Genomic DNA, 56,669 nt, shown 5'->3' with positions numbered 1-56,669 from the left:
CCCCGCGCGAGTGATCGCGTGGGGCCCTTCGTCGTATCGAGGTTCAGGTCAGATCGACCGTCTCCGACCCCGCGTTCGCCTTCACCGAGGCGATGCCGTTCTGCGCGGATGCCTTCGACTCGTAGGCCTCGCTCGATGCGATGACCTGCCCGTTCGAGGCCTTCAGCCGGAAGCGGTACTTGCCCGCCTTGTCGGTGTACAGCTCGTACTTGCCTGCCATGGTTCCTCCCCCGTTGGAGTTCCTGCGAACGAGGACATCATGGCGCTGACGGACGCCTGGCGCAACGAGCTTTTCAGCCCACCCACTCCCGCGCCTCGAGCCGCCCCAGCAGCACCTCGACGGCCGATCCCTCCATGCCGCGCACCCACCGCTGCGTCGACGACGCGCGTGACGACACGGTGCGTCCGCGCTCGCCGCCTGCGAGCCGCACCTCCACCTGCCCCGCGGCGACGCTCACCCCGCGCAGCACGCCCGCCGCGACCATCGCGGCGAGCGGGTCGTGCAGCGCGCAGCGGCGGTCGGGGAAGACGCGGCCCTCGTAGAAGTCGAGGTAGGCCGGCAGCATCGCGGCCAGCGCCTGGGGCACGGCGCCCGGGATCGCTTCGAGGCGCACGAGGTCGGTGGCATCCAGGGTTTGGGTCATCGTGACGTCGAGGGGGACGAGGGTGGTGTCCCAGTCCTGCGCGAAGACGACCGCGGCCGATTCGGGGTCGTTGTGGATGTTCGCCTCGGCCCACGCCGTCACGTTGCCGGAGTGGGCGAACGCTCCGCCCATGACGACGAGCCGGTCGAACGCGGCGACGCCGGGCGTCTCGGCGTAGGCGGCGAGGTTCGTCAGCGGACCGAGGGCCAGGACGGTGAGGTCCGGATGCCGTGCGGCCAGGTGGTCGATCAGCTCGACGGCGGCGCGGGTGTCGGGGGAGCGGTCGGCGGCGGCCCACGCGATCCCGCCGACGCCGTCTTCGCCGTGCACGTGCGGCGCCCCGCCGGCGTAGTCGCGCCCGCGGAAGTGGTGCGCACCGACGGCGACGGGGATGTCGTGGACCCCGGCGAGATCGAATAGCGTCAGGGTGTTGGCGGCGCCGCGGGCGGCATCCGTGTTCCCGGAGACGGTCGTGACGCCGACGATCTCGACCGCGGGCTCGGCCAGCAGGTACGCGAGGGCGAGGGCGTCGTCGATGCCGGTGTCGCAATCGACGAGGATCGGGCGGCGGCTCACGCGGGCACCCCGTAGGTATCGAGGAGACCAAGCGCGGGTTGTGACGCGTCGTCCGCGACGGCGGCGGCTCCGACGGCGCACGCTCGTGCGAGCGCGAGGTCCTGAGCGTCGCCGCGCAGCAGACCGACGACCAAGGCCGCGCAGAACGCGTCGCCGGCGCCGACGGTGTTGCGGACGGTGGTCGAAACCCCCGGTGCGGATGCCACGAGCTCGCCGTGGCGGTACAGCCGTGCGCCCTCGGCTCCGAGCGTCACGCACAGGAGGGGAGCGTCGTGCACCGCGGGGAGCTGGGCGTACTCCGTCTCGTTCACGATCACCAGGTCGGCCCGCTCGAGCACGCCCTCGGGGAGCGGACGCGCGGGAGCGGCGTTGAGGGCGAAGAACCCGGCGGCTTCCGCGGCTGCGGAGATCACGGCGTCCGACACCTCCAACTGCGCGAGCACGGCGGAACCGGGCTCGATCCCGAGGGCGTCGGCGTCGATCGCGGCGTTCGCGCCGGCGCACACGACGATCGAGTTCTCGCCGGTGGCATCCACGACGATCAGGGCGGTGCCCGTGGCGGCGTCGGACGTCTGCACGGTCGACGCGTCGACACCGACGGATGCCAGCTGCTCGCGCACTCCGCGTCCATCGAGGTCGTCGCCCACGGCGCCCACCAGGCGCACCGCGGCTCCGAGGCGCGCGGCTGCGACGGCCTGGTTCGCGCCCTTGCCGCCAGGTCCGCGCTGGAGGACCCCGTCGGCCACGGTCTCGCCGGGGCCGGGTGCGCGCTGAACGCGCGCGGTGAGGTCGACGTTGATCGCGCCGACGACGGTCAGGGCGACGGGGGTGGGTCCCGGCATCCGGGTCTCCTTCGGGGTCAGGCGGTCGAGCGACGCCGCAGCGCGGCCGAAACGATCGCGACGATCGTGCCGACCGCCACGCCGATCACGGTCTCGAGCACGCGGTCACGCAGCAGCATGTCGGGCGTGGCGGGGGAGGCGAGCGAGATCATGAGGAGCGCGAGCGGTGTGATGAACACCATCGCGATGCCGTAGTTGCGGCCGACGAACAGCTCGGCGCCCACCTGCATCGCCACGGCCACGACGAGAATCGCCCACGGGGGCAGCTGCAGCGCCAGCAAGCCCGCGGCAATCAGGACGCCGACGAGGGTGCCGACGAGCCGCTGGGTTCCGCGGATGAGCCGCGCGGTCACGTGGGCGCCCCCGACCGCGGCCACGGCGCCGACCATCGCCCAGTACCAGTGCGTCCCGATGAGCAGGACGCCCGCGATCCCGGCAAGGAGCGCAGCCACCCCGACCGTCGCGGTCATCTCCCACGCGACAGCGCCGATCGGCGGGGATATCCGCTTCGGGCGTCGCCACGACCCGCGTCGCGCGAGCACGAACGCCGTCGTCACGAGCAGGCTCCACACCACGCTGCTCACCCCGACCAGCAGCACCATGCCGAACGTCGCCGCCGTCGCCGGGAAGCTCGCGCACGCTCCCGCGGCGAACACCGTGAAGAGCGCGCCGGGCGGATGCCACTGCGCCCGGTACGCGAAGAGCGTCACGGCCGCGGCGAGCAGGGCGACGACGACCACGCTCGCGAGCGGAGGAGCCGACAGCCCCGACAGCAGCGTCCCGAGCAGCATCGAGAGCACGAGGATGCCGCCCGCGGTGGCCTGCATCCGCACGCGCGTCCGCGGCGGGTCGAGGCGCCCGTACAGCGCCGCGAAAGCCCCGAACGAGGCGTAGACGCTGAGGTCCAGTCGGCCGATCAGCAGCAGCACGAGCAGGGGGACGCCGACGCTCAGGGCGGCACGGGCTGCGACGCGGTGATCCCCGCGGTGCGGGCCGATGCGGATGACCCCGGTCCACACGCGTCCCCGGGATTCCGCCACCCGACCAGCCTACGCGGCGGGGGCGGAGGTCAAGGCCCTGGCATCCGTCCGCCGCTGTGGTGGGGTGGAGCCATGGATGCCGACCGCGACCTGCCGCCCATCGATCCCGGCCCCGAGCCCGACACGTCCACCGCGGCCCAGGGTGAGAAGTCGGATCCGACGCTGGACCACGACGACGAACCGATCGAGTGAGTGCGGGCTGCCTCGACGTCGAACAGTGCGGCGGGTGCGCGCCGGGGCCTTTCCGTAGGGTGGGAAGCCCCGCACCCGAACGAGGAGAGACGTGTTCCGCACGCCCCTGACCCTGTTTCGCACACTCGCGATCGCCGAGGCCATCTCGTGGACCCTGCTGATCGCTGGTCTCATCCTCCGCGCCACCGCCGACCTGTCGATCGCGGTGACGATCGGAGGTGGCATCCACGGGTTCGTCTTCCTCGCGTACGGGGCGACCGCGGTGCTCGTCGCGCTGAATCAGCGTTGGGGCGTCGGGCCGGCGGCTGTCGCGATCGTCAGCGCCGTGATCCCGTACGCCACCGTGCCGACCGAGCTGTGGCTGCACCGCACCGGACGGCTGCGCGGAGCGTGGCGGCTCGACGCGGGCGACGACCCGCGCGACCAGCGGCCTCTCGACCGGCTGCTGCGGTTCTTCCTGCGGCGGCCCTGGGTGCTCGGCATCCTGATCGCGGTCGTCGTCGCGCTCATCTTCGCCGTGCTGCTGGTCGTCGGCCCGCCGGGTGGCAAGAGCTGAGGGATTGTCGCGGCGGCAGTGGCTGCTGCTGCCGGCTGCTGCCGGACCATGTCCCAGTTGCGGTGGTTCTGGGCTGCGGAGACCGACGGTTTGTGGGACGCGCGCCGTCGGAAGTGGGACGAGGGGTGTCGCGGGCGCCGCTGAGGTGCTGCGGCGGTGGGACCGTGTCCCCGTTTCGGTGGTTCTGGGCTGCGGAGACCGACGGTTTGTGGGACGCGCGCCGTCGGAAGTGGGACGAGAGGCCTGAGGGTCAGCGCCGCGTCGAGACGGTGACCGTGAACTTGCGGTCGCGCGCGACCTGACGGGTCGGACCGACGAGGCGCTCGAGCGCGGGACGGTACTGCAGCGCGGAGTTCCACACGACCCACAGCTCTCCGCCGGGCGCGAGCACGCGCGCCGCGTCGGCGAACATCCGCGGCGCGACGCCCTCGGTGATCGCACCTCCGGTGTGGAACGGCGGGTTCAGCGCGATGAGCGACGCGCTCGCGTCGGGCCGCGAAGCGAGCAGGTCGTCGCGCACGACCTCGACCCGGTCGGCGACCCCGTTGGCCGCGGCCGTCGCGCGGGCGGACGCCGCCGCGATCGCGGACTGATCCGTGGCGATGACCCGGACCGACGGATGCCGCAGCGTCCACGCCGCGGCCACGACGCCGGTGCCGCAGGCGAAGTCGATCGCGCCGTCGACGGGGTCGGGGAGGTGCGCGAGGAGGAGGCGCGTGCCGATGTCGATCGACGCTCCGGCGAAGACGCCGCCGAAGGCGCGCACCTCGAGGCCGTCGACGGTCGCGGCCTCCGGCTGCGGCTCGGCGCCGTCATGCGGACCGCGGGCGACGAGCACGCGCGACTTCTGCCGCGCGTGCGTGACGTCGACGCGCGTGAAGTGCTCGCGCAGCACGTCGTTCATCGTGGGCGTCATGTACTTCAGCCGCCCGCCGGCGAACACCACGACGTCGGGGTGCGCGTACGCGGCGATGAGCCCGGCGATGTCGTGGAGCGCGCGCAGGGCGCGGGGGAGACGGAGCAGGACGACGCGCGCGTCGCGGACGAGCTCGGCATCCAGGTCGTGGTGCGTGAAGGTTCCGTCGAGCCCGGCGCGGTCGGCGTTGGCGGACAGCGCCTGCTCACCGGTCAGGGCGTCCTGATGAACGCGGATGCCACGCGCCCCGGGCGCGGCTGCGCCGAGGGTGAGGGCGCCGTACGCATCGTCGATGACGACGAGTCCGCCGTCGGGGATGTCCGCCCGCGCGGCGGCGGATTCGTCGAGGATCAGGCGGTCGGCGGCATCCACCGCCACCAGATCGGGACCCTCGAGGTCGGGCCAGCGGCGCAGGTCGTCGAGAGAGAAGGGCGCCGAGGCGTCGTGGGCGGCGATTACCGGGTGCCGAAGTGGAAGGGCAGCGCCAGCGACGCGGCGACCAGCAGGATGCCGAGGGCGAAGACCAGCGCGGGGACGGCGGTCGAGAACGACAGACCGAACAGCAGCATGCCGCCGACGAACAGGATGAGCGAGACGATGAACATAGGGGATCCCTTCGGTCGCTCCAGGCTATCGTGCCGCGTCGGGCGTCCGGTGCGCCGGGGTCGGCGTCTCGCGGAGAGCCGCGTGCGTCCAGAGCGTGCTCCCGGCCACCGCGGCCGGCATCACCGCGACCGCGCCCAGCGGGACGAGGAAGCACAGCTGCGTCGCGACACCGAAGCCGAGGGCCCGCGCGCGGTTCTCGCGCAGCACCGCCCGGCGTGCCCGGCGATCCAGCCCCCGGGCGGAAAGGGCGCGGGAAGTCAGCTCGTCGGCGAGGAGCCAGCCGGTGAGCAGCACGCCGACGACGAACCCGAGGACCCCGCCGACGAAGGGGATGAGGCCGAGGAGCCATGCGGCGAGCGCCGCGAACGCGCCGCGCACGATGAGGCGCACCGCGTCTCCGGCGGCGCGCCAGAAGCCGTAGTCGGCATCCGGGACCTTGCCGGTGGCGGTGAGCTCGGTGGCGCGCCAGATGCGGTCGTAGAAGGGTTCGCCGACCGCGAGGGTGACGGCGGTGAACGACACGATCGCGAGGAACGCGGCCGCCCCGAAGGAGGCGACGGCGATCGCGGTGCGCAGGACGGTGGCCCACAGCGGATCCCAGGTGTTCGCGAAGGGGGTCCAGTCGTCCACGACCTCGCCGAGGAGGATGCCCCAGCCGACGAGCGCCGCGCCGAAGACGAGGCCGACGAGGAAGCCGGGGATGAGGCCGAGCGCCATCGCACCGGGGGAGCGGCGCCACTGGCCGAGGCCGCGGAGGAGCATCCGGGCGCCCTGGAGGAACTCGCGCATCCGGGCATTCTCGCAGAGGTGCCGGGGAACGTCGGGGGCCGCTGTCAAGATGTGCGCATGCGCATCCGCACCACTTCGACTCAGCGCACCTACCGGTACGTGCGCCTGACGATCCTCGCGGCGACGCTGCTGCTGGCCGTCGCGGTCGCGGTGGAGCAGATCACGGGCGGGTCGTTGCCGTCGCTCAGCGCGGCGTACTACACCCCGGCGGGACCGATGTTCGTGGCGGGGCTCTTCGTGGTGGCGGCGGCGTTCGTCGCGCTCTCGGGGCACAGCGTCGAACAGGGGCTGCTCGACGTCGCCGCGGTCCTGGCGCTCGTGATTGCGGTCGTCCCCACGACCGTCGAGGCCGAGGCGTGTGGGGAGGCCGTGCGGTGCGTCCCGCCCGCGGTCCTCCCCGCCATGCTCAACAACGGCGTGAGCGTGGCATCCGTGGTGCTCGTCGGGGTGGTCGCGGGGGTCGTGCTGTCGATCGTGCAGGGGACGATGTCGCGCGGGGCCGCCCTCACCGCGGCGGCGGTGGGGGTCGTGGTCCTGGGGCTCGGGACGTGCGCGCTCGTCGCACCCGGAGCGTTCCTCCTCTTCGCGCACAACACCGCCGCGGTGGGCTTCTTCCTCCTCATCGGCGCGGTGGCCGCGATCGCGGCGTGGCGACCGCAACGCGCGCCGGAGCGCTTCCGTCCCGCGTACGCGGCGGTGGCACTCGGCATCCTGATCGCCCTCGCCGGGCTCGCCGCGGCGCTCGTGCTCGCCATCGCGGGAGGGGACGTCACGCGTCCCGTGCCGTGGGTGTTCCTGGGGGAGTCGCTGGCGCTCGTGCTGTTCGCGGTCTTCTGGCTGCTGCAGACGGCGGAGCTGTGGAACGAGCCCGATCCGCGGCTTCGCGCGTGAGGGGCAGGAGCCGGGAATATCCTCGGAGCCCGTCCGTTGAACTTGATACGCAGCCACTCAAGTCGCAAACTTGAGTCGACTCCACTCACGTATCACAGGAGACGGAATTGCCCGAAGATGTCACCCCCGGCGCCGGGGACAACGGTGCCCAGTCGTTCGACGAGTTCCTCGCGCGCTACCTCGCCGGTGAGCGGGCGCGCGCCGAGCGTTCGATCGACCTCAGCCGGTTCCTGAGCGCCCGCACGCAAGAGGCGCTCCAGGACGCCGGTCGCTACGCGCTCGCCCGCGGTCAGCACGAGCTCGACGCTCTGCACGTCCTGCACGTGCTCGTCGGGCAGTCGCCCGCGCGCGAAGCCGTCGCCCGACTCGGTGCCGACCCCGCCGCGATCGCCCGCGCCGCCGAGAGCCGCCTGCCGGCCGCCGGTCCCGCCGCCGACGTCGACGGCGCCGTCGTGGCGGGATCGGTCCAGCGCGCGCTGTTCCACGCCTTCCAGGTGGCCCGGGCCGCGGGATCCACGTACGTCGACCCCGACCACCTCTTCTTCGCGCTGGTGCTGGCGCAGGACGCCCCCGCCGGGCAGATCCTCGCGCAGGCCGGCGTCACCGCCGAGGCCCTGACCCAGGGCGTGCGCGAGACCGTCGTCGGCGGCGAGCAGACCGCGGCGCCGGAGGAGACGGCATCCACGACCCCGAACCTCGACCGCTTCGGCACCGACCTCACCGCGCTCGCCGCGGCCGGCCGCCTCGACCCCGTGATCGGACGCGCCGACGAGATCGAGCAGACCATCGAGATCCTCAGCCGCCGCACGAAGAACAACCCCGTGCTGATCGGTGAGGCCGGCGTCGGAAAGACCGCCGTCGTCGAGGGTCTCGCCCGCGCGATCGTCGCCGGAGAGGTGCCCGAGCAGCTCCGCGAGACGCGCGTGGTGTCGATCGACCTGGCCGCGATGCTCGCCGGCGCCCGCTACCGCGGCGACTTCGAAGAGCGTCTGACGCAGACGATGGACGAGATCGCCGCGCAGTCCGGCGCTCTCGTCGTCTTCATCGACGAGGTCCACACGATCGTGGGCGCCGGCGCCGGGGGCGAAGGGGCGATGGATGCCGGGAGCATCCTGAAGCCGCGCCTCGCCCGGGGCGAGCTGCACCTGATCGGGGCGACGACGCTCAAGGAGTACCGCACGATCGAGAAGGACCCCGCCCTCGAACGGCGCCTGCAGCCCGTGCGCGTCGGCGAGCCGTCGATCACGGATGCCGTCGAGATCCTGCGGGGTCTGCGCTCCGCGTACGAGGAGCACCACGCCGTGACCTACACGGACGCTGCCCTCCGCGCCGCGGTGGAGCTCGGCGACCGCTACCTGCCCGATCGCGTGCTGCCCGACAAGGCCATCGACCTCATCGACCAGGCAGGGGCGCGGCTGCGCCTGCGCCTCGGCGTCACCGTCGACACCACCGCGCTGGTGGAGCGTCTGGCGACCCTCGAGGCCGACAAGAACGCCGCCGTCTCGGCCGAGCACTACGAGGAGGCCTCGCGCATCCGCGACGAGATCGCCGCGGTGCAGGAGCGGTTGGCGTCCGCGACGTCCGCCCCGCGCCCCGACGCGGTGGTCGACGAGCCCGAAATCGCCGCGGTGATCAGCCGGTCGACCGGCATCCCGGTCTCGCGCCTGACCGCGGGTGAGCGCGGACGTCTCGCCGAGCTCGAGACCGAGCTGCACGCCCGAGTGATCGGCCAGGATGCCGCGGTCACGGCGGTCGCCAAGGCCGTGCGCCGGAACCGCACCGGGATGGGCGACGAGAACCGACCGGTCGGATCTTTCCTGTTCCTCGGACCCACGGGTGTCGGCAAGACCGAACTGGCGAAGGCCCTGGCCGGCTCGCTGTTCGACGACGACGCCTCGGTCATCCGCTTCGACATGAGCGAGTTCGGCGAACGGCACACCGTGTCGCGGCTCATCGGTGCCCCTCCGGGATACGTCGGCTACGACGAGGCCGGGCAGCTCACCGAGCGCGTACGCCGGAACCCGTACTCCGTCGTGCTGTTCGACGAGATCGAGAAGGCCCACCCCGACGTCTTCACGCTGCTGCTGCAGGTGCTCGACGACGGGCGCCTGACCGACGGCCAGGGGCGCACGGTCGACTTCCGCAACACCGTCATCGTGATGACGTCAAACCTCGGCAGCGAGTACCTGGCATCCCGTTCGGGAGCCATCGGATTCACCACCGCCGGACGCGACTTCGCCGACGACGACCTGCGCGACCGGGTCATGGGCAAGCTCCGCGAGGCGATGCGGCCCGAGTTCCTCAACCGCATCGACGACATCGTGATGTTCCGCAAGCTCGAGAAGGCGCAGCTGCGCGACATCGTCCGCCTGCTGCTGGAGCGCACGTCGAAGCGGCTCGCATCGCGCGAAGTCACCATCGAGGTGACGGATGCCGCCGTCGACCGGCTCGCCGACGTCGGGTACGAGCCCGAGTACGGCGCGCGGCCGCTCCGCCGGGTCATCCAGCGTGAGATCGACGACCGCATCGCCGACCTGTTCGTCGCCGGTGACCTGGCCGACGGGGGAGCGGTGTCCGTGGATGCCACGGCATCCGGCTTCGTCGTGCGGGCCGCCGTGGAGGCGCTCGCCGCGTAAGGCCGGCGTCGGGCCCTCGGAACTCTCGGGTTCCGGGGGCCCTCGTCGTGCCGGGGTCGGCCTTGGTGCGTGCCGGATGCGTGCCGGACTCCGGAGTTTCGTGGCACTTTCGGCCCCTGGCCGCGGCGTGGAAGCTGCGGCGCCGAGTTTCTCCGGAGTTCGGCACGCGCCGGGACGGGTGCCCTGAGCGCCCGCGTTGCCGCGCCCCTGCCAGATGTCGGTGGGGCACGGCAGAGTAGGGGCATGAGTCGTATCGGCACGATCTTCAGCCCCTACCCGCACCCGCCCGAGGAACTGCGCGAGGCCGCGCGGGTCGCCGAGGGCGAGGGGGTGCCCGAGCTGTGGCTGTGGGAGGACTGCTTCCGCTCGTCGGCGTGGGCCGCCGCGACCGCCGCGCTCGCCGCCACCGACCACCTGCGCGTGGGCGTGGGCATCGCGCCGTTCCCGCTCCGCAACGTGGCGGCGTCCGCGATGGAGGTCGCCACGATCGAGCGCATGTTCCCCGGACGACTTCTGCCCGGCTTCGGCCACGGCGTGCAGGACTGGATGCGGCAGGTCGGGGCGAAGGCCGCCTCGCCGCTGACCCTCATGCAGGAGCAGCTGCCGGCCCTCCGTGGGCTCCTGGCCGGCGACACCGTCAGCGCCGAAGGCCGGTACGTGCGGCTGCGCGACGTGGCGCTCGACTGGCCGCCGGTGGTCGCGCCCCGGGTGTACGCCGCGGCAGAGGGGCCCAAGACGCTGCACCTCGCCGGGGCGGTGGCCGACGGCGTCATCCTCGACAGCCGGCACACGGTCGATGAGATCGCCGAGGCCGTCCGCACGGTCCGCGCCGGGTGGGCCGAGGCGGGGCGCGACGGCAGTCCCGACATCGTGGCCTACGTCCTCACCGCGTTCGGGCCGGGTGCGGCCGAGCGCGTCGGCGCCGTGCTGAAAGACCGACCGGATGCCGCCGACCGGGCACTCGCGGGATCCGTCGGCGACGTCGCCGAGGGCGTCGCGCGCTTCCAGGCCGCCGGTGTCGACGACGTCGTCCTGCTGCCGACCGACGACGTCGATCTGCACGTGTTCTTCTCGGCCGTCGGACAGGTCGCCGTCGAGGTGCCCGCCGCGGGGGGCGTCTCGTGAGCCGCGGTGTCGTCTCGATCGGTCTCGCCGGCTCGCTCGGACCCGACGCCGTCGCCGGGATCGCGCCCGCCGTCGAGGCCGCGGGGTTCCACACCCTCTGGATCAACGACACCCCCGACGGCGATGCACTCGCGGCGCTCGCCGCGGCCGCCCGCGTCACGAAGACGCTCCGCCTGGCCACGGGCGTCGTGCCCGTGGACCGTCGATCCGCCACCGAGATCGCCGCGGAGGTGGCATCCCTCGCGCTCCCGCGGGACCGGCTGACCCTCGGCATCGGCTCGGGCATGGCGAAGGAGGGCGCCCTCGCCCGCGTGCGCGAGGCGATCGCGGTGCTACACGGAGCGGGGATCCCGCGGGTTCTCGTCGGCGCACTCGGACCCAAGATGCGCCGTCTCGGTGCCGACGAGGCTGAGGGCGTGCTGCTGAACTGGGTGCCGCCCACCGAGGCCGCAGCCCAGGCCGAGGCGCTCGGGCCCGACGCGTATGTCGCGGTGTACGTGCGCACGGCGATCGTCGACGCTGCGCGAGCCAGGCTCGACGCCGAGACCGCGCGGTACGCGTCGTTCCCGAACTACGCCGCGAATTTCGCCCGGATGGGGGTGGATGCCGCCGACACGACGATCCGCGACGCCAGCGAGCTCGCGGGAGCACTCGAGGCGTACACCGCCGCGGTCGACGAGGTGGTGCTGCGGGCGATCGTCCCCGACGACACCGTCGAGGCCTACATCGACTTCGTGCGGCGCACGGGGCCGACGCAGGCGAGTGCGAGCGTGAGCGCATGATCCCCTCGCTGCCCGGTCTCCCGTCGCTGCACTGGACGGGTGCCGACGGTGAGGCGTCCGTCGACGACGCGTCCGGCGCCCTCACGCTGCGGGCGGCTCGCGGCGTCGACTGGACCAATGACTCCACGGGAGGTCCGTGGCAACACGCCGCGACGGCGCTCGCCTTCCCCGCTCCGGAGGGGGACTTCGTCCTCTCCGCGCGGGTGCGCGTCCTCGGCGCGCGCTCGACGTTCGATGCGGGAGCGCTCGCGCTGTGGTCTGGTGTCGATCGTTGGGCGAAGCTCTGCAACGAGAACTCCCCACAGGGGGAGCCGATGGTCGTCAGTGTCGTGACCAACGGCTTCTCCGACGATGCGAACGGGCCCCTCATCCCCGGGGATGCCGTGTTCCTCCGGATCGCTCGCGTGGGCGCCGCCTACGCGTTCCACTTCTCGGTCGACGGAGCGGCGTGGCACTTCGTCCGACTGTTCCGCCTGGACGCCGACCCGTCGAGCATCTCGCTGGGATTTCTCGCCCAGGCGCCGATGGGGGACGACGCGACGGCGGTGTTCGACGGCATCGACTTCGCGCGTCGATCGCTGACCGACCTTCGAGATCTCACGTGAGCCCGACCGCACGCCGCACCGCGCCGGTGGCAGACTGACCGGATGCCACGACGTCGAGGTGCCCCCGTCCGTTCCGTCGCGCGCGGTGCGCTGGCCGCCCTGCTCATCGCCGCGGGAGTCAGCCACGTGACCTGGGGGCGTCGCGGATACCGCATCGTCGTCCCGGACTGGGCGACGCGGGTGCTGCACACCGACAAGGACGCGATCGTGGTGGCATCCGGGGCGGCCGAGGTGCTGCTCGGCGTCGGGCTCGTCGCGCTGCCCCGGGAACGTGGGCGCATCGGTGCCGCGGTCGCGGCGTTCTTCGTCGCCGTGTTCCCCGGCAACGTGCACCAGTGGCGCACCGGACGGTCGGCGCCGGGGTTGAGCACCGACCGGGCGCGGTTCGTGCGGCTGTTCCTGCAGGTGCCGCTTATCGCGTGGGCGTGGTGGTCGACGCGCGAGTGACCCTCTCGTCCTGGTTTTGGGGCGTGATTCGCGCTTCGGGGCGGAGTATTCCGCGCCCCAATGCGCGAAATACGCCCCAAACCGCCGCAGACGGCGCCGCGGAACGCTACGCGGCGTCGCCGAGCTCCAGGATGCCGCGGTCGAAGGCGGCCCGGGCGAGCACCTTGTAGCCGTGGTCGGGGAAGAACACCGTGAGGCGGTCGGCCTCGACGGCCATCACCGTGCCCGTTCCCCACTCGTGGTGGTCGACGGTGGAGTCGACCCGGAGCTCGTCCGGCTCGGCGTTCGCGGAGGCGACGGGCGCGGCGTCGACGACGTCGCACCGATCGCATGTGCGGCAGTGCTCGGCCGCCTCGACGCCGAAGTACTCGAGCAGGGCACGCCGGCGGCAGCGGACGGTCTCCGCGTACCCGCGCATGATCTCGATGCGCGAGGCGCGGATGCGTTCCTCGGACGCGTCGCGTTCCCGCACGGCGGCCACGGCGTCCCCCGCGGAGACGGTGGAGGTCGGGGAGATCCCGTCGGGACCGGACTCCGCCAGTCCGCTCGCGACGAGCTGCGTGAGGACGCGGCCGATCGCACGGGTCGAGCGACCGCTCTGCTCAGCGACGTCCTTCGCCCGCAGAGGGATCTCGCTTCGACGGAGCACGTCCCACACCCCGGCGATGTCGGAGCGGCGGCTGTGTCCCCCCGCGAAGAACGACCGCAACGAGAAGTCTTCGGCGCGGTAGTGCAGCACGGCGCGCGCCGGCTGTCCGTCCCGAGCGGCGCGACCGATCTCCTGGGCGTAGGAGTCGAGCGACTCGGTGACATCAGCGTGCACGACGCACCGGACGTCGGCCTTGTCGACGCCCATCCCGAACGCGGACGTCGCCACGACGACGTCCAGCTCGCCCGCGCTCCAGGCCGCATGCACCTCGTCGCGCCGCTTCTGCGCCATCCCCCCGTGGTACGGCGCGGCGCGGCGCCCGCGGGAAACCAGTTCGTCGGCGTAGGCGTCGGTCTCTTTGCGGGTCGCGACGTAGAGGAGCGTGGCGCCCTCGGCATCCATGACCTCGTCGAGAACCGCACGACGCTTGTCGGCGTCGTGCTCGTGCCGACGAACCGACAGGTGGATCTCCGGACGGTCCATGCCGCGCACCTCGAGATGCGGGTCGCGCATGCCCAGGCTCGCGACGATGTCGTCCCGGACCGGACCGGATGCCGTCGCCGTCAGCGCCAGGACGGGAGGGTGGCCGAGGGCCTCGACGGCGTCTCCGATGCGGGCGTACTCGGGGCGGAAGTCGAACCCCCAGGCCGACACGCAATGCGCTTCGTCGACGACGACCAGGCGCACGTCGGCGCGTTTCAGACGGTCGAAGACGTCGGGGTTGGCGAGCTGCTCCGGGGCGAGGAACGCGTACACCGGCTCGCCGCTCTCGATCGCGGCCCAGGCCGCTCCCCGTCCGCGCGCTCCCGTGCGCGAATTCAGCGCGACGGCGGCGGGGGCGTCGGGCGCCGCGTCGATCGACGCGATCTGGTCGCGTTGGAGGGCGAGCAACGGGGAGATGACGACCGTGACGCCGCCGAGTTCGCATCCTGCGATCTGGTAGACCGCGGATTTCCCCGCGCCGGTGGGGAAGACGACGAGGGTGTCGCGACCGCCGACGACGGCGTCGATCGCCTCGGCCTGTCCCGGCAGCAGCGCGTCCCACCCGAAGGCCTCGCGGGCGGTGCGGGCGGACTGTTCGGCGGTGGCGGGAGCGTTCACGGGACCTCGTTCCTGGGGGAGGAGACCAGCACACGCCACCGCTCCGTCGCCTTCGTGGGGGTTGCGGAGCGACGCGGGGTGTGATCCGCGGGGAGGGGTCGCCGTGATCGCCTCGGTGGCAGCCGGACGCGTTGCGCGCAAGCCGACCGGGAATGTCGGAGGGGGATGCCAGGATGCCCCCATGCTCCTTGGTGAACTGCAGGCCGCGCTGACGACCGTGGCCGCCACCCGCTCGCGGCTCGTCAAGGTCGACGCCCTCGCCGACCTGCTCCGCGGGCTGGCGCCGGACGAGATCCTGCCCGCGATCGGATTGCTGACCGCGGCACCACGACAGGGCCGTCTCGGCATCGGCTGGCGCACGCTGGTCGCGCGGGACGGCGACCACGCGGAGACCTCCGAGCTCACCGTCGCCGACGTCGACGCGGCGTTCTCGCGGCTGGCCGCGATCTCCGGCAGCGGTTCCGCGGCGGCGCGCATCACGGTCCTCGACGACCTGTCGCGCCGGGCGACCCCCGACGAGTGGGATCTCCTGGTGCGCGTCATGACCGGCGAACTGCGGACGGGCGCGCTCGAGGGCGTGCTCCTCGACGCGGTGGCCCGGGCGTCCGACCGCGACGGCGCGGTCGTCCGCCGCGCCGCGATGCTGTCGGGCGACCTCGGCGCGACGGCGGAGGTGGCGCTCACCGGATCGGCGGAGGAGCTGGCATCCGTGGGACTCGTCGTGGGTCGAGGCGTGCAGCCGATGCTCGCCTCCACGGCGACGTCGGTGCAGGAGGCGCTGGCGGTCGCCGGTCTCGCCTCGGTCGAGTACAAGCTCGACGGAGCGCGGGTGCAGGTGCATCGTCACGGCGACGACGTGCGGGTGTTCACGCGGACCCTGGCCGACGTCACGCACCGGGTGCCCGAGATCGTCGAGGTCGTGCGGGCTCTCCCCGTGACCGACGTCATCCTCGACGGCGAGACGCTGTCGCTTGACGACGACGGCGCGCCACGGCCGTTCCAAGACACGATGGCGCGATTCGGGGCAGAGACCGCCCGCGAGATCGCGCTCCGGCCGTGGTTCTTCGACCTCCTCCACCTCGACGGTCGCGATCTGATCGACGAGCCGCTGTCGGAGCGACGAGCCGAGCTCGAACGGATCGCCCCCGACCTGCGGATCCCCTCGATCGTCACCGATGATCCGGATGCCGCCGACGCCTTCTCCCGGGCGGCGCTGCGGGCGGGTCACGAGGGCGTTATGGTCAAGGGCGTCGACGCGCCGTATACGGCGGGGCGCCGGGGCAAGAGCTGGCTGAAGGTCAAGCCCGTGCACACCTTCGACCTCGTCGTGCTCGGCGTCGAGCGCGGGTCGGGGCGCCGCTCGGGCTGGCTCTCGAACCTGCACCTCGGAGCGCTCGACCCCCGCGGAGTGTTCGGCGACCCCGGTGGCTTCGTGATGGTCGGCAAGACCTTCAAGGGACTCACCGACGAACTGCTGGGCTGGCAGACCGCGCACTTCTCCGAGCGCGAGATCGGGGTGGTGCCCGGTGGCATCCGGGTGACTCCCGACACGGTGGTCGAGATCGCGATCGACGGCGTGCAGCGGTCGACCCGATATCCCGGCGGGGTCGCCCTGCGCTTCGCCCGCGTCAAGGGCTACCGCCCCGACAAGCCGGTGGCGGAGGCCGACACGATCGATACGCTCCGATCGCTCCTCCCGGGCGCGACCGGCTCGCCCGCGTCGGATCCGGAAGACACCCCGTCCGGGCTCGGAGCCGAGACCGACGGCGAACCCGAGGAAGGGACGACCCGATGAGCCGTGTGCCGTGGTTGGACGGAGAGCTCGAGTACCGCAGCTTCGGAACCCCCGGAGCACCCCGGGCGGTCGTGGTGCTGCGCACCGGTGACGTGTCGACCATCGACCCCGATGTGCGCGTGACGTCGGGTTTCGATGTGCGCATCGTCGCCGTGGGTCTGGACGCCCCCGAACTGGAGGATCCGCCCGCGTTCGGCGGTCAGACGCCGGCCGGGCTCACTCTCGACGCCCTGCGGGGGCTGCTCGAGCGCGAGATCCCCGGGACGGCGGTCGGGCTCGTCGGCGAACGGTCGGCCGGCCCGATCGCACTGCACCTCGCCGCGGCGATGGGTGCCGTCGTCGACCGGCTCGCGATCGTCGGAGTGGAGAGTCCGACCGATCCTCTGAGTCGTGACCTGCATACGCCTCTGCTCGACGACGTGGTGGCCGACACGCTCGTGGTGGTCGGCGGGGAAGGTCCGGCAGGTCTGCACGATGCCGAGTGGTACTCGCGGCGGATCCCGTCGGCGCGGGTCGAAGTGATCGACGCCGATGAGCTCGACACCATCAACGGCCACATCACCCTGTCGGCCGTGTGGGCGAGCGTCCTCGCGCACGTGGCACCGGGCGCGGAGCGCCGCTGACCGTCGCCGCGGCTGGGGGCTCGCCGCGGGAGCTCGCCGCTCGGGCTCGCCGCGCGCGACCTCGGGCCGCGCGGGGACCCCGGCACCTCGTGCCCGGGGGCAGTGATGTGCCGCGCGCCCCGTCAGGCCGCGCGGGTGACCGCGCGCACCTGCACGATGTTGGAATCCTCGTCGACTTCGACCTGGTCGGTCTGAGCCTTCAGGAAATCCGAGAAGCTGCGGAACCCCAGGGCCTTCTCGCTGAACGACGGGTCGAGACGCTTCATGAGGTCCTTGACCGCCGAGGCGTGCAGCCACTCGCCGTCCGCGCGTTCGCCCTCGAGCTGCATCGCGCGCTCGAGCAGGTTGACCGCCGGGTCCTGCGACCGCTTGCGTGCGCGGGGCCGCGAGGGGGCGGCATCCTTCTTGGTGTCTGCCAGCTTCGGGATGCCGGGCAGCCCGTCGTAGTTGTCGAACCGGTCGCACGCGGAGGCGAGCGACTTCGCCGTCGAGCCCGCGACCCCCACACCCACGACGTAACGTCCGAGCCGCTTGCACCGCTGCGCGAGGGGGACGTAGTCGCTGTCGCCGGCGACGATGACCACGTGCGACAGGTCGGGGAGGCGGAACATGTCTTCAACGGCATCCACCGCGAGTCGGATGTCGGCGCCGTTCTTGGCGTATGCCGCTGCGGGAAACAACTGCACGAGGTCGACCGCGCGGGCGACCAGCTGCGAGCGGTATTCGGCGTTCACCGGGGCCGACCAGTCGGCGTACGCGCGGGTCAGCACGAGCGTGCCGAAAGACGCGGCGTAATCGATGATCGCTCCGACGTCGATGGTCGCCTTCGTCAGCCGCTCGGCGATCTCGGGCTCGATCGGGTTCTCGGCGATCTTCTGCCGATCGCGCGAGTACGCGTTGCGCCCGTGGACGCGGTCGTACCAGGACATGACGATGTTGTCGAAATCGAGGTAGACGGCGACACGGGCGTTCTGAGGATCCGGCATGCGTCCAGTCTCTCCCGCGAGGCGGGGCGACGGGTAGCCCGCTCAGCGTCCGCCGGGGTAGACCACACCGATCTGTCGGCGGACCTCGTCGAGCACACCCATGATCGCGACCGTCTCGTCGATCGGCTGGACATCGCTCGAGGTCGCTCCCTCGGCGACGAGACGCTCGGCGGCGAGCGCCTGGAACTGCATGCCGCGACCGTCGACGCCGCCGTCGAACTCCTCGATGACCGTGCCGTCGGGGCCGACGACGCGGAACGTCGTGGGCGTGTACCAGACGCGGTCGATCTCGATCCGGGCCTCCGTGCCGACGATCTGCGCCACGTTCGCGCCCGCGCCGCGCGACGACGACACCGTGGTCGAGACGGCGCCGCCGGGATGCACGAACACCGTGGCGACCTCGGCGTCGCTGCCGGCATCCGAGATCCGGGCGAAGGCGGTGGCGCGCTCGGGGAGGCCCAGCACGTCCACCGCGAACGAGACCGGGTAGATGCCGAGATCGAGGAGGGCGCCGCCGCCGAGCTCGAGGGCGTTGAGCCGGTGCTGCGGGTCGGTGGAGATCTTCTGGGTGTGGTCGGCCGAGACCACGCGGACCTCGCCCAGCGTTCCGGCGGCGAGGATCTCGCGGATGCGGACCATGTGGGGCAGATACCGCGTCCACATCGCCTCCATCGCGAGGAGGCCCTTCTCGGCGGCGCGATCGCGGATGCGGCCGGCCTCCGCCTCGTTGAGCGTGAACGGCTTCTCGACCAGGACGTGCTTGCCGTGATCGAGGGCGAGCAGCGCATTCTCGACGTGGGCGGGGTGCGGAGTGGCGATGTAGACGATGTCGACGTCGGGATCGGCGACGAGTTCCTCGTACGAGCCGTGCGCGTGCGGGATGCCGTACTGCTCGGCGAACGCCCGCGCGCTGTCGATCGATCGGGAACCGACCGCGGCGACGTCGAGACCCGCGGTGCGGAGGTCGGAGGTGAAGGCGTGCGCGATGCCGCCCGTTGCGAGGATGCCCCAGTGCAGTCCGGTCATGGGACCACCGTATCGGCGCCCGAGGGGTGGCGGTCGACGACGGACGCCGCGCGAACCGCGAGGGACGGATGCCGTCCGCGTAGGCTCGCGTCATGACGCCCGTCGAGCGCTTCCGCGAGCTGTTGGCCATCCCGACCGTGTCGTACGTCGACCCGACGCGGACGGACACCGCGCGGTTCGACGAGTTCCACGCCGCGCTCGAGCGTCTGTATCCGCTCGTCCACGCGCACCTGGAGCGGGAGATCGTGGCGGGCCACGCGCTGCTCTACCGGTGGCGCGGCGCGTCGAGCCTCGACCCGCTGCTGCTCCTGGCGCACCAGGACGTCGTCGACACGGCCGGCCAGCCCTGGACGCGCGACCCCTTCGGTGCCGTCGTCGAGGGGGAGGGGGAGGATGCCACGCTCTACGCCCGCGGCGCGATCGACGACAAGGGCGCCCTGGTGGCGATCCTGGAGGCGGTCGAGCGGGCCCTGGCGGAGGGGGTGGTGCCGCGCGCCGACGTCTGGCTGGCGTTCGGGCACGACGAGGAGACCCTGGGCGAGGGCGCCCGGGCGATCGCGGCGCTGCTCGCCGAACGCGGCGTCCGGCCGGCGCTGGTGCTCGACGAAGGCGGAGCCGTCGTGGAGGGGGCGCTGCCGGGCGTCGGCGCGCCGACCGCGATGATCGGCGTCGCGGAGCGCGGCAGCGCAACCTTCGAGCTGATCACCCGCGAGGCGGGCGGGCACGCGTCGACGCCGCCCTCGTTCCCCGCCACGGCCCGCCTGGCGCGCGCGATCGACCGGGTCCGTCGGCGCCCGTTCCCGCGCCGGCTCGTCCCGCCGGTGCGCGCGATGCTCGCCAGCGCCGCGGCCCACGCGCCGGAACCGGTGCGCACGGTGTTCCGTCGCACGGCGGTGACCGCGCCGGTGCTGACCGCGGCGTTCGCCCTGCTCGGCCCCGAGACGAACGCTCTGGTCCGCACGACCGCCGTGGTCACGCGGCTCGAGGGCTCGGCGGGCGACAACGTCCTGGCGACGACGGCGCGCGCGACGGTGAACGTCCGACTGCTCACGGGCGAGACGATCTCGGATGCCGCGATCCATCTGCGCCGCGCCATCGACGATCCGCTCATCGACATCGAGCTGCGGCACGGCAGCGATCCGTCTCCCGTGTCGCCGTGGCAGGGGATGGCCTGGCGGCGCCTGGCAGCGGCCGTGGCGAAGACCCTCGGCGACGACGTGATCCCCCTGCCCTATCTGCAGCTCGGCGCGAGCGACAGCCGGTTCTACACCGCGCTCACCGACCACGTCTACCGGTTCACCCCGTTCCACCTCACGCGGGCCGAGCGAGACGCGCTGCACGCCCCCGACGAGCGGATCCGCGTCGAGGTGTGGCTGCGGGGCATCGGCTTCTACCGCGCCCTCCTGGCATCCTGAGTCGACTGGAACGGGCGAGCGGGCGCGCGTCGGTTATCCTCGTGTGACCGGTCACGACACGATCGGCGACGCAAAGAAGCGAGATCGATGAGCGAGACCGACATCCCGGATGCCGCGGCCAGGGCGCCGAGCATCCGCGACGTGGCCCGGCTCGCCGGAGTGTCGTACCAGACCGTCTCGCGCGTGATCAACAACAGTCCGCAGCTGCGTCCCGAGACGGCGGCCCGCGTCCGCGAGGCGATCGCCGAACTGAAGTTCGTGCCCAACCAGGCCGCGCGGGCGCTCGCGACCAGCCGGACGCGCCTCATCGGTGTGCTGGGACCGCGCGCCACGACGCACGGCACGTCGGCGATGGTGCTGGCCGTGGAGTCGGCGGCCCGGCGAGCCGGGTACCGTCTGACGGTCACGAACCTCGGCACGAGCGCGCCCGACGACGTGCGCGCCTCGATCGATCACCTCATGCAGCAGTCGATCGAGGGTCTCATCGCCGTCGCGCCCCAGACGCGCGTCGTTCCCATCCTGGACGAGATGCAGCTCCCCGTCCCGGTGCGGATCGTCTCGTCCACGGGGCCGTCCACCCCGACCGCGACCTTCAACGATCAGATCGCCGGTGCCCGCGCGGCCGTGCGCCATCTCGTCGACCTCGGGCACACCCGCATCCTGCACATCGCCGGGCCCCGCGACTGGATCGAGGCCGACCATCGCATGCGCGGATACCTCGCCGAGATGGACGCGCAGGACCTCGCGCCGCGGCCGCCGGTGCTGGGGGACTGGACCGCCCAGTTCGGATACGAGGCCGGGCTCGAGCTCCTGCGCACCGAGGATGCCACGGCGGTCTTCGCCGGCAACGACCACATGGCGCTGGGGTTCATGCACGCCGTCCGGGCGATCGGCAGATCCGTCCCCGAGGACGTGTCGGTGGTCGGATTCGACGACGTCCCGGAGGCGGCGCACCTGTGGCCGCCGTTGACCACCGTGCGCCAGGACTTCGCCGGGATCGGTCAGCGCGCCGTCTGGGATCTGCTCTCTGACCTGGGCGTCTCTCATGACGACCAGGCGATGCCGGAGCCCGATCACCTGCGGCTCATCGTGCGCTCGTCGACCGCGCCGCCCAGCCGCTGACACGTCACGGTTTGGCAACGGCTGGTCGCCGAACGCAGGGGGACTTGACAGCGGGAGCGATGCGCGGGGTAGCATCACACACACAATGTGAACGGTCACATGACCGCCACACCACGCCGACGGGACTCGCTGCGGAGCGACTCCGTCGAGACGAAGACGTTTCGAACGACGCGTAGCCGCGCGCCGCCGACCGGCCTCGTTTCGCCCCGTCGGACGCGTGTCGGCGTGCCGTCCGCGCTGAAGCGGTGGGCTCCGTGCGGAGAGACCGTGACATCCAACCCAACGAAGGGAACCAGAGTGAAGAAGCACAGCATGCTCAAGGCGGTCGCGGGAGCGGGCGTCCTCGCGCTCGGCATCGGCCTCGCGGGCTGCGCGGGCGACCGCACCGGCAGCGGCGGCGGCGACGCCCAGGAGGCGGGCGGCATCATCGGTGTCGCGATGCCCACCCAGCAGTCGGAGCGGTGGATCGCCGACGGCAACAACGTCAAGTCGCAGCTCGAGGAGCTCGGCTACCAGGTCGACCTGCAGTACGCCAACGACGACATCCCCACCCAGGTCTCGCAGATCGAGAACATGATCACCTCGGGCGCCAAGGCCCTGATCATCGCCTCCATCGACGGCACCACCCTGACCGACGTGCTGCAGCAGGCCGCCGACGCGAAGATCCCGGTCATCGCGTACGACCGCCTCATCAACGGCACGAAGAACGTCGACTACTACACGACGTTCGACAACTACAAGGTCGGCGTCCAGCAGGCCACGTCGCTCCTCACGGGCCTCGGCGTCCTCGACGCCTCGGGCAAGGACACGGGCGCTGCCGGTCCGTTCAACGTCGAGCTGTTCGCCGGAAGCCCCGACGACAACAACGCGACGTTCTTCTGGAAGGGCGCCATCGACACCCTCCAGCCGTACCTGGACAAGGGCACGCTCGTCGTCCCGTCCGGCCAGACCGACTTCGGCCAGGCCGCGATCCTGCGCTGGCTGCCCGAGACGGCGCAGAAGCGCATGGAGAACATCCTCACCGTCATCGGCGGAACGAAGCTCCAGGGTGTGCTCTCGCCGTACGACGGTCTGTCGATCGGCATCATCTCGGCCCTCACCTCGGGCGGCTACTCGGCCGACGCCCTGCCGGTCATCACCGGTCAGGACGCCGAGGTCGGCTCGATCAAGTCGATCATCGCGGGTGAGCAGTACTCGACGATCTTCAAGGACACGCGCGAGCTCGCCAAGCAGGCCGTGAGCATGGTCGACGACATCCGCAAGGGCACCGAGCCCCAGGTCAACGACACCGAGACGTACGACAACGGCGAGAAGGTCGTTCCCTCGTACCTGCTCGAGTCGACGATCGTCACGAAGGACAACTACGAGAAGGTCCTCGTCGACAGCGGCTACTACACCGCCGACGACCTGAAGTGATCCCCGCGGGAGGGCTTCGGCCCTCCCGCCCCGCCTCCGCCGCGACCCCCTCACCGGGTCGCGGCGGAGGCCCCTGTTCCCACATCCCCACCGGCCTGCGAGCCGGTCCTGCAAGGAGGACCTCGTGAGCACCATCCTCGAGATGCGCTCGATCACCAAGGAATTCCCCGGCGTCATCGCCCTGGCGGACGTGTCACTGACCGTCGAGCGCGGAACCGTGCACGCCATCTGCGGCGAGAACGGCGCGGGGAAGTCCACCCTCATGAAGGTGCTCAGCGGTGTCTACCCCGCGGGCGACTATCGCGGCGAGATCGTCTTCGACGGCAAGACCGTGGAATTCAAGGACATCCGCGACAGCGAAGCGGCCGGGATCGTCATCATCCACCAGGAGCTGGCCCTCAGCCCCTACCTCTCGATCGCGGAGAACATCTTCCTCGGCAACGAGATCACCCATCGCGGACTCATCGACTGGGATGCCACGAACAAGGAGGCCGCCAAACTCCTCGCTCGCGTGGGCCTCGGCGACAGCCCCGACGTGCCCGTGAACGAGATCGGCGTCGGCAAGCAGCAGCTGGTCGAGATCGCCAAGGCGCTGTCGAAGGACGTCAAGCTCCTCATCCTCGACGAGCCGACCGCCGCGCTGAACGACGACGACTCCGAGCACCTGCTCGATCTGATCCGGCACCTCCGCGGCCAGAACATCACGTGCATCATCATCAGCCACAAACTCAACGAGATCCGCGCAATCGCCGACGAGGTCACGATCATCCGCGACGGTCGCACGATCGAGACGCTCGACGTAGCCACGGGCGGGACGAGCGAGGACCGCATCATCCGGGGGATGGTGGGGCGCGAGCTCGAGAACCGTTACCCCGACCGCGACGTCGAGATCGGCGACGAGGTCCTGCGCATCGCCGACTGGACCGTGCATCACCCCACGGATGCCAGCCGCGTCGTCATCCATGAGGCGAACCTGACCGTGCGCGCCGGCGAGGTCGTCGGTATCGCCGGGCTCATGGGCGCCGGGCGCACCGAGCTGGCGATGAGCGTGTTCGGCAAGAGCTTCGGCTCGCGCATCTCGGGCGAGGTCTACATCCGCGGCCAGAAGGCCGACACCTCCACGGTGCCCGCCGCGATCCGCAGCGGCCTCGCGTACGTCACCGAGGACCGTAAGGGCGCCGGGCTCAACCTGATCGACACGATCAAGCGGAACATCTCCCTCGCCGGCATGCGCAAGCTCGCCAAGAACGGGTGGGTCGACGGCGACGAGGAGTACCTCGTGGCCAACCGGTACCGCAAGTCGATGAACATCAAGGCCCCGTCGGTCGACGTCGTGGTCGGGAAGCTCTCGGGCGGCAACCAGCAGAAGGTCGTCCTGTCGCAGTGGTTGTACTCCGACCCGGAGGTGCTGATCCTCGACGAGCCGACCCGCGGCATCGACGTGGGCGCCAAGTACGAGATCTACACGATCATCAATTCCCTCGCGGCCCAGGGCAAGGGGGTGCTCGTGATCTCGTCGGAGCTTCCCGAGCTGCTCGGCATCTGCGACCGCATCTACACCCTCAGCGAAGGCCACATCACCGGCCAGCTGCCCATCGAGGAGGCCACACCCGAGGCCCTCATGGTGCTCATGACGAAGGAGAAGGAAGCCGACCATGTCAGCGCTTAACAACACCGCGACCGAGACCGGTCCGGCGACGCCGAAGGGCCCCGTCGGCGGTGGTGCCGGGGGAGCCGCCGGCCTCGTGCAGTTCTTCACCTCGCGTCTGCGCGAGATCGGCATCTTCATCGCGCTGATCGTGATCGTGCTGCTGTTCCAGGCCCTCACCGGCGGGCGCCTGCTCACCGCGGGCAACGTGTCGAACATCATCGTCCAGAACAGCTACATCCTGATCCTCGCGATCGGCATGGTGATGATCATCATCGCCGGCCACATCGACCTGTCGGTAGGTTCGGTCGCCGCCTTCGTGGGCGCGGTCTCGGGCGTCCTGATCGTCCAGTGGGGTCTGCCCTGGTGGCTCGGCATCCTGCTCTCGCTCGTGCTCGGCGCGGTGGTCGGGATGTGGCAGGGCTTCTGGGTGGCGTACGTCGGCATCCCGGCGTTCATCGTGACCCTGGCCGGCATGCTGCTGTTCCGCGGCCTCACGCAGATGACGCTCGGCAACACCCAGATCACGCCGTTCCCCACCGAGTACCGTCAGCTCGGCGGCGGCTACCTCTTCCCGGACCTGTTCCCCGCGGCCACCTCGCCCGCGGAGTGGATCACCGTCGCCCTCGGCGCGCTGACCCTGGTCCTGTTCGTCTTCTCGCAGGTGCGGCAGCGGACCAAGCGCGCGGCCCTGGAACTGCAGAACGAGCCGATGGCGGCGTTCCTGGTGAAGGTCATCGGCGGCGGCGCGCTCATCGCCTACCTGACCTACCTCCTGGGTGTGGCCCCCGGTTCGCGCGGCACGCCGATCGTGCTGGTCGTGCTGGCGATCCTCATCATCGGGTACTCGACGGTCATGAGCCGCAGCGTCTTCGGCCGCCACATCTACGCGATCGGTGGCAACCGCACGGCCGCGAAGCTGTCGGGCATCAACACCCGCCGCGTCGACTTCCTGCTGTTCGTGAACATGGGCGTGCTCGCGGCCCTCGCCGGCATCGTGTTCACCGGTCGACTCAACTCGGCGGGTCCGGGCGCCGGAAACCTGTTCGAACTGGATGCCATCGCCGCCTCCTTCATCGGTGGCGCCGCCGTCCAGGGTGGTGTCGGCCGCGTGGTCGGTGCCATCGCCGGTGGTCTGGTCATGGGTGTGCTCAACAACGGCATGTCGCTCATGGGCATCTCGACCGACGTCCAGCAGTTCATCAAGGGCCTGGTGCTGCTTCTGGCCGTCGCCTTCGACGTGTGGAACAAGAACCGCACCCGCGGTTGATCCACGCCTGACGAACGGGCCCCCTCACCATCGGCGAGGGGGCCCACTCGTCATATCCAGCGCGATGTCGCGCTCATCCGCCCTCGGCGCAGCAGCGCGGTGAGTCCGAAGCGGCGCGCGGCCCCGGGCCAGATGAGCACGATCGCCGACAGCGCGGCCATCACGGGGTACTCCGTGATGAGCTGATCGGACGACCAGTACAGCAGGAGCGTCGCCAGGGACGCCGCCGCAGCCGGGAGGGTGAGCACCCCCGCCACCAGAGCGGCGCCGAGCGCCAACTCCAGCAGGGGGATGACCACGCCGAACAGACCGGCGAGAGGTCCCAGGACGTCGCCGGCGAACAGGGCGAAGTAGCCGGGAACGCGGGAGTTCGGCCCCGCGGCGGCCGCGACGAGGCCGATGTCCGCCGCTCCGAATCCGGCACGGACTTTCGTCGTGCCCTCCCACAGCCACAGCGCGCCGAGCACCACGCGTGCCACCGTGGCGAACACCGCCCCGACGCTCTGCGGCGCGCGGCGGGTCATCGCGTCAGTGCGGCCGCACCGAAGACGGCCTTCGCTTTGTCGCAGTGCACGACGAGGTCGGTGTAGTCGTCGGCCGACACACCGGCGGGCAGTGTGAACGTCTGCGCGGCTTCGGTGGACACGGCCGCGATGCGCACCCCGGCGCTCACGGCCTGCTCGTCGGTGCCGTTGGCGAGATAGAAGTGCAGATCGGGGCCTTCCTCGGTGGCGAAGCCCGCGAGGGTGACGGTGTCGCCGGTGATGGTGACGGTGCCCGACACCGCCTTCCCACCCTCCCCGGCGAAGGTGCCCTGGAGCACCGTGGATGCCATGGCATCGGACGTCACCGCGGCGCTCGACGTCGTCGTGTCGGCGGGCGCCGCGCTCCCCGCGGAGGAGCAGCCGGCGAGGGCGAGGCCGAGGGCGAGGACGGGGACGGCGAGGAGGGTGGGGGTGCGGCGCATGAGGAGTGTCCTTCGATCGAGCGGGCGGGGATCGCCCGGGGTGCCACGACGCAATCACGTCGTCCGTCGCCGCAGAGCGGTTCTTTCGCTTCCGTAAGGAATGCCGCGCACGGTCCGGACGGGGGAATGCGGCGCGTACGGTGATCCCATGTCCGGTAGGCCCCGCGTCGTCCTCGTCGAAGACGACACCACCGTCGCCGCGGTCGTCGCGCAATACCTGCGGGCCGACGACTACGACGTCGTCGTCCACACCGACGGCGCCGCGGCGGCCGAGGCCCTGCGCACGGGGCTCCCCGACGTCCTCGTCGTGGACCGCATGCTTCCCGGGGTCTCCGGCGACGAGCTGTGCGCGCTCGTCCGGGCGCGGTCGGACATCCCCGTCCTCATGCTCACCGCGCGGGGGTCGGTCGAGGAGCGCATCGAGGGGCTGGAGACCGGCGCCGACGACTACCTCACCAAGCCGTTCGCGATGCGCGAGCTGCAGTTGCGGGTGCGGGCGCTGCTGCGACGGCGGCTTCCGTCGGACTCCAGCGCCGTCTTCACGACGGGTCCGTTCCGGGTCGACCCGGTCCGACGGCGCGTGTGGAGCGACGGCCGCGAAGTCGTGCTCACCGCACGCGAGTACGACCTGCTGGTCCACTTCGCCCGCAGGGCCGGGGAGGCGGTCACCCGCGACGACCTCCTGCGCGAGGTGTGGGGCTGGACCTTCGGGGACGCGGCGACGGTGACGGTCCACGTGCGACGCCTCCGGGAGAAGATCGAGCCCGATCCCCGCTTCCCCCGATACCTGCGAACCGTGTGGGGCGCGGGGTACCGCTTCGTTCCCGAGGGAGATGTCCGTGCTGTCGACTGACGACCTGGTGCTCATCGTGACGACGACCCTCGTGTGCACGCTCATCGTGATCGGCGGTGGTGTCGTGCTGCTGCGCGTGACGCGCGGGGCACCGATCCTCGTGAAGCTCACCATCGTGCTCGTCGCCGCGGTCGCCGCGGTCGTCGTCTCCACCGTCGCCGCCGCCGGAGAGATGTTCCTCGGCTCGCACGAACTGATCGTGGTGATCTGGATCGTCGGGGTCTCGGCCGTGGTGAGCACGGCCTCGGCCTGGTTCGTGCTGCATCGCACGGTGCGACAGGCGACGGCCGGACTGGTGTCGTCGGCACGGCAGATCGCAGTGGGGGGTGTCGTGGCACCGCTCGCCTCGGGCTGGCAGGAGTTCGACCGGGTCGCGATCGAACTCGCCGACACCGCCGAGAAGCTGTCCGCGGCGCGGGCGGAGGTGGAGCGGCTGGAGTCGGCGCGGCGACAGTTCTTCGCGTGGATCTCGCACGATCTGCGAACGCCGTTGTCCGGCATCCGGGCGCTGGCCGAGGCGCTCGAGGACGGGATGGCGCCGAATCCGGGCGAGTACGTCACGCTCATCCGGACCAAGGTCGACACGGTCGACCGCATGGTGGACGACCTGTTCGAACTGTCCAAGATCGACGGGGGGACTCTCGCCCTTCATCCGCAGACGGTGTCGCTGTTGGACCTCGTGTCCGACGCGGTCATCGACGTCAGCGCGGACGCGGCCGCACGCGGGGTGCGCATCACCCATGACGGCATCGAGGGATGCCAGCTCCGGGCCGATCCGCGAGAACTCACCCGTGCGATCTCGAACGTGCTCAGCAACGGCGTCCGTCACGCACCGGAGGGGAGCGTCGTGACGGTGTCGGCGACCGTGGCCGGCGACGGCCACCTCGTTCTGAGCGTGCGGGATGCCGGCGAGGGGGTGGCGGAGGAAGACCTGGGCCGTCTCTTCGAGACCGGCTGGCGCGCGGATGCCGCACGTTCGAGCGACCCCGCCCGCGGCGCGACGCCCGGCGCGGGGCTGGGGCTCGCGATCGTGCGCGGAATCGCCGAGGCGCACGGCGGGTCCGTCCGAGCGGCTCGGGAACGCGACGGGTTCCGACTCGATCTCGTGCTTCCGGCGACCGCCGTGGACCGGGCGACGGCCGGCTGATCCGCCCGCTTCCCGCCCGTCGTTCCTGGGGCAGGATGGAACGGGTGACCTCCCGCCGTCCCTTCCGCCGCGCTCTCCTGGTGTTCGCCGTGGCGGTGCTGGCGCTGGTCGGCTGCACCTCGAGCACGCGGACCGAGACGGGGACGAGCGACGGCGAGGGCGTGGTGGGCGTCGCGCTGCCCACGGCCGACGACCTCGCCGTCGAGCGACTGGGCGAGGCGCTTCGCGACGAGCTGCGGGCGCGGGGGTACCGCGTCGATCTGCAGTACGCCGCCGCTGACGAACGCACCCAGATCTCCCAGGTGCAGAACATGGTGACGAAGGGGGAGGAGGCGGTCGTCCTCGTGCCGCTGTCAGCCGACGCTCTCGACGGGGCGCGCGCGGCCGCGGACGGCGGCGATGCCCCGTTGGTCACGGTGGGTCGCGCGCTCGACGAGGGTGGCGCCGTCGAGGCGTTCGATCCCGCGGCGACCGGGCGCGCGCAGGCGACGGCGCTCCTGGAGGCGCTCGCGCGCGACGACGCGGCGACGCGCGACGACCCCCGACCGTCGCGATCGTCGCCGGCGTCGTCGACGATCCCGAGGCGGCCGCGGCCCACGCCGCCGCGACGGAGGTCCTCGCCGCAGGGCCCGTGCGGATCGTCGCGGGCGCCGACCTCGAGTCCGCCGCGGTGGCCGACCTCCCCGGTGACGTCGAGCTGGCGGGCGAGGAACGGGTCCGCGCCCTGTACGGAACCCCCGGCGGTGAGACGCCCGACGCGATCCTCGCGCTCGGCGACGCCGTCGGCCGGGGCGTCGTGACCGCCCTCACCACACCCGATCCCGACGCCACCGCGTCGCCGAGCCCCACGGCATCCGCTGATCCGGAGGCGGTGCCGCCCCCGCCGCCCGTGGTGGTCGCCTCCGGTGGCGATGCGCTCACCGTCCGGGCGCTGCGGGACGGGGTCGTCGCGGCGACGGTCTTCGTCGACACCCGCGCGTCGGCCGGCCCGATCGCCGACGCCGTCGTCGCCGCGCTCGACGGAGAAGAACCGACGCCGAGTGCCGGCCCGCCCCCGACCACCGTCGAACGGGATGCCGTGGAGTCGGTGTTCCTCGAGAGCGGCTGGCTGCGCGCCGACGACCTTTCGGGATAACCCGAACGAGGAGGCGGGCTGCCCCTGCTGACCCCGGAGCAGCGGCGTCCTACCGTGGAACCCATGACCACGGCATCCGTCCTCCCTCCCTCGCCGCCGACGTTGCCCGCACCCCCGGGTGCGCTGCCGCGGAGGTCGGTGCGCATCTCGTCGCCCGGCCAGGTCGCCGGCGCGATCGCGCAGCTCGCCGCGCTCGGCGCCATCGGCCCCGTCGTCTTCGGCGGACTCTTCGGCCTCCTGGGCGCGGGCGTCGGACTCCTGTTCGCCCTCCTCATCGGCGTGGTCCTGCTCGCGGGTCTCGTGTACGCGCTGTTCGGCGTGGCATGGTTCGAACAGGCCCGCCTCGACGGGCTCTACGGCTTCGACCTGCCGGCTCTCCGCCCGAGGCGCAGCCCCAAGACCGGGTTCGTCGGCGTGCTGCACACGATCTGGCTGCAGGCGATCGACCTGCGCCAGTGGCGGGCGATTGCCTCCTTCACGGTGTCGACCCTGCTCGGACTCGTCGCGCTCTTCCTCGTCGGGTCGGCCGCGTGGGGGCTCGCGCTCGTGTTCAGTCCGATCTTCGGGTGGGCGCACACGGCGCTCTTCGGTCTGTTGCCCCTCGAGGGTGCGGGTGCCCCGCTCATCGGCGCCCTCACCGTGCTCGTCGCCACGGGCGCGGTGATCGGGCTGGGCCTGCTGCACGGTGTGCTCGCGCGGGCGATCCTCGTGCCGTCCCGCGAGGCGCTGCTGGAGGAGCAGGCGCGCACCTCCGACACCCGCCGTGCGGGCGCGGTCCGCGCAGCCGAGGTCGAGCGCACGCGGATCGAGCGCGACCTCCACGACGGCGTCCAGCCGCGGCTCGTCTCGATCGGGATGACGTTGGGGCTCGCCCAGACCAAGATCGACGACGACCCCGAGGCCGCCAAAGCGCTCGTCGCCGAGGCGCACGCCTCGACCAAGTCGGCGATCACCGAACTCCGGCAGTTGGCACGTGGCATCCACGCGTCCGTCCTGGAGGATCGAGGACTGGATGCCGCCCTCTCGGCGCTCGCGTCCCGATCGCACATCCCCGTGACCTTGGACGTGCGCCTGCCGCGTCGGTGCAGTCGCCCCGCGGAGGCCGCCGTGTACTTCTCGATCGCGGAGGCGCTCACCAACGCCGCGAAGCACTCCCGGGCCGGGAACTGCCGGGTCGATGTGCGGGTGCGCGACGACGGTTCGCTGTGGGCCCGCGTCGAGGACGACGGCCTCGGCGGGGCGCGCGTCGTGCCCGGCGGCGGACTCGACGGCATCGTCAACCGCGTCACCGCGGCCGGGGGAACGGCCCGCATCGACAGCCCGCAGGGCGGTCCGACGTCGGTGGAGGTGACGGTTCCGTGCGCATCCTGATCTGCGAGGACTCCGTCCTCCTGCGCGAGGGGCTCGTGCGCCTCCTCGCCGACGACGGCCACGAGGTCGTCGCCGCCCTCCCCGACGCGTCGGGTCTCGAGGCCGCCGTCACCGACACGACGCCCGACCTGTGCGTGCTGGACGTCCGGCTCCCGCCGACCTGGACCGACGAAGGCATCCGCGCCGCCATCGGTCTGCGGTCGCGGCATCCCGGGCTCGCCGTCCTCGTCCTGTCCCAGTACGTCGAGGAGCAGTACGCCAGCGACCTGATCGCCGACGGCCAGGGGTCGCTCGGCTACCTCCTGAAGGATCGGGTCGCCGACGTCCGCGACTTCCTCGACGCCGTCGCCCGCATCGCGGGCGGGGCCACGGTCCTCGACCCCGAGGTCGTCGGCCAGCTGCTGGCCCGTCGTCGACGCGACGACCGGCTCCAGGCGCTCACCGAACGCGAGCGCGCCGTGCTCGCCCTGATCGCCGAGGGGCGGTCGAACCAGGCGATCGCCCAGGCGCTGTTCGTGTCGCCCGCGAGCGTCGAGAAGCACATCACCGCGATCTTCACCAAGCTCGGCCTCGAGCAGGACGAGACGGGCAACCGTCGCGTCATCGCCGCCCTGGTCCACCTGGGCCACGACACCACCGGAGCATCCTCATGACCCTCCAGACCCCGCTCGAGCCGGCCCCGGCCCCGGTGCCCACCCCGCCGCGACGCTCCCCGCGCTCCCTGGCGGTCGCGATCGGCACGATCGTCATCGGCGGGTTCGTCATCGTCGGCACCCTGCTCAGCACCGGCTTCACGGCCGCCCGAGAGCTGCGCAGCAGCGACGCGACCGCCCCGTTGCAGCAGACCGCCGTCGACGGCGTGCGCGACCTCGACATCGAGGTCAGCGGCGGCGCGCTGACCGTCGTGTTCGCCGACGTCTCGGAGGCTCAGCTGGATGGGAGCGGCATCGGCGGGTGGACCCTTGAGCAGGACGGCGACACCCTCAAGGTCGCGACGCCGCGTCGGTCCTTCGCCGACTGGGGCAACGGGGCACAGGCCACCCTGACCCTCCCGCAGGACCTCGAGCGCACGAACCTCGATCTCCGGGTCGAGGTCGCCGGGGGCAGCCTCGATCTCGCCGGGGACTACGGCGACGTCGACGTGCAGGTGGCCGGCGGCGGGGCGACGGTGACCGGGAGCGCGAGCGCACTGAGCATCTCGGTGTCGGGCGGATCGGCGACGGCCGACGTCGAAGGCGTGGATGCCGCGACCTTCGAGGTCACCGACGGCGACCTGGTCGCCGACCTCACCGGTGCGGCGCCGGCGCGGACGAGCATCGAGGTGACGGCGGGCTCCGCCGACATCGGGCTGCCCGACGACACCTACCGGCTCACGAGCGACGGCCCGGGCTCGGTCGACAGCGCCCTGCGCACCTCGCCCACCGCGACGCCCCGCATCGACGTGCAGGCGACCCTGGGTTCGGTGACGCTCCGCACGTCCTGAGCCGTCATCGTGCGCGTGAGTCGCCAGGATTTGTCGCCCGCGGCCAGCGGGAAGCGACAAATCCTGGCGACTCAGGCGTACCGCGGCGGGGCGGGCGCGAGACGGCGATGGCGGCGAGGACCGCGAGGATGCCGACGAGTTGGCCGATGCCGAGAGACTCGCCGCCGACGAGCACGCCGAGCACCACGCCGGTCACCGGGTTGAGCAGGCCGATCAGGCCGACGGTCCCCGCGGGCAGCAGGCGCAGACCTGTGAACCAGCACACAAAGGCGAGCGCCGTGGCCACCACCGCGATCCCGGTGTAGGCGGCGACGCCCGTGGCATCCACTCTCGGCGGCGCGCCCTCGACCACCGCGGCGACCACGACCAGCGCGATCCCACCCGCGGTGAGCTGCCACGATGTCGTCGCGAGGAGCGGGGTGTCGTCACGCCACCGTGTCGTGAGGATCGCGCCGAGCGACGACGACAGCAGGGCGATCGCGGATGCCACCACCCCGGCGGGGGAGACACCCTCGGCGCCGAGCCCGACGATGAGCACCACTCCGGCGATGCCCAGGACGGATCCGAGCGCCCACCGGGTCGTCGGACGCTGCCGCAGGAGCGGCCACGCGAGCCCGGCCAGCGCCAGCGGCGCGAGCGCCATGATGGACGCCGCGACCGAGGAGGGCAGGAGCTGCGCGGCGACGTAGACGAGCACGAAGAAGCCGCCGAAGTTGAGCGCGCCCAGCACCGGTGCCTTCCACCACCAGGCGCCGCGTGGCATCCGTCGGGCGAGGAGCCAGAGCAGGAGTCCCGCCGGCAGAGCGCGCAGCGCGGCGCCCCACAGCGGTGCGTCGGCGGGGAGGAGGTGTCGCGTGACGACGTACGTCGCGCCCCACGCCATCGGGGCGACCGCGGTGATCGCGACGGCACGCCAGGTAGTTTCCATGGAAGACACAATAGCTTCCGAGGAAGGTAAAGTGGGGACGGTGGACGACATCGACCGCGTGGACCGGATCGTCGAGCAGTGGCGCGACGAGCGGCCCGACCTCGACGTCTCGCCCCTCCAGGTGATCGGCCGCCTCCACCGGGTCGCCGACCGGCTCCGCGAGGAACTCCTGCGCGTCTACCGCGAGCACGGGCTCGGCGAGGGCGAGTTCGACATCCTCGCCGCCCTGCGGCGCCGCGGCGAGCCCTACGCGTGCGCGGCGGGCGAGCTCGCGCGCACGACGATGGTGACCACCGGTGCTGTGACCAAACGCGTCGACCGTCTCGTGGCATCCGGTCTCGTCGTCCGTCAGGGGAGCGAGGACGACGGACGCGGACGCATCGTCGCCCTCACGCCCGCCGGGGTGCGCGTCATCGACGAGGCGTTCGCCGCCCACGTCCGCAACGAGCAGCGCCTGCTCGAGGGTCTGCCCCCCGCCCAGCGCGCCGACCTGGAGGCGCTGCTGCGCACCTGGGGAGGCTTCTTGGGGGTCTAGCCCCCCCGCGTGAGTCGCCAGAATTTGTCGCTTCCGGTCGCGTCCGGGCGACAAATCCTGGCGACTCACGCGCCCTTCAGCGCCTTCGCGAGACGCTGGGGGGAGACCGGCTCGGCGGTGCCGAGGCGCTGGGCGAAGAGGCTCACGCGGAACTCCTCCAGCAGCCACCGGGTCTGCACGAGGTTCCCGGGTGCCTCCGCGGGAAGCGGCATCGTGCCTCCGGCCTCGACGAAACCGGCGGCGCCGCGCTCGTACTCGGTCATGCGCTGGCGATCGCGGCCGGGGTTGTCGGACAGCGTCTTCACCCGCTCGAGCGCGCCCGCCAGATACCGCGGCAGGTGCGCGAGGCGCGCGAGCCCCGTCCGGGAGACGAACCCCGGGAAGATCAGGCCCTTCAGCTGTCCGCGTACGTCGTTGAGGGCGCCGAGGAGCGTGATCGACGCGGCATCCTTCATCGCCCGCTCGACATCGCGCTGCGCCAGCAGGATCTTCGCGACGAGCGACACCGCGCGGAAGGTCTGCTCGACCGAGGCGGCCGAGAACGCATCGCGCACGCGCTCGAACTCCGCCTTCGTGCGCACGACACCGGTCGGGCTCTCCCGCCCGAGGACGTCGTCGGCCAGGGCCACGCGCGCATCCTCGATCAGCGCCTTCGCGTTCTGATACGGGGATGCCGCGAGCGCGAGCTTCTCGTTCGCGGTGAGGTGGTCGAGCACGTACGACGCGGGGGAGGGGACGGCGAGGAGAAGGAGTCGCCGGATGCCGGCGCGGGTGTGCCGCGCGGCATCCTCGGGCGTCGCCTCCACGCGCAGTGCGACGCTGTCGCCCTCGTCGACGAGGGCGGGGTAGCCGCGGACGACACCGCCGGCCACCGGCGTGTCGACGACCTCGGTGAGCTCGTCGAAATCCCAGGTCGTGAGCTTCGCACGCGACGCGAACGCGGGGGAGGCCTCGGCGACTCGCGCGGCCGTTCGGGCTGCGGGGCGCGCGATCGTCGACTCCACGCTCGAGCGCGCCCGGTCGGCGAGGCGGCGCTGCAGTGCTCCGAGGTCGCGGTCCGCGCCCACGGCCCGTCCGCGGGTGTCGACCGCGCGGAACGACGGCATGAGGTGACCGGGGACGCGGTCGAGCTCGAAGTCCGCGGCGCTCACGCGCTGGTTCGCCACGCGCTGGACGAGCGCGGCGAGCGCGTCGACGAGCGTGGACTTCGGCAGGCCGTTCGTGTGTTCCGGACCCTTCTCCGCCAGCTCGGCGCTGAACTTCTCGGCCCAGTCGGCCGCGGGAACGACGTTGCGGCGGATCGTCTTCGGCAACGCGCGCAGCAGGGCCGTGACGAGCTCGTCGCGCATACCCGGCACCTGCCAGTCGAAGCCGTCCGGCCGCAGCTGCGCGAGCAGGGGGAGCGGAACGACCACGGTCACGCCGTCATCGGGGGCGCCCGGTTCGAAGCGGTAGGCGAGGTTCAGCGTCTGATCGCCCTGGCGCCAGCGCGCGGGGAAGGCCCGGTCGTCGCCCTGCGCGCGGTCGCCGGTGAGGTCGGACTCGCGCAGATCGAGGAGATGCGGCGTGCGGTTCGAGGCATCCTTCCACCACGTCTCGAACGAGCGGACGTCGGTGACATCGGCGGGGATCCGCGCGTTGTAGAACGCGAACACCGCTTCGTCGCCGACCAGGATGTCGCGCCGGCGCTCGCGCTCCTCGATCTTCTCGAGCAGGCGGCGCTGCTCCTGGTTGCGCCGGAGGAACGCGGTGAGGCGCTTGTCGAGCACCGACGGGTCCCACTCGCCCTCGACCAGCGCGTGGCGCACGAACATCTCGCGCGCGAGCGGGCGATCGAACCGCGCGAGCTGCATGCGGCGGCGTCCGACCAGCTCGACGCCGAACAGCGTGACCTTCTCGTACGCGGCGGCGGAGCCGGCATCCTTCGACCAGTGCGGCTCGCTCAGTGACCGCTTGACGAGGTCGGGGGCGAGGTCCTCCGCCCACGCCGGGTCGACCGCCGCGACGGTCCGGGCGAACAAGCGTGACGTCTCGACGAGCTCGGCCGCCATGACCGCGGAGGGACGCCGCTTCTTCAGCCCGGAGCCCGGGAAGATGGCGAACCGCGCGCCGCGCGCGCCGATGTACTCGCCCTTCGTCGGACGCGCGTCGCCGGGCGCCTTGCGGTCCTTGGCCTGAGCGATCGTTCGGGGATCGAGGATGCCGATGTGCGACAGGAGCCCCGACAGGATCGCGCGGTGGATGGCATCCCCCTGCGTGTGCCCTTCGGGCGCGGTGTCCTGCGACCCTCGTCCCACGTGCGACGGAGCATGTCCCGATCGTTGCGGTTTCGAGCGACCCGAACCAGCGACTTCTGGGACACGGTTCCGCGCTCCGCGGCCCTCACGACCGGCGCCGAGCAGCGACGAGAGCTGCCGATGGACGTCGACCCACTCGCGCACGCGCACGTAGTTGAGGTGCTCGCTGCGGCACAGGCGCCGGAACGCGCTCGAACCAAGCTCGGCCTGCTTCTCCTGCAGGTATTCCCACAGGTTCAGCAGCGACAGGAAGTCGCTGGTCGGGTCGGTGAAGCGCGCGTGGAAGCGGTCGGCTTCCTCGCGGCGGTCCTCGGGGCGTTCGCGGACGTCCTGGATCGACATGCCGGCCACGATCGCCATGACCTCGGGCAGCACGTCCGCGTCACGGGCCTCGAGCAGCATGCGCGCGAAGCGCGGGTCGATCGGCAGCCGGGCGATCTCGCGGCCGATGGCGGTGAGCCGCGGGCCGCGCTCGTCGCCGCGTCCGCGCCGCTGCCGGGACGGGTCGCCGTCGTCGCGGACGTCGCGGTCGACATCGGCGGCGCGGGACCCGGGCGCCGGGAGCTTCACGGCGCCGAGCTCGACGAGCAGGTCGAACGCGGCCTTCACGCCTCGGGAATCGGGCGGGGTCAGGAACGGGAACGCCTGGATGTCGCCGAACCCGAGCGACAGCATCTGCAGGATGACGGATGCCAGCGAGGTCCGCAGGATCTCGGGCTCGGTGTACTCCGGGCGGCGGGTGAAGTCGTCCTCGGAGTACAGCCGGATCGCGATGCCCGGCGACGTGCGGCCGGCGCGACCCGAGCGCTGCTGCGCCGACGCCTGCGACACGGCCTCGATCGGCAGCCGCTGGATCTTCGAGCGGTTGCTGTACCGCGAGATGCGGGCGGTGCCGGTGTCGACCACGTACCGGATGCCGGGGACGGTGAGGCTCGTCTCGGCGACGTTCGTGGCGAGGATGACACGGCGGCGGACGCCCGCCACCGTGGAGCGCTCGAACACGCGGTGCTGCTCGGCGGCGGAGAGACGCCCGTACAGGGGCAGGACCTCGGTCGGGGAGGCATCCTTCTGATACGCACCGCGGATGGCATCAGCCGCGTCGCGGATCTCGGCCTCGCCGGGGAAGAAGACGAGCACGTCGCCCGCGGGCTCGCGGTCGAGCTCGCGGAGCGCCGCGACGACGGCGCCGACCTCGTCGGCGTCGTCGCTGTCACGCTTGCCCTGTGCCGGGCTCCGGAGTTTCTTCGGTTGCGGCGTGGGTGTGGCGGCATCCGGATCCGAATCGCCGTTCTCTTCCGGAGCCCGGTCCGCCCCGTCGAGCGGCCGATACCGGATCTCGACCGGGTACGTGCGGCCGGACACCTCGATGACCGGCGCGGGCATCGGCTCGCCGCCGGGTTCGGCGGGCGCGGCGGCGAAGTGGCGCGCGAAGCTCTCGGGGTCGATCGTCGCCGACGTGACGATCACCTTGAGGTCGGGGCGTTGGGGAAGGATCCGCCGCAGGTACCCCAGCAGGAAGTCGATGTTGAGCGAACGCTCGTGCGCCTCGTCGACGATGATCGTGTCGTAGCGGCGGAGGAGCCGGTCGCGGTGGATCTCGTTCAGCAGGATGCCATCGGTGACCAGTGCCACGCGGGTGTCGGCCGACACCTTGTCGGTGAACCGCACCTTGTAGCCGACGGTGGAACCGAGGGGGACCTGGAGCTCCTCGGCGATGCGCTCGGCGATGGTGCGCGCGGCGATGCGGCGAGGCTGCGTGTGCGCGATGGACGTGCGACCGAGCTCGAGGCAGATCTTCGGCAGCTGCGTCGTCTTGCCCGATCCGGTCGCGCCGGCGACGATCACGACCTGGTGGTCGCGGATGGCGCGCGCGATCTCGTCCCGCGCGGCGCTGACGGGCAGCTCGGGCGGGTAGACGATGACGGGTTCGACGGACACAGCCTTCCAGCCTATCGCGGTCGCCGCCTCCGCGCCCTCCCCGCGTCCCGTCTCGCTCCACGTTGAGCCGGGCGACATGTGCGCCTTCGCACCCGCGCGGCGTACATGTGGCCGAAGTCATCGGTGGAGCGCCGTGCAGGCGGAGCGTCGCGAGGGCGAGGGAGGCGGCGCGGGCCGCCGTCACGGCATCGCGGCCTTGGCCGCAAGCACCCGTCGGGCCGCGGCATCCACCTTCGCGGCGAATGCCGGATCGCTCTGCGCACGCGCCAGCACCGCCTGCCGCATCTCGGGGTACACCGAGGGGTCGGCCGAGACGAGCAGCAGGTCGATGCCCGCGTCCACGGCGAGCGTCGCGCGGTCGGCGGGCGACCACGCCTGCACCTGACGGGCGGCGGAGAGGTCGTCGGTGGTGACGACGCCGTCGAACCCGACCGTGTTGCGCAGCACCCCGACCACCGTCGGCGAGAACGCCGCGGGCGCGTTCGGGTCGATCTTGGCGTAGACGGCGGTCGACAGCATGACCACCGCCGGACCCTGCGGCAGCACCGTGGAGTACACGCCGACATCGGGGCCGTCGGCCGTGACGAAGTCGTCGGTGACTCCCGCGGTCGTGTCGGTGTTCTCGCCCACGTGTCCGAGCCCCGGGAAGTGCTTGAAGGTCGGCAGGATGCCGCCGTCGCGCATCCCCGCGGCGAACGCCCCGGCCTGGGAGGCCACCCGTGCGTCGTCGTAGCCGTATTCGCGGTCGAGCTGGCCGATCGGCGGATTGCCGCGCGCCGTATCGGGGCTGGTGACGATGTCGGCGACGGGCGCGAGGTTCATGTTGACCCCTGCCTGCGCGAGTTGCGCGCCCCAGGTCGCGGCGCTGGCGCGCAGGTCGTCCTGCCGCCCCTGCTCGAGGGCCGAGGGGATGCCGTCGAACCCGGGGCCCGAGAGCACCTGCACGTCACCGCCCTCCTGGTCGGTCGACACCCACAGCTCGGGGGCGCCGGCCGCGACGAGTGAGGTGAACCCGCCCACGAGCTCGGCCGTGGCCTGCACCCCGGCGTCGGATCGTCCGTGCAGGAAGATCCCGCCCACATGGTCGTCGCGCACCGCGGCGACGGTCGTCGCATCGGCGCCGCTCACCGACGTGCCGACCATGAACATCTGCCCGACCTTGTCCTCGAGGCTGAGGCCGGCGAGCGGATCCGGCGTCGGTGTCGGAGTGGGCGTCGGGGTGGGCGTCTGCGTCGCAGGGGTCGCCGTCGGCGTCGGAGCAGGTTCCGGCACGCAGCCGGTCAGCAGCACGGCGGAGAGCAGGACCAGGATCGTCGACCGCGCGATGTTCCTCACCCCTCGATGGTGTCGCATCGAGCGGCCGGTCGGGAGGATCCGTCGCGGGCTTGACTCTGCCGCAACGTCAACCGACACAGTGGATGCCATGAACGAATGGCCCATCGCCGAGGTCGGCCGTGCGGCCGGGGTGACCAGTCGCACGCTCCGCCACTACGAGAGCGTCGGGCTGCTCCGCCCGTCGCGCGTCGCCGCGAACGGCTACCGGTTCTACGGCGAGACCGAGATCGCGCGCCTGTACCGCATCCTCGCGTTGCGCTCTCTCGATCTGCCGTTGCCCGACATCGCCCGGGCTCTGGCGGACGAGCGATCGCTCACGGAAACCATGCGCGCGCATGTCGCCGCGCTCGAAGAGACGCGCTCCGCGATGGAGCGTCGCATCGCCGCGGTGAGGAACGCCCTCGCCGCCCTGGAGGAAGGAAAGACCATGGACATCGACGACGTGCTCGCGGGTGTCGACGACGCGCGCTGGGAGGGCGAGGTGCGCGAACGCTGGGGAGACGACGCGTGGGAGCGCAGCGCCGCACGCCGCGCAGCCATGACCCCCGGCGAGCGCCGGGCCGACGACGTGCGCGGCCACGACGTGATCGCGGCGCTGAGAGCGGCCGCGGAGCGCGGGCTGAGCCCGGATGCCACGGAGTTCCAGCACCTCATCGGCATCCATCACGCGTGGATCGCCGAGCAGTGGGGCCGCGTGCCCTCTCCCGAGGCCTACCGCGGGCTCGGTGACCTGTATGTGGACGATCCTCGATTCGCCGTGAACTTCGGCGGGGTCGCGCACGCCCGGGTCGTGCGCGACGCGATGGCGGTCCACGCCGCCGCGTACCTGGACTGAACCGCGCTCAGCCGTTGCCGGCGGAGCACGTCGCCTGGGTGGCCTTGGAACCGTTGACGTTGCTGGGCAGCTCGACGACCTCGGGTGCGGCGCTGGCCCCCGAGGCATCCGGGGTCGGGGTCGTCTCGACGGGAGCCGCGGACGGCGTCGGCGCGGACGGGTCGGCGATCACGCCGCCGTTCGCGCCGGCCTCGCCCGTGAGCGCGAGCGGGGCGTTGCGTTCGAGCGCGTCCCACAGGATGGCGGCGGATGCCTCGTCGGGCACGACGCGGTTCGCGTCGTCGGGGTCGTCGACCACGGGGTACTGGACGAACGTGATGTCGTCGAACGGGACGTCTTTCAGCGTGTAGGCCAGCTGCGCGATCCGGATCGGGTCGGCGAGGCTCTCGCTGGGCGTGATGTTGTTCACGGCCGTGTTGGCGAGGCCGATGAGCGTGCCGGGGTTGGACAGCACCTCGTCGCTGCGGAGCTTGTTGACCAGGCGCGAGAGGTACTGCTGCTGGTTCCCGATGCGGGCGAGGTCGCTGCCGTCGCCGATCCCCTTGCGGGTGCGCAGGAACGCGAGGGCGTCGTAGCCGGTGACCACGCGGGCTCCGGGCTCCCAGTTGATGCCGGCATCCGGGTCGTTGATGCCTTCGCCGCCGATGCAGACCTCGACGCCCCCGATCGCGTCGGTGATGTTCACGACATTGCCGAAGCTGACCTTCGCGGCGAACGGGATGCTCTGGCCGCTCAGCTCCGAGACGGTGTCGGCGACGCAGGTGAGTCCGCCGTCCTCGTACGCGCTGTTGATGGGGGCCTTGTACGCACCGCCGAAGGTGGTGCCGTCGGCGCCGACGCACTCGGGGATGGGGATCTGCAGGTCGCGCGGGAACGACACCACCGTGACGCGCCGCGGGTTGACCGAGACGTGGACGAGCATGTTCACGTCGTTGCGTGCACCGTCGTTCTCGGGGTCGGTGCAGCGTGCGCCGAAGGCCGCCTTCACCTGGTCGTCGCACTCGTCGGTGCCGACGACGAGGACCGAGAACGCCTCGTCGTACGCGCTCAGCGCGGGGGGCTGCGCCGGGGCGTCCTTGAGTGGAACGGCCGCCTCTGCCAGACGCTGCGTCAGCGACCAGGCGTAGAAACCGCCGACGGCGACAGCGGCCACGACCGCGACGGTCAGCGCGATCGCGAGGACCTTGGCTCCGCGGCGCCAGCCCGACTCGGGCTTACGGCGCGCGTGTTGCGCGGGAGGCTGCGTCATCCGGGTAGTCAACCACGCCGTTCCGGGAAATCGGTGGGACGCGGGGCGGCCGGGAGTCCGACCGCCCCGCGGGGGATTACTGGCCGCCCTCGGTGAGGGTGACGTCGATCGGCGTGTACTCGCCGTCCACGGTGACGCCCTCGTCCTTCAGGGCTTTCAGCGCCGCCTCGATGTAGTCGTTCGAGTACGCCGAGGCCGCGGGCTCGGTGGTGATGAGGTTGAGCCCGTCCTGGTTCTTCGCCGCCAGGGCGCCCTTGACGGTCTTGTCCCACGCCGCGGAGTCGACGAGACCGAAGTCGCCGCCGGTCCAGATGAGCTTGTTGACCTCGTTCATCTGCCACAGCTGGTGGGTCGGGCCGACGGGGAAGGCGCTGACGCCGGGAGCGGTCGCGGCCGTATAGGTGATGTCGGCGGCTTCGGTGGGGTTGTCGCGCGCGAACACCCAGCCCTTGATGACGGCCTTGAGGAATCGCGTCGCGGCGTCGGCGTACGCGGGGTCGTCGGCGAGGCGCTTCGTGTCGGCCCAGATCGCGTCCTGCAGCATCGCGCCGGCGGTGTCCTCGTACGAGATGACGTTGATGTCGTCCATCGTGTAGAGCTTGCCGGTGGCGGGGTTGACCGTCTCGAGCAGCTGCGCGAGCTCGTTGTAGGTCATCGCCTGGGCGGCATCCACGTCCTTGTCCAGGAGCGCGTTCATCGAGAAGTCCTGCGTGGTGATCTTGACCGTCGAGGCGTCCAGGCCCTTGTCGGCCATCGCGGCGAAGATCTCCCACTCGTTGCCGAAGCCCCACGAGCCGATGCGCTTGCCCTCGAAGTCGTCGACCGAGGTGATGCCGGAGTCCTTCCACGACACCTGCGTGGTGCCGGACTTCTGGAACACCTGGGCGATGTCGGTGAGTTCGACGCCCTGGTTCTCCATGGTGCCGAGGACCTTCGGCACCCACGCGACGGCGAAGTCGACGTCACCGGCGACGAGGGCGTCCTGGGGCACGATGTCGCCGCCGGACGGGACGACGTCGACCTCGTCGAAGCCCTCCTCCTGGAAGTAGCCCTTGTCGAGGGCGACGTAGTAGCCGGCGAACTGCGCCTGCGGCAGCCACTGCAGCTGCAGCTTGACCGAGGTCAGCGGGGTGAAGTCGGCGTCGCCAGAGGCGGCGGGTGCGGAACCGCCGGCGCAGGCGGAGAGGGCGAGGGATGCCACGGCGATCCCCGCGGCCGCGCCGAGGGCGCGACGTGTGCTGTGTGTCATGGGAGTCCTTTCGGGTGCGGGTGGTGCAGGTGTGGTGCGGGTGGGCCTGTTCTGTCGAGGGCGGATGGGAAGGATGCCGGTCAGGCCGGCGGACGCCCCGCCCCGAGGCGCCGTGCGACGACGCGTTCGAGCAGCGAGGTGACGAGGAAGAAGACGAGACCGATCAGGATGCCGCCGCCCACGAACGCCCAGGCGAGGGCGGCGCGCCCCGACTTGGCGTAGGTGGCGATCGCGGTGCCGATGCCGTCGGAGGGGCCGCCGAAGTATTCGGCGACGAGGGCGGAGATCACCGCGAGGGACGCGGCGACGCGGATGCCGGTGAGCAGGTACGGCAGGGCGGTGGGGAGGGTGAGGAAGCGGAACGTCTGGCCGCCGCTCGCGGCCGTCGCCCGGAACAGGTCGCGCTGGACGGGCCGGGTCTGCCGGAGCCCTCGCAGCGTGTTGACGAAGACGGGGACGAATGCGGCGATCGCCGCGACCGCCTGCCGGCCGAACTGGCTGGAGGCGCCGAACATCGTGTTGAGGATCGGGGTGATCGCCACGATCGGCACCACGGCGAGCATGGCGACCAGCGGCGCGGTCATGCCGTCGACGGGGCGCCAGGTCGCGGCGAGGGCCGCCAGTGCCACGGCCACGACGCTGCCGGCGACGAGACCGATCAGGGCGTTGGTGCCGGTGATCGCCGCGGCGTCGACGATCAGGGGGAACCTGCCGACGAACTCGCCGAGGATCGCGGCGGGGTCGGGGAGCATGCGCGGTGCGCTGCCCGAGGCGACGTACGCGAACCACACGCCGAGCCCGAGGAGCCCGACGGCGACGGGCGCGGCGAACCGCATCCAGGACGGGAGGCGGGTGGCGGTCATCGCTCGTTCGCCCGCTGCAGGGGGGTGCCGTGGAGCGCTTCGCGCACCGCGGTCACGCGCGTGAAGTACTCGGGCGATTCGCGCAGCGCCTCGTCGCGGGCCCGCCCGGGGCGGGTGTCGATCACGTCGGTGATGCGTCCGGGGCGCGGGCTCATGACGACCACGCGGTCGGAGAGGAACACCGCCTCGGGGATCGAGTGGGTGACGAAGACCACCGCGGCGCCGGTCTCGGCGGCGATGCGGGCGAGCTCGGTCTGGAGTCGCTCGCGGGTCATCTCGTCGAGCGCGCCGAAGGGCTCGTCCATGAGGAGGAGCTGCGGCGACGCGGCGAGCGACCGGGCGATCGCGACGCGCTGCTGCATGCCGCCGGACAGCTGGTCGGGGTAGCGGCCGACGAACTCCGACAGCCCGACGAGGTCGGCGAGCTCGGCGACGCGCGCGTCGCGGCGGGCACGGCTCCAGCGGTGCAGTTCGAGCGGCAGCGCGATGTTCGCGGCGACCGTGCGCCAGGGGAGGAGCCCGGCCTGCTGGAACGCGATGCCGTAGTCCTGGTCGATGCGCGCCTGACGGGCGGGCTTGCCGAAGATGGCGAGGTCGCCCGCGCTGGGCGTGTCGAGATCGGCGATGAGGCGCAGCAGCGTCGACTTCCCGCACCCCGAGGGGCCGATGAGCGAGACGAACTCTCCGGCGGCGACGTCGAGGTCGACCCCGGTGAGGGCGGTCACCTCGCCTCCGGTCGAGGGGAACACCTTGCCCACGCCCGTGGCGTGGACGGCGGGTGCGGTCATCGGATCTCCTCTCCGCGACGGAAACGGTGCAGGGTCACACCGATGAGCGCGACGCCCGCGGCGGCGACGAGCCCGATGGCGACGGTGCCGAACGTCGGTGCCCAGGGGGCGGCGGGGTCGGACGAGGCCTGCCCTGCGAGCTGGATGAGCATGCGCCCGATGCCGCCGCGCAGCCCGATCGACACCTCGGCGACCACGGCGCCGACGACGGCGGACGCGGCCGCGAGTCGGAGGGCGGGCAGCAGGTGCGGCACGGCGGCGGGGAGCCGCAGGTGGATCAGCGTCGCCCACCAGCCGGCGGCTCCCGCGTGGAACAGGTCGAGGTGCAGCGCATCCGGGGCTTCGAGGCCCCGCAGCATGCCCACGGCTACGGGGAAGAACGCCAGGTACGACGCGATCAGCGCGACCGAGAACCATTGCGGCCAGGGGAAGACCCCCGCCCGGTCGATCTGGTTGCCGAGCGCGTTGACGACGGGGGCGAAGGCGATGAGCGGCACGATCTGGCTCACGACGATCCAGGGCAGGAGCCCCCATTCGACGAGACGCCAGCGCTGCATCGCGATCCCCAGGATGCCGCCGACCACCACGCCGATGAGCCATCCCAGCGCCGCGAGGCCCAGCGTGGTCCCGGCCGCCCCGAGCACCGAGAGGATCAGCGGCGGGGTGTCGCCGCCGCTCGTCGGGGCGAACATGCGCGCGACCATGTCCCACACGTGCGGCATGGCGCGGTCGTGCGTGCGGGGGAGGAGGATTACCCCCGACCCCGCCGACCCGTCGCCCCCGACGGTCACGCCGTCCGCGGGGCCGAGGAGTTTGTACAGCTCCCAGATCGCGATGACGGCCGCGACCCCGGCGACACCCCAGCCGACCGGACCCAGGCGGCTTCCGCGACGACCCCGGGGGCGTGGCATCCCGTCGCCGGCGCCCTCGACGATCGAGGTCACCGACCCCGGAACGACCGCCTGATCCGTCACCGCTTCGCCGTCACCGGGGGAGTGAGGGCGGGGATCACGGTCTCGCCGTAGACCCGCATCGTCTCCTCCTTGTTGTCGTGCTGGAGGTAACCGGCGAACTGCGTCACGCCCAGCGCTCGCAGCTTCTCGAGCTTGGCGATGTGCTCCTCGGCGGTGCCGAGCACGCAGAACCGCTCGACGATGTCGTCGGGGACGAAGTCGACGTGGTCGTTGTTGCTCTTGCCGTGCGAGTTGTAGTCGTAGCCGGTGCGGCCCGCGATGTAGTCGGTGAGCGCCGCCGGGACGTCGGAGCCCTCGCCGTACTTCGCGACGATGTCGGCGACGTGGTTGCCGACCATGCCGCCGAACCAGCGGCACTGCTCGATCATGTGGGCCCGGCTCTCCGGGGTGTCGTCGCCGATGTACATGGGGGCGGCGACGCAGAACGCGATCTCGTCGGGGTCGCGGCCGACGTTCTCGGCGGCCTGACGGACGGTCGTGATCATCCACTCGGCGATGTCGAGGTCGGCGAGCTGCAGGATGAAGCCGTCGCCCACTTCGCCCGTGAGCTTGAGCGCGAGCGGACCGTAGGCGGCGACCCACACGTCGAGCTTCGACCCGCGGCTCCATGGGAACTGCAGCGTCGCGCCGTTGTACTCCACGGCGCGGGAGTTGCCGAGCTCGCGGATGACGTGGATCGACTCGCGCAGCGCTTTGAGCGTGGTGGGACGCCCGTTGGTGACGCGCACCGCGGAATCACCGCGGCCGATGCCGCAGATCGTGCGGTTGCCGTACATCTCGTTGAGGGTCGCGAACGTGGATGCCGTGACCGTCCAGTCGCGGGTCGCCGGGTTCGTGACGAACGGGCCGACGGTGACCCGGCGGGTGGCCCCGAGGATCGCCGAGTGCACGACGTACGGCTCCTGCCACAGCAGGTGCGAGTCGAAGGTCCACACGTGGCTGAAGCCGTGCGCCTCGGCGAGCTGGGAGAGCTGCACCGTGCGGGCGGCGGGAGGGTTGGTCTGCAGGACGACGCCGAAATCCATGGGTTCTCCTCTCAGACCAGGTACTGGCTCAGGCCGCGCTTGACGAAGCGTCCGTCGCCCTTGGCACCCAGGTACGCGCCGTCGTCGACGACGACCTTTCCGCGGGAGAGGACGGTGTCGACGTGTCCGTCGATCTCGTAGCCCTCCCACGCGGAGTGGTCCATGTTCATGTGGTGGGTCTTGCCCACGCCGATGGACGTGTGCCCGGCGGGGTCGTACACGACGATGTCGGCGTCGGCGCCGGGGGCGATGACGCCCTTCTTGCCGTACATGCCGAACATGCGCGCGGGGGTCGTGCTGGTGAGTTCCACCCAGCGCTCGAGCGTGATCTGCCCGGTGACGACACCCTGGTACATCAGGTCCATGCGGTGCTCGACCGAGCCGATGCCATTGGGGATCGCGCGGAAGTCGCCGAGACCGAGCGTCTTCTGGTCCTTCATGCAGAACGGGCAGTGGTCGGTGGAGACCATCTGGATGTCGTTCGTGCGCAGCGCTTGCCACATGTGGTGCTGGTGGCCCTCGTGCTTCGAGCGCAGCGGCGTCGAGCACACCCACTTCGCGCCCTCGAACGCGCCCCACTCCTCGCTCGACGCCCCCAGCTGGTCCTCGAGCGAAAGGTAGAGGTACTGCGGGCACGTCTCGCCGAACACGTTCTGTCCGTTGTCACGGGCCCAGGCGAGCTGCTCCACGGCCTGCTTCGCGCTCACGTGCACGACGTAGAGCGGGGCTCCGGTGAGGTTCGACAGCATGATCGCGCGGTGCGTCGCCTCCTCCTCCATCTGCCACGCGCGGGCGACGCCGTGGAAGTAGGGGTCGGTCTTGCCCTTCGCGACGAGCTGCTCGGCGAGAACGTCGATGACGGGCCCGTTCTCGGCGTGCATCATCGTCAGCAGCCCCGTGTCCGCGGCCACCTGCATCGCGCGGAGGATCTGCGCGTCGTCGGCGTAGAACACGCCCGGGTACGCCATGAACATCTTGAAGCTCGAGATGCCCTCGTCGATGAGGCCGGGCAGGGCCGCGAGGGAGTCGGCATCCACCCCTCCGACGATCTGGTGGAAGCCGTAGTCGATCGCGCAGTTGCCCGCCGCGAGCTCGTGCCAGTGCGCGAGGCCGTCCTGGATGCGCTCGCCGGTGCGCTGCACGGCGAAGTCGACGATGGTCGTCGTGCCGCCCCACGCGGCCGCGCGGGTGCCGGTTTCGAACGTGTCGGAGGCGCTCGTCCCGCCGAAGGGGAGCTGCATGTGCGTGTGCGCGTCGATCCCGCCGGGGATGACGTACTTCCCGGTCGCGTCGATGACGGTGTCGACGGATGCCGCGAGGTCGTGACCCAGCAGAGTGGACCCGGGCGCGAGCACGGCGACGATCGTCTCGCCGTCGATGAGGACGTCGGCGGCGGAGCGTCCGGTCGCCGAGACGACCGTGCCGCCGGTGAGGAGAGTCGTGGTCATCTCACGCCTCCACGATCTCGCCGTACGTGTCGGGCCGGCGGTCGCGGTAGAACTGCCAGTCGTCGCGCATCTGCTGCACGAGATCCATGTCGAGGTCGCGGATCAGGATTTCCTCGTGCTCGGAGGAGCCCACGGCGCCGACGTGGTTGCCCCGCGGGTCGATGACCTGGCTCGTGCCGTAGAAGGTGACGGCATCCTCGCCGTACTCGTTGTCCTCGCGGCCGACGCGGTTGGGCTGCAGGACGAAGTAGCCGTTCGCGACGGCGGCGCAGGGTCCCTCGACCTCCCACAAGCGGTTCGACAGGCCGGGCTTGGTCGCGTTGGGGTTGAAGACCATGTGGGCGCCGTTGAGCCCCAGTTCCCGCCAGCCCTCGGGGAAGTGCCGGTCGTAGCAGATGTACATCCCGACCTTGCCGACGGCGGTGTCGAACACGGGGTATCCGAGGTTGCCGGGGCGGAAGTAGAACTTCTCCCAGAACTTGTCGAGGTGCGGGATGTGGTTCTTGCGGTAGCTGCCGAGGACGGTTCCGTCGGCGTCGACGAGCACTGAGGTGTTGTAGTAGACGCCGGTCTGCGCCTCCTCGTAGATGGGGAGGACGGTCACGATCCCGAGCTCCTTCGCCAGGGCGGCGAAGCGCTGCACGATCGGGCCGTCGACCGGCTCGGCGTAGCGGTAGTACTTCTGGTCCTGCGTGATGCCGAAGTAGGGGCCGTAGAAGAGCTCCTGGAAGCACAGGACCTCGGCGCCCTGCGCCGCGGCATCCCGGGCGAACTGCTCGTGCTTGTCGAGCATCGACTCCTTGTCGCCGGTCCAGGTGGTCTGCGTGATCGCTGCGCGCACCGTCGTCATCGGGATCCCTCGTTCCTCCGGCTCTGCGCCGGTTCTGTTACTGTCGCGCCTGAACATTTCTCGACGATTTCCACGAGTGACGCCCCCGTAAATTGGAGGTCCGGATGCTGGCGCCCGACGCCCTCGTCGAACGCACCGCTGCAGGACTCGCCGCTGAGATCGCGCGTTTGGTCAGTGACGGTACGCTCCCGCCGGGCGAACGGCTACCGACGGTCCGCCAGGTCGCCGCGGCGCTCGAGGTCTCCACCGGCACGGTCGCCACCGCGTGGCGCGCGCTCGCCGATGCCGGGGTCGTCCTGTCGCGGGGTCGCGCCGGCACCTTCGTCCGCGCCGAGAAGCGGGAGTGGTTGAGTCCGCGCGTGCAGGGTATGTCGGCCGACCGGATCCCCGGCGCACCGCGCGGTCTCGGCACCGGACGGGACGTGCGGGCGCTCCGCCTCGATCTGTCGCTGGGCACGCCCGACCCCGCGATGCTTCCCTCCATCGAGCGGGCGCTGGCCCTCGCGCGACCGCGCGCCGACACCGGCCGGTACCACGACCTCCCCGTCCTTCCCGACCTGTACGACGTGCTGCGCGACCAGTGGCCCGTGCGCGGGGTGGAGGCCCTCACAGTGGTGGACGGCGCGCTCGACGGCATCTCCCGCACGCTCGACCAGGTCGTGCGCTTCGGCGATCGTGTCGCGGTGGAGTCGCCGGGGTTCCCGTACTTCTTCGACCTCATCGAGGCCGCGGGTGCCGTTCCCGTCACGCTCGAGACCGACGCGGACGGCGTCGTGCCGGCCTCCCTCGCGCGCGCCCTCGCGCTCGGGCCCTCGGCGGTGCTGCTGCAGCCGCGCGCCCAGAACCCCACGGGGGTGTCGATGTCGGTCGAGCGTGCGCGGCGGCTCGCGAACGTGCTGCTGAGCGTGCCGGGCGGCACCCGGGTCACCGTGATCGAGGACGACCATTCGGCGCTCATCGCCAGCGCGCCGCCGGTGACGCTCGCGCTGTGGCTTCCCGCGCAGGTCGTGCACGTGCGCGGCTTCTCGAAGTCGCACGGCCCCGATCTGCGCATCGCCGCGCTCGGCGGCCCCTCGGCGGTCGTCGACCGGATCGTCCGCCGCCGCATGCTCGGCCCCGGCTGGACCTCGCGCCTGCTGCAGTCGGTGCTGTACGAGCTCCTCACCGACCCGCGGTCCACCGCCCCGGTGCGCACCGCGCGGCTGATCTACCGCGATCGCCTCGACCGCCTCGCCGCGTCGCTCCGCCGGTCTGGGATCGACGTCGGCGACCCCGACGGCATCAACCTCTGGATGCCGGTGCGCGACGAACGCGCCGCCCTCGTGCACGCGGCCGCGGAGGGCATCGGCATCGCCGCCGGATCGCCGTTCGTGATCGATCCGGAGCTCCCGGAACCGGGCGCGGGCCGTGTGCGCGTGACGGCCGGATCGGTCGTCGAGAACGTCCGGCTCGTCGCCGAGGCGCTCGCGCGCGCAGCGTCGGCCGCGCCGCTCGCCTAGAGGCGTCAACCCCGGAGCCGATGTCGGCGGGGACTTCTAGGCTGGATGCCATGACCGTTCCCTCTGTCCAGCTCAATGACGGAAACTCCATCCCCCAGCTCGGCTACGGCGTGTTCCTCGTGCCTGCCGACGACGCCGAGCGCGCCGTATCCGAGGCGCTCGAGGTCGGCTACCGCCACATCGACACCGCCGCGATCTACAAGAACGAAGAAGGCGTCGGCCGCGCCATCGCGTCCAGCGGCATCCCGCGCGACGAGCTCTTCGTGACCACGAAGCTCTGGAACTCGCGCCACGACGGCGACGAGCCGCACGCCGCGATCGACGAGAGCCTCGAGAAGCTCGGCCTCGACAGCGTCGACCTCTACCTCGTGCACTGGCCGACCCCGAAGGCCGACAACTACCTCAACGCGTGGCAGAAGCTCATCGAGATCCGTGAGGCCGGCAAGACGCGCTCGATCGGCGTCTCGAACTTCCTCGTGCCGCACCTCGACCGCATCGTCGCCGAGACGGGCGTGACCCCCGTCGTCAACCAGATCGAGCTGCACCCGGCGCTCAGCCAGCGCGAGATCCGCGCGTGGGGCGCCGAGCACGACATGCACATCGAGTCGTGGGGTCCGCTCGGACAGGGCAAGTACGACCTGTTCGAGATCCCCGCGGTGAAGGACGCCGCCGAGGCCCACGGCAAGTCCCCCGCTCAGGCGGTGCTGCGCTGGCACATCCAGCACGGTCTCATCGTGTTCCCCAAGTCGGTGCGCCGCGAGCGCCTGGAAGAGAACTTCGACCTGTTCGACTTCGAGCTCACCGCCGACGAGATGGCCGCGATCGACCAGATCGACCCGGGCGACGGCTCGGGCCGCGTCGGTTCGCACCCCGACGACGTCGAGTGACGGGTCAGTGAACTGAACCGCCTCGCGAACGCCTCGAGCCCCTACCTGCGGGCCCACGCCGACAACCCCGTCGCGTGGTTCCCGTGGGGGCCCGAGGCGTTCGCCGTCGCGGCCGAGCGCGACGTCCCCGTCCTCGTCTCCATCGGCTACAGCACCTGCCACTGGTGTCACGTCATGGCGCGGGAGTCGTTCCAGGATGCCGAGACCGCGGCCCTCGTGAACGACGGGTTCGTCGCGATCAAGGTCGACCGCGAGGAGCATCCCGACGTCGACGCGGCCTACCTCGATGCCGCCTCCGCGTTCACGCCCCACCTCGGCTGGCCGCTCACGGCGTTCGCGACCCCCGAGGGTCGCGTGTTCTACGCCGGCACCTATTTCCCGCCCCAGCCCCGCGGGCAGCTCCCGTCGTTCCCGCAGGTGCTCGCCGCGGTCCGCGAGGCCTGGACGGAGCGACGGGGAGAGGTGGATGCCACCGGCGCCTCCCTCCGCCAGGCGCTCGCGTCCGCGGCCCCCGCCGCCGCCGACGCGATCCCCGACGCCGACGCGCTCGCGGCCGCCGTCGCCGACGTCGTGTCCCGCGAGGATCGCGAGTTCGGCGGGTTCGCCGCCGGCGCCTCGCTCGAGTCCCCGAAGTTCCCGAACACCCCGGTCCTGCGGCTGTTCCAGCACCCCGCGCTCGCCGCCCTCGTGCCGGAGGCCGCCGGCGTGGCATCCCGCGCTCTGTCGGCGATGACGTCGTCGGAACTGCGCGATCCCGTCGAGGGCGGGTTCTTCCGCTACGCCACCCGCCGCGACTGGACCGTCCCGCACTACGAGCGCATGCTCACCGACAACGCCGGTCTCATCGAGGTCGCCCTCGCCGCGGGCGACGACGCGACCGCCGCCGAGACCGCGGGGTTCCTCGTCGACGTGCTGCAGCTCCCGTCCGGCGGGATCGCCGCCGCGCAGGACTCCGAGTCGATCATCGACGGGCAGCGCTCCGAGGGCGGGTACTACCGCACCGCCGAGCGCGTCGGCCTCGCGCCGCCCGCCCTGGATGCCAAGGTCGTCACCGGCTGGAACGGGCACGCGATCGCGGCGCTCGCCGCGGCCGGGTCTCGCACCGATCCGAGGTTCGTCGAGGCCGCGCGCTGGGCAGCCGACACGGTGCTCGAGAACAACGTCGCCGACGACGGGACGCTCCGCCGCGCCTCTCTCGACGAGATCCGCTCGTCCGCACCCGCGACGCTGGAGGACTACGGCGGCCTCGCCCGCGGCCTCCTGGCCCTCGGACGCGTCACCGGCGAAGTCGCGTACGCCGAGCGCGCACGGGCCCTGGTCGACGCGTGCCTCGGCGACGACGGCATCCGTCCGCCTGGGGGCGGTGACCCGGTGCTGGCGGTGCAGGGCATGCAGCCACAGGGCGTCCCGAGCGACGGCGCGGCACCCTCGGGTCCGTCGGCGTTCGCCGCCGCGGCCCTCGACCTCTGGCGCGTGGGTGCGGGGGAGCGCTACCGCGAGGCGGCCGAGACGCTCGTCCGCGCCGCCGCGCCTGCCGCCCTCGCGGCACCGCTCGCGTACGGCGCGATCCTCGACGTCGCACTGGGCCTGGCGACACCCCCGCGGCAGGTGGTCGTGGTGGGCGAGACGGATGCCGCCCTCGCCGACGCCGCGCGCCGGGTCGCCGCCGACGTCGTCGCGGTCGTCACGCCCGCGCAGGCGCAGGACTTCGCCCGCGCCGGTTTCGAGCTGTTCGAGGGGAAGATCTCCCGCGGGGGTGCCGCGACCGCCTACGACTGCCGGGCGTTCACGTGCGCCCTGCCGACGACGGACCCCGCCGCCCTGACCTGAGTGCCGTCGTGCGGGGTTCGAGACGCCGCTCCCACTACAGTGAGCCCGTGGCCGCCATTCCCACGCCGCGGTGTCCGCACTGCCGCCATTTCCTCTCGCTCGACAAGCTCGTCTGCCCCGAGTGCGGCGGTGAGCTGGGGTATCACCCGCGGTTGCGCCAGTTCGTGGGGCTCCTCAAGGGCAAGGCCGTCGTCGGCGACGAGACCTGGTACGCGTGTTCCAACCGCGGCTGGCAGTGCAACTGGCTGGTGCGCGACGACGCGCCGAGCGGCCGCTGCTTCTCGTGCCGGCTGACACGCACGACCCCCGAGTCCAGCGACACCGTCGCCCTCGAGAAGCTCGCGAAGACCGAGGAGGCCAAGCGCCGCCTCGTGCTGCAGCTGGGCGACCTGGGGCTGCCGATCCGCTCCTGGCACGACGGCCCCGGGGGACTCGGTTTCGACCTGCTCTCGAGCCTGTCGGAGGGACGACGCGTGACGATCGGGCACGCCAACGGGATCATCTCGCTCGATCTCGCTGAGAGCCTCGACGACCGCCGCGAGGCGCTGAGGATCAAGCTCGGCGAGCCCTACCGCACGATGCTCGGCCACCTGCGTCACGAGATCGGCCACTACTACCAGAACGTCCTCATCACCGACGAGCAGACCTGGGCGCAGTGCCGCGCCCTCTTCGGCGACGAGCGGACGAGCTACCGGGATGCCATCTCCCGCCACTACCGCGAGGGCGCACCGGACGGGTGGGCCGAGACTTACATCTCGGAGTACGCCACGATGCACCCGTGGGAGGACTTCGCCGAGACGTTCGCGCACTACCTGCACATCACCGGCACCCTCCAGACCGCGGCGGCCATCGGCATGACCCTCGACGGCGACGCGTACGCCAACCGCGACTCCGACGTCGAGCCGCTGGCGAACTACGCCGACCAGCCCGTGCACCGGCTCGTGGGCGACTGGCGCTGGATGTCGCACGCCTTCAACCGCGTGAACCGGTCGATGGGAATGGGCGACCTCTACCCGTTCGAGATCGTGCCCGGAGTCGTCCGCAAGCTCGCCTTCATCCACGACATCGTCACGCGCTCCCCGCAGCCCCCGCAGGAGCAGGAGATCGTCGCCCTCACCGCCGTCGAGGTCGACGACTGACGCTCAGTCCAGCAGGTGTCGCAGATACCGCCCCGGTGAGTCCAGGAACCCGCGGTGCAGGCGCACGACCTCCAGGTCGTCCCACGTCGTCTCGCGGATTCCCCATTCGCCGAGCTCGAGGATCGTCGCGCCGGGGAGCGCCGCGAGCACGGGGGAGTGCGTCGCGCAGATCACCTGCGTGCCCCGCGAACGCATGCGATCCAGGGAGGCCAGCCACCGCAGGGTGGACGAGAACGACAGCGCCGCTTCGGGCTCGTCGAGGCACGCCAGCCCGGCGACGTACCGCGGATGGTCGAGCGCCTCATCGAGCAGGGCGTTGAACGACTCGCCGTGGCTCATCGGGTGCAGGCTCGGCGGCGCGTCGGGCAGGTCGTCGCGCCACGAGTAGTAGCCGTGCATCGTCTCGGCGCGCAGGAAGAAGCCGAACCGCGGTGCCCGAGGACTCCGTTCCAACCGCAGCCACTCGCCGAGCGGGCTCTCGGTGCGGCGGGTCTGCCCTCCGCCGTTCGACGACCCGCCCTCGGCGGGCAGCCCGTAGGCTTCGGCGAGGCCCTCGATGAGCGTGGACTTGCCCGATCCGTTCTCCCCGACGAGGAAGGTGACGCCCGGGCCGAACTCCCACCCGTCCCGTCCGGCCACGTCCAGGAACTGCGCGACGGCGGGGATGTTCGCCGGCCACGCGGCCCGATCGATGGCGGCGTCGGCGAAGAGCTTCGCCCGCTGCACGGGGCGCGGGTCGTGCAGCCACTCGTCGCCGCGGGCCACGGTCAGATCCAGGTGGGCAGCCAGTTGTGCAGGCGCCAGAACTCGTACGGCACCGGCAGGCCCGTCCAGACCGGGTACCAGAACGCCGACAGCAGCACGCAGACGGCGAGGAACACCACCACCCACGCCTGCCCGCTCGCGCGCGTCATCGACCCCGGCCCGCGCGCGAGGTCACGGAGTGCGAAGGCGAGGGCGAGCACGAGGAACGGCGCCATCGCGACCGTGTAGAACTGGAAGATCGTCCGCTCGGGGTACAGCAGCCAGGGCACGTAGGTCGCGGCCAGCCCCGTGAGCACGAGGGCGTAGCGTCCGTCGCGAACCAGGACGAATCGCACCAGCAGGTAGATCGACGCAGCGATGCCCGCCCACCACAGCAGCGGGTTGTCGATGCTGGAGATGGCCTCGGTGCAGCCGCTGGGGAGCTGGCATCCGTTCACCCCGAAATCGTCCTGGTGCCAGTACATCGAGGTGGGGCGGATCATCAGCGGCCACTGCCACGCGGGACTCGCGTACGAGTGCGGCGTCGACAGGCCCACGTGGAAGGCGTACATCGACTGGTGGTAGGCCCACAAGTTCTGCAGGGGCAGCGGCACCCACGCCCAGAAGCCCGTCGCGGGGCTCGCGTCGAGCGCGTGGCGGCTGTAGCCGCCGTCGGTGAAGAGCCAGCCGGCCCAGCTCGCGAGGTACACGACCACGGCGACGGGGACGATGAGGACGAACGAGACCAGGCCCTGCCGCACCGCGTCCACCGGCCATTGCGCGATGCCCGCCCGACGGCGCGCGAGGGCGTCGGTGATCACGACGTAGATCCCGATCCCGGCGAGGACGTACAGCCCCGACCACTTCACCGCCGTGGCCGCTCCCGCAGCGATGCCGGCGGCGAGGAGCCACGGCCGGTTCCAGAACACCGGACCCCACGTCGACTCGCCCGGTGCGCGCGCGGCCCAGCGGGCGAGCGCCGCTCGGCGGTCCAGAGCGACGAACCACAGCGCCAGCACGATGAAGAACGTCAGGAAGACATCCAGCAGCGCGACACGGCTGAGCACGATTCCGAGGCCGTCGATCGCCATCAGACCGGATGCCACGGAGGCGAAGACGAGCGACCCTGTCAGCGTCTTGGCGAACAGGTACACCAGGAGCACCGTGGCCGTGCCGAACACGACCGCGGCGATCCGCCACGCGGTCGAGGAGTCGGACCCGAACAGCGCCATCCCCGCGCCGATGAAGAAGCGTCCGAGCGGCGGGTGCACGACGTAGCTGCCGACGCCCGTGAAGAAGTTGGTGTCACCCGCGACGAAGCGCTCGTCGGCGCCCCCGGGCCACTCCGACGGGAAGCCGAGAATCCACTGGCTCCACGAGTCCTTGACGTAATACGTCTCGTCGAAGATCAGTTGGTGCGGGTCGCCGACGTTCACCATGCGCAGCACGAACGCGAACACGGTGATCAGCGTCGGGGCGAGCCACCGCCACAGCCGGCCGCGCCGGGGATCCGCGAGGAGGCTGTCGCGCCAGCGGTCGAGGCGCGTCCGTTCTTCTGAGGGGATCAGCGAGGGGACGGCGGTCACGGCCCCCAGCATAAGG

At 71.7% G+C, this 56,669-nt stretch carries 52 protein-coding genes; 27 read left to right on the top strand and 25 right to left on the bottom strand.

The window, feature by feature from the left end:
- Positions 1-43: 43 nt before the first annotated feature.
- The 4 genes from P8R59_RS17660 to P8R59_RS17645 form a co-directional block, all read right to left on the bottom strand.
- A complete protein-coding gene (locus P8R59_RS17660) occupies positions 44-220 on the bottom strand; it encodes a YegP family protein (protein ID WP_278102125.1) in 177 nt (58 codons plus the stop codon).
- Positions 221-293: 73 nt separating this feature from the next.
- On the bottom strand, positions 294-1,220 hold the full coding sequence (locus P8R59_RS17655) for a nucleoside hydrolase (RefSeq protein WP_278102124.1): 927 nt from the start codon (positions 1,218-1,220) through the stop codon (positions 294-296).
- Positions 1,217-2,062 carry a PfkB family carbohydrate kinase gene (locus P8R59_RS17650; protein WP_278102123.1) on the bottom strand — a complete coding sequence of 282 codons (846 nt, stop codon included), beginning with the start codon at positions 2,060-2,062 and terminating at the stop codon, positions 1,217-1,219. The genes P8R59_RS17655 and P8R59_RS17650 overlap by 4 nt, the downstream gene beginning before the upstream one ends.
- Positions 2,063-2,079: 17 nt before the next feature.
- Positions 2,080-3,102, bottom strand: coding sequence for an FUSC family protein (locus tag P8R59_RS17645; RefSeq protein ID WP_278102122.1), 1,023 nt, complete (start codon positions 3,100-3,102; stop codon positions 2,080-2,082).
- Positions 3,103-3,385: 283 nt separating this feature from the next.
- Between P8R59_RS17645 and P8R59_RS17640 the strand changes: the two genes are divergently transcribed.
- A complete protein-coding gene (locus tag P8R59_RS17640; protein WP_278102121.1) occupies positions 3,386-3,850 on the top strand; it encodes a DUF3817 domain-containing protein in 465 nt (154 codons plus the stop codon).
- 250 nt (positions 3,851-4,100) lie between these two features.
- Here P8R59_RS17640 and P8R59_RS17635 read toward each other — a convergent pair whose 3' ends face one another.
- The 3 genes from P8R59_RS17635 to P8R59_RS17625 all read right to left on the bottom strand — a co-directional run bounded on the left by P8R59_RS17635 (position 4,101) and on the right by P8R59_RS17625 (position 6,161).
- Complete coding sequence (locus P8R59_RS17635; protein ID WP_278103855.1) at positions 4,101-5,147, bottom strand: class I SAM-dependent methyltransferase; 1,047 nt, start codon at positions 5,145-5,147, stop codon at positions 4,101-4,103.
- A 74-nt stretch (positions 5,148-5,221) separates the two neighbouring features.
- The gene (locus P8R59_RS17630; protein ID WP_278102120.1) at positions 5,222-5,371 is read right to left on the bottom strand and encodes a hypothetical protein; all 150 of its coding nucleotides are present in this window, start codon (positions 5,369-5,371) and stop codon (positions 5,222-5,224) included.
- A 25-nt stretch (positions 5,372-5,396) separates the two neighbouring features.
- On the bottom strand, positions 5,397-6,161 hold the full coding sequence (locus tag P8R59_RS17625) for an EI24 domain-containing protein (RefSeq protein ID WP_278102119.1): 765 nt from the start codon (positions 6,159-6,161) through the stop codon (positions 5,397-5,399).
- A gap of 57 nt (positions 6,162-6,218) precedes the next feature.
- Between P8R59_RS17625 and P8R59_RS17620 the strand changes: the two genes are divergently transcribed.
- The 6 genes from P8R59_RS17620 to P8R59_RS17595 all read left to right on the top strand — a co-directional run bounded on the left by P8R59_RS17620 (position 6,219) and on the right by P8R59_RS17595 (position 12,647).
- Entirely contained in the window at positions 6,219-7,052 is an 834-nt protein-coding gene (locus P8R59_RS17620) for a hypothetical protein (RefSeq protein WP_278102118.1), read from the top strand.
- Positions 7,053-7,159: 107 nt separating this feature from the next.
- The gene (locus P8R59_RS17615) at positions 7,160-9,688 is read left to right on the top strand and encodes an ATP-dependent Clp protease ATP-binding subunit (RefSeq protein ID WP_278102117.1); all 2,529 of its coding nucleotides are present in this window, start codon (positions 7,160-7,162) and stop codon (positions 9,686-9,688) included.
- A 243-nt stretch (positions 9,689-9,931) separates the two neighbouring features.
- A complete protein-coding gene (locus P8R59_RS17610) occupies positions 9,932-10,813 on the top strand; it encodes an LLM class flavin-dependent oxidoreductase (protein WP_077051929.1) in 882 nt (293 codons plus the stop codon).
- Positions 10,810-11,595, top strand: a complete 786-nt coding sequence (locus P8R59_RS17605; RefSeq protein WP_278102116.1) for an LLM class flavin-dependent oxidoreductase — start codon at positions 10,810-10,812, stop codon at positions 11,593-11,595. The genes P8R59_RS17610 and P8R59_RS17605 overlap by 4 nt, the downstream gene beginning before the upstream one ends.
- Complete coding sequence (locus P8R59_RS17600) at positions 11,592-12,200, top strand: DUF1349 domain-containing protein (RefSeq protein WP_278102115.1); 609 nt, start codon at positions 11,592-11,594, stop codon at positions 12,198-12,200. Before P8R59_RS17605 ends, P8R59_RS17600 begins: the two co-directional genes overlap by 4 nt.
- A gap of 42 nt (positions 12,201-12,242) precedes the next feature.
- Positions 12,243-12,647, top strand: coding sequence for a DoxX family protein (locus P8R59_RS17595; RefSeq protein ID WP_278102114.1), 405 nt, complete (start codon positions 12,243-12,245; stop codon positions 12,645-12,647).
- Positions 12,648-12,753: 106 nt separating this feature from the next.
- On the opposite strand, the gene P8R59_RS17590 is transcribed toward P8R59_RS17595, so the two are convergent.
- Positions 12,754-14,397, bottom strand: coding sequence for a RecQ family ATP-dependent DNA helicase (locus P8R59_RS17590; RefSeq protein ID WP_278102113.1), 1,644 nt, complete (start codon positions 14,395-14,397; stop codon positions 12,754-12,756).
- A 181-nt stretch (positions 14,398-14,578) separates the two neighbouring features.
- Between P8R59_RS17590 and P8R59_RS17585 the strand changes: the two genes are divergently transcribed.
- Positions 14,579-16,192: an ATP-dependent DNA ligase gene (locus tag P8R59_RS17585; protein WP_278102112.1), complete on the top strand. Its 1,614-nt coding sequence runs from the start codon at positions 14,579-14,581 to the stop codon at positions 16,190-16,192.
- Positions 16,189-16,815 carry a hypothetical protein gene (locus tag P8R59_RS17580; protein WP_278102111.1) on the top strand — a complete coding sequence of 209 codons (627 nt, stop codon included), beginning with the start codon at positions 16,189-16,191 and terminating at the stop codon, positions 16,813-16,815. The genes P8R59_RS17585 and P8R59_RS17580 overlap by 4 nt, the downstream gene beginning before the upstream one ends.
- Before the next feature lie 122 nt (positions 16,816-16,937).
- Here P8R59_RS17580 and P8R59_RS17575 read toward each other — a convergent pair whose 3' ends face one another.
- Positions 16,938-17,801 carry an NYN domain-containing protein gene (locus P8R59_RS17575; RefSeq protein ID WP_077051923.1) on the bottom strand — a complete coding sequence of 288 codons (864 nt, stop codon included), beginning with the start codon at positions 17,799-17,801 and terminating at the stop codon, positions 16,938-16,940.
- A gap of 42 nt (positions 17,802-17,843) precedes the next feature.
- A complete protein-coding gene (locus tag P8R59_RS17570; protein ID WP_278102110.1) occupies positions 17,844-18,827 on the bottom strand; it encodes a Gfo/Idh/MocA family protein in 984 nt (327 codons plus the stop codon).
- 92 nt (positions 18,828-18,919) lie between these two features.
- On the opposite strand from P8R59_RS17570, the gene P8R59_RS17565 reads away from it, so the two are divergent.
- The 5 genes from P8R59_RS17565 to mmsB all read left to right on the top strand — a co-directional run bounded on the left by P8R59_RS17565 (position 18,920) and on the right by mmsB (position 25,698).
- Positions 18,920-20,242 (top strand): M20/M25/M40 family metallo-hydrolase, encoded by a 1,323-nt coding sequence (locus P8R59_RS17565; RefSeq protein WP_278102109.1) that lies wholly within the window; start codon positions 18,920-18,922, stop codon positions 20,240-20,242.
- Positions 20,243-20,329: 87 nt separating this feature from the next.
- The gene (locus tag P8R59_RS17560) at positions 20,330-21,364 is read left to right on the top strand and encodes a LacI family DNA-binding transcriptional regulator (protein ID WP_278102108.1); all 1,035 of its coding nucleotides are present in this window, start codon (positions 20,330-20,332) and stop codon (positions 21,362-21,364) included.
- A 312-nt stretch (positions 21,365-21,676) separates the two neighbouring features.
- Complete coding sequence (gene chvE, locus P8R59_RS17555; protein ID WP_278103854.1) at positions 21,677-22,780, top strand: multiple monosaccharide ABC transporter substrate-binding protein; 1,104 nt, start codon at positions 21,677-21,679, stop codon at positions 22,778-22,780.
- A gap of 142 nt (positions 22,781-22,922) precedes the next feature.
- Positions 22,923-24,449, top strand: a complete 1,527-nt coding sequence (mmsA, locus tag P8R59_RS17550; RefSeq protein ID WP_278103853.1) for a multiple monosaccharide ABC transporter ATP-binding protein — start codon at positions 22,923-22,925, stop codon at positions 24,447-24,449.
- On the top strand, positions 24,436-25,698 hold the full coding sequence (mmsB, locus tag P8R59_RS17545) for a multiple monosaccharide ABC transporter permease (RefSeq protein WP_278102107.1): 1,263 nt from the start codon (positions 24,436-24,438) through the stop codon (positions 25,696-25,698). Before mmsA ends, mmsB begins: the two co-directional genes overlap by 14 nt.
- 50 nt (positions 25,699-25,748) lie before the next feature.
- On the opposite strand, the gene P8R59_RS17540 is transcribed toward mmsB, so the two are convergent.
- Positions 25,749-26,222 carry a hypothetical protein gene (locus P8R59_RS17540; protein ID WP_278102106.1) on the bottom strand — a complete coding sequence of 158 codons (474 nt, stop codon included), beginning with the start codon at positions 26,220-26,222 and terminating at the stop codon, positions 25,749-25,751.
- On the bottom strand, positions 26,219-26,665 hold the full coding sequence (locus tag P8R59_RS17535) for a DM13 domain-containing protein (protein WP_278102105.1): 447 nt from the start codon (positions 26,663-26,665) through the stop codon (positions 26,219-26,221). Before P8R59_RS17535 ends, P8R59_RS17540 begins: the two co-directional genes overlap by 4 nt.
- Before the next feature lie 148 nt (positions 26,666-26,813).
- On the opposite strand from P8R59_RS17535, the gene P8R59_RS17530 reads away from it, so the two are divergent.
- From P8R59_RS17530 to P8R59_RS17500, 7 genes are all read left to right on the top strand, one after another.
- The gene (locus P8R59_RS17530; RefSeq protein ID WP_077051917.1) at positions 26,814-27,518 is read left to right on the top strand and encodes a response regulator transcription factor; all 705 of its coding nucleotides are present in this window, start codon (positions 26,814-26,816) and stop codon (positions 27,516-27,518) included.
- Positions 27,499-28,665 carry a sensor histidine kinase gene (locus P8R59_RS17525; protein ID WP_431606865.1) on the top strand — a complete coding sequence of 389 codons (1,167 nt, stop codon included), beginning with the start codon at positions 27,499-27,501 and terminating at the stop codon, positions 28,663-28,665. The genes P8R59_RS17530 and P8R59_RS17525 overlap by 20 nt, the downstream gene beginning before the upstream one ends.
- A 44-nt stretch (positions 28,666-28,709) precedes the next feature.
- The gene (locus P8R59_RS17520) at positions 28,710-29,465 is read left to right on the top strand and encodes a substrate-binding domain-containing protein (protein ID WP_278102103.1); all 756 of its coding nucleotides are present in this window, start codon (positions 28,710-28,712) and stop codon (positions 29,463-29,465) included.
- The gene (locus P8R59_RS17515) at positions 29,462-29,800 is read left to right on the top strand and encodes a hypothetical protein (protein ID WP_278102102.1); all 339 of its coding nucleotides are present in this window, start codon (positions 29,462-29,464) and stop codon (positions 29,798-29,800) included. The genes P8R59_RS17520 and P8R59_RS17515 overlap by 4 nt, the downstream gene beginning before the upstream one ends.
- A gap of 63 nt (positions 29,801-29,863) precedes the next feature.
- The gene (locus tag P8R59_RS17510) at positions 29,864-31,171 is read left to right on the top strand and encodes a sensor histidine kinase (RefSeq protein WP_083735139.1); all 1,308 of its coding nucleotides are present in this window, start codon (positions 29,864-29,866) and stop codon (positions 31,169-31,171) included.
- On the top strand, positions 31,159-31,824 hold the full coding sequence (locus tag P8R59_RS17505; protein ID WP_077051915.1) for a LuxR C-terminal-related transcriptional regulator: 666 nt from the start codon (positions 31,159-31,161) through the stop codon (positions 31,822-31,824). Before P8R59_RS17510 ends, P8R59_RS17505 begins: the two co-directional genes overlap by 13 nt.
- Positions 31,821-32,654, top strand: coding sequence for a hypothetical protein (locus tag P8R59_RS17500; RefSeq protein ID WP_278102101.1), 834 nt, complete (start codon positions 31,821-31,823; stop codon positions 32,652-32,654). The genes P8R59_RS17505 and P8R59_RS17500 overlap by 4 nt, the downstream gene beginning before the upstream one ends.
- A gap of 4 nt (positions 32,655-32,658) precedes the next feature.
- On the opposite strand, the gene P8R59_RS17495 is transcribed toward P8R59_RS17500, so the two are convergent.
- Positions 32,659-33,582 carry a DMT family transporter gene (locus P8R59_RS17495; RefSeq protein WP_278102100.1) on the bottom strand — a complete coding sequence of 308 codons (924 nt, stop codon included), beginning with the start codon at positions 33,580-33,582 and terminating at the stop codon, positions 32,659-32,661.
- Between the two features lie 40 nt (positions 33,583-33,622).
- On the opposite strand from P8R59_RS17495, the gene P8R59_RS17490 reads away from it, so the two are divergent.
- Positions 33,623-34,117, top strand: coding sequence for a MarR family winged helix-turn-helix transcriptional regulator (locus P8R59_RS17490; protein ID WP_278102099.1), 495 nt, complete (start codon positions 33,623-33,625; stop codon positions 34,115-34,117).
- A 65-nt stretch (positions 34,118-34,182) separates the two neighbouring features.
- Here P8R59_RS17490 and hrpA read toward each other — a convergent pair whose 3' ends face one another.
- Entirely contained in the window at positions 34,183-38,352 is a 4,170-nt protein-coding gene (gene hrpA, locus P8R59_RS17485) for an ATP-dependent RNA helicase HrpA (protein ID WP_278102098.1), read from the bottom strand.
- Between the two features lie 180 nt (positions 38,353-38,532).
- Positions 38,533-39,705, bottom strand: a complete 1,173-nt coding sequence (locus P8R59_RS17480) for a glycoside hydrolase family 3 N-terminal domain-containing protein (protein WP_431606864.1) — start codon at positions 39,703-39,705, stop codon at positions 38,533-38,535.
- Between the two features lie 70 nt (positions 39,706-39,775).
- Here P8R59_RS17480 and P8R59_RS17475 point away from each other — a divergent pair, with 70 nt between their 5' ends.
- Positions 39,776-40,522: a MerR family transcriptional regulator gene (locus tag P8R59_RS17475; RefSeq protein ID WP_278102096.1), complete on the top strand. Its 747-nt coding sequence runs from the start codon at positions 39,776-39,778 to the stop codon at positions 40,520-40,522.
- 7 nt (positions 40,523-40,529) lie between these two features.
- Here the strand turns inward: P8R59_RS17475 and P8R59_RS17470 are convergent, their stop codons facing one another.
- The 8 genes from P8R59_RS17470 to P8R59_RS17435 all read right to left on the bottom strand — a co-directional run bounded on the left by P8R59_RS17470 (position 40,530) and on the right by P8R59_RS17435 (position 48,968).
- The gene (locus P8R59_RS17470; RefSeq protein ID WP_278102095.1) at positions 40,530-41,771 is read right to left on the bottom strand and encodes an LCP family protein; all 1,242 of its coding nucleotides are present in this window, start codon (positions 41,769-41,771) and stop codon (positions 40,530-40,532) included.
- 76 nt (positions 41,772-41,847) lie between these two features.
- Positions 41,848-43,020: an ABC transporter substrate-binding protein gene (locus P8R59_RS17465; protein ID WP_278102094.1), complete on the bottom strand. Its 1,173-nt coding sequence runs from the start codon at positions 43,018-43,020 to the stop codon at positions 41,848-41,850.
- A gap of 80 nt (positions 43,021-43,100) precedes the next feature.
- The gene (locus P8R59_RS17460; protein WP_278102093.1) at positions 43,101-43,883 is read right to left on the bottom strand and encodes an ABC transporter permease; all 783 of its coding nucleotides are present in this window, start codon (positions 43,881-43,883) and stop codon (positions 43,101-43,103) included.
- Positions 43,880-44,671 carry an ABC transporter ATP-binding protein gene (locus P8R59_RS17455; RefSeq protein WP_278102092.1) on the bottom strand — a complete coding sequence of 264 codons (792 nt, stop codon included), beginning with the start codon at positions 44,669-44,671 and terminating at the stop codon, positions 43,880-43,882. The genes P8R59_RS17460 and P8R59_RS17455 overlap by 4 nt, the downstream gene beginning before the upstream one ends.
- Positions 44,668-45,645, bottom strand: a complete 978-nt coding sequence (locus tag P8R59_RS17450; RefSeq protein ID WP_278102091.1) for an ABC transporter permease — start codon at positions 45,643-45,645, stop codon at positions 44,668-44,670. Before P8R59_RS17450 ends, P8R59_RS17455 begins: the two co-directional genes overlap by 4 nt.
- Complete coding sequence (locus P8R59_RS17445) at positions 45,642-46,670, bottom strand: TIGR03842 family LLM class F420-dependent oxidoreductase (RefSeq protein ID WP_278102090.1); 1,029 nt, start codon at positions 46,668-46,670, stop codon at positions 45,642-45,644. The genes P8R59_RS17450 and P8R59_RS17445 overlap by 4 nt, the downstream gene beginning before the upstream one ends.
- An 11-nt stretch (positions 46,671-46,681) precedes the next feature.
- Entirely contained in the window at positions 46,682-48,118 is a 1,437-nt protein-coding gene (gene hydA, locus P8R59_RS17440; RefSeq protein ID WP_278102089.1) for a dihydropyrimidinase, read from the bottom strand.
- A gap of 1 nt (position 48,119) precedes the next feature.
- Entirely contained in the window at positions 48,120-48,968 is an 849-nt protein-coding gene (locus tag P8R59_RS17435; RefSeq protein WP_077051902.1) for a nitrilase-related carbon-nitrogen hydrolase, read from the bottom strand.
- A gap of 104 nt (positions 48,969-49,072) precedes the next feature.
- On the opposite strand from P8R59_RS17435, the gene P8R59_RS17430 reads away from it, so the two are divergent.
- From P8R59_RS17430 to P8R59_RS17415, 4 genes are read left to right on the top strand one after another with little or no spacing between them, the layout of a single operon-like run.
- The gene (locus P8R59_RS17430; protein ID WP_278102088.1) at positions 49,073-50,467 is read left to right on the top strand and encodes an aminotransferase class I/II-fold pyridoxal phosphate-dependent enzyme; all 1,395 of its coding nucleotides are present in this window, start codon (positions 49,073-49,075) and stop codon (positions 50,465-50,467) included.
- 50 nt (positions 50,468-50,517) lie between these two features.
- On the top strand, positions 50,518-51,354 hold the full coding sequence (locus P8R59_RS17425) for an aldo/keto reductase (RefSeq protein ID WP_278102087.1): 837 nt from the start codon (positions 50,518-50,520) through the stop codon (positions 51,352-51,354).
- A 12-nt stretch (positions 51,355-51,366) separates the two neighbouring features.
- The gene (locus P8R59_RS17420) at positions 51,367-53,184 is read left to right on the top strand and encodes a thioredoxin domain-containing protein (RefSeq protein WP_278103852.1); all 1,818 of its coding nucleotides are present in this window, start codon (positions 51,367-51,369) and stop codon (positions 53,182-53,184) included.
- 47 nt (positions 53,185-53,231) lie between these two features.
- Positions 53,232-54,323 carry a zinc-binding metallopeptidase family protein gene (locus P8R59_RS17415; RefSeq protein ID WP_278102086.1) on the top strand — a complete coding sequence of 364 codons (1,092 nt, stop codon included), beginning with the start codon at positions 53,232-53,234 and terminating at the stop codon, positions 54,321-54,323.
- Positions 54,324-54,326: 3 nt separating this feature from the next.
- Here the strand turns inward: P8R59_RS17415 and P8R59_RS17410 are convergent, their stop codons facing one another.
- Together P8R59_RS17410 and P8R59_RS17405 are read right to left on the bottom strand one after the other, a co-directional pair.
- Positions 54,327-55,088, bottom strand: coding sequence for an AAA family ATPase (locus P8R59_RS17410; RefSeq protein WP_083735135.1), 762 nt, complete (start codon positions 55,086-55,088; stop codon positions 54,327-54,329).
- Between the two features lie 2 nt (positions 55,089-55,090).
- Entirely contained in the window at positions 55,091-56,653 is a 1,563-nt protein-coding gene (locus P8R59_RS17405) for a dolichyl-phosphate-mannose--protein mannosyltransferase (RefSeq protein WP_278102085.1), read from the bottom strand.
- Positions 56,654-56,669: the final 16 nt, after the last annotated feature.

The organism is Microbacterium proteolyticum, from assembly GCF_029639405.1.
GTDB lineage: Bacteria > Actinomycetota > Actinomycetes > Actinomycetales > Microbacteriaceae > Microbacterium.
This window is presented reverse-complemented; position numbering and strand designations above follow the sequence as displayed.

Bases quoted from the DNA above. Each gene is read 5' to 3' on its own strand.
- P8R59_RS17660 (WP_278102125.1), bottom strand. From the start codon at position 220: ATGGCAGGCAAGTACGAGCTGTACACCGACAAGGCGGGCAAGTACCGC.
- P8R59_RS17650 (WP_278102123.1), bottom strand. From the start codon at position 2,062: ATGCCGGGACCCACCCCCGTCGCCCTGACCGTCGTCGGCGCGATCAAC.
- P8R59_RS17630 (WP_278102120.1), bottom strand. From the start codon at position 5,371: ATGTTCATCGTCTCGCTCATCCTGTTCGTCGGCGGCATGCTGCTGTTC.
- P8R59_RS17625 (WP_278102119.1), bottom strand. From the start codon at position 6,161: ATGCGCGAGTTCCTCCAGGGCGCCCGGATGCTCCTCCGCGGCCTCGGC.
- P8R59_RS17620 (WP_278102118.1), top strand. From the start codon at position 6,219: ATGCGCATCCGCACCACTTCGACTCAGCGCACCTACCGGTACGTGCGC.
- P8R59_RS17610 (WP_077051929.1), top strand. From the start codon at position 9,932: ATGAGTCGTATCGGCACGATCTTCAGCCCCTACCCGCACCCGCCCGAG.
- P8R59_RS17600 (WP_278102115.1), top strand. From the start codon at position 11,592: ATGATCCCCTCGCTGCCCGGTCTCCCGTCGCTGCACTGGACGGGTGCC.
- P8R59_RS17595 (WP_278102114.1), top strand. From the start codon at position 12,243: ATGCCACGACGTCGAGGTGCCCCCGTCCGTTCCGTCGCGCGCGGTGCG.
- P8R59_RS17585 (WP_278102112.1), top strand. From the start codon at position 14,579: ATGCTCCTTGGTGAACTGCAGGCCGCGCTGACGACCGTGGCCGCCACC.
- P8R59_RS17580 (WP_278102111.1), top strand. From the start codon at position 16,189: ATGAGCCGTGTGCCGTGGTTGGACGGAGAGCTCGAGTACCGCAGCTTC.
- P8R59_RS17575 (WP_077051923.1), bottom strand. From the start codon at position 17,801: ATGCCGGATCCTCAGAACGCCCGTGTCGCCGTCTACCTCGATTTCGAC.
- P8R59_RS17570 (WP_278102110.1), bottom strand. From the start codon at position 18,827: ATGACCGGACTGCACTGGGGCATCCTCGCAACGGGCGGCATCGCGCAC.
- P8R59_RS17565 (WP_278102109.1), top strand. From the start codon at position 18,920: ATGACGCCCGTCGAGCGCTTCCGCGAGCTGTTGGCCATCCCGACCGTG.
- P8R59_RS17560 (WP_278102108.1), top strand. From the start codon at position 20,330: ATGAGCGAGACCGACATCCCGGATGCCGCGGCCAGGGCGCCGAGCATC.
- chvE (WP_278103854.1), top strand. From the start codon at position 21,677: ATGCTCAAGGCGGTCGCGGGAGCGGGCGTCCTCGCGCTCGGCATCGGC.
- mmsA (WP_278103853.1), top strand. From the start codon at position 22,923: ATGCGCTCGATCACCAAGGAATTCCCCGGCGTCATCGCCCTGGCGGAC.
- mmsB (WP_278102107.1), top strand. From the start codon at position 24,436: ATGTCAGCGCTTAACAACACCGCGACCGAGACCGGTCCGGCGACGCCG.
- P8R59_RS17540 (WP_278102106.1), bottom strand. From the start codon at position 26,222: ATGACCCGCCGCGCGCCGCAGAGCGTCGGGGCGGTGTTCGCCACGGTG.
- P8R59_RS17535 (WP_278102105.1), bottom strand. From the start codon at position 26,665: ATGCGCCGCACCCCCACCCTCCTCGCCGTCCCCGTCCTCGCCCTCGGC.
- P8R59_RS17530 (WP_077051917.1), top strand. From the start codon at position 26,814: ATGTCCGGTAGGCCCCGCGTCGTCCTCGTCGAAGACGACACCACCGTC.
- P8R59_RS17525 (WP_431606865.1), top strand. From the start codon at position 27,499: ATGTCCGTGCTGTCGACTGACGACCTGGTGCTCATCGTGACGACGACC.
- P8R59_RS17510 (WP_083735139.1), top strand. From the start codon at position 29,864: ATGACCACGGCATCCGTCCTCCCTCCCTCGCCGCCGACGTTGCCCGCA.
- P8R59_RS17500 (WP_278102101.1), top strand. From the start codon at position 31,821: ATGACCCTCCAGACCCCGCTCGAGCCGGCCCCGGCCCCGGTGCCCACC.
- P8R59_RS17495 (WP_278102100.1), bottom strand. From the start codon at position 33,582: ATGGAAACTACCTGGCGTGCCGTCGCGATCACCGCGGTCGCCCCGATG.
- P8R59_RS17480 (WP_431606864.1), bottom strand. From the start codon at position 39,705: ATGCGACACCATCGAGGGGTGAGGAACATCGCGCGGTCGACGATCCTG.
- P8R59_RS17475 (WP_278102096.1), top strand. From the start codon at position 39,776: ATGAACGAATGGCCCATCGCCGAGGTCGGCCGTGCGGCCGGGGTGACC.
- P8R59_RS17470 (WP_278102095.1), bottom strand. From the start codon at position 41,771: ATGACGCAGCCTCCCGCGCAACACGCGCGCCGTAAGCCCGAGTCGGGC.
- P8R59_RS17465 (WP_278102094.1), bottom strand. From the start codon at position 43,020: ATGACACACAGCACACGTCGCGCCCTCGGCGCGGCCGCGGGGATCGCC.
- P8R59_RS17460 (WP_278102093.1), bottom strand. From the start codon at position 43,883: ATGACCGCCACCCGCCTCCCGTCCTGGATGCGGTTCGCCGCGCCCGTC.
- P8R59_RS17455 (WP_278102092.1), bottom strand. From the start codon at position 44,671: ATGACCGCACCCGCCGTCCACGCCACGGGCGTGGGCAAGGTGTTCCCC.
- P8R59_RS17445 (WP_278102090.1), bottom strand. From the start codon at position 46,670: ATGGATTTCGGCGTCGTCCTGCAGACCAACCCTCCCGCCGCCCGCACG.
- hydA (WP_278102089.1), bottom strand. From the start codon at position 48,118: ATGACCACGACTCTCCTCACCGGCGGCACGGTCGTCTCGGCGACCGGA.
- P8R59_RS17435 (WP_077051902.1), bottom strand. From the start codon at position 48,968: ATGACGACGGTGCGCGCAGCGATCACGCAGACCACCTGGACCGGCGAC.
- P8R59_RS17430 (WP_278102088.1), top strand. From the start codon at position 49,073: ATGCTGGCGCCCGACGCCCTCGTCGAACGCACCGCTGCAGGACTCGCC.
- P8R59_RS17425 (WP_278102087.1), top strand. From the start codon at position 50,518: ATGACCGTTCCCTCTGTCCAGCTCAATGACGGAAACTCCATCCCCCAG.